The following is a 57,671-nucleotide window of genomic DNA, read 5'->3' on the forward strand; positions in this document are numbered from 1 at the left end:
GACGTAAACGTTTGGGATATTTGGATTTGGCCGCCGAGAGTTCGAACTCGATTATTTCGTCAATAAGTACATTCTGAGCGTGTTTTTCAGGCAAAGGCAACTCCTCTATGGCTTTGTACCGGATATTGTCTTTATGACGCACTACAAAGAACACGTTGCTGCTGTCCCAATTATTCAGCAATGAGTAGTCACAGTAGCCTCGGTCGGCTACTACAATACTATACGGATGTAACTCAATATCAAAAGCAGCTTTGTTGTCGGTGGTTTTGCCATCGGTGATATTCACGAACTCCGGCAAAAGACTGTCATAGTCCAATAGCGTGTGCATCTTGACCGCCCCCTTGGTGGTAGTGTAATGTGCCCAGTCATATATTGACAGAGTCAATGACACCAATGTGGAGTCGAGCAGTTTTATCGGCATCTTGAAACGGAACTTTCTTCGTTGCCATAGGGCTTGCTGTCCGAAATACTGAAACAACGAGTAGAATATGCCGCGAAAAACCGAACTGTCTCGGTTGGCGTTCTGATATGCTACCGTTGACTTGGATGGTGCACGGTTGATTCCCAAATGATTGAGGTTGCCGGTGGCTGATTTCAGCCCGTTTGAGATATCTCTGACTGAATCACATCCTGAGAATTGGCTGAAAATCATGCTAACAAACTGACTCCATGTATTGTAGCCCTTGCAATGCTTGTCTGACCCCGAAGATTTTATGATTTTCCTGATATTTTCTTTCGGGAGATGTGATATTACCTGTGCGAAAAGTGTTATATTTGCCATAGGAAGTAGATGAGTTGGTAGCTTGCTACTAAGGTAGTCATTTTACCTTAGTTCTACTTCCTTTTTATTTGTTCCCCCCAATTTATTTAGGACAATATTGATGCTGAATACTAAAAACAGATGACCATGAAATACACTGAAGAGATATTTAATATACTTAGCAAAGGGGGATTCATTTCTTCCAACAGTGTCTCCACTCAAGTGAAGCATTTGTATGATGCGATTGAGGAGGATTTGACTGATTATTATGATTATTATAAAGGTATCGGTTTCTATCTGGAAGGTGGTGACGGTTATTATTATTTTACCCGCAAAGAAGCGAAAGTTGATCTGGAACGTAAATTGGAAGCGATTCAGAAGTGGGTTGATTACCTGAGCTTCCTGAAAACCTATCATTCGGCATTCGGACCGGGATTCCTGTTCCGTGCCGCTGATATTGAGATTCAGATAGGGTGCGATATCGAACTAAAGGAAAAGGCGACCAAACTGTTTTCGGATAAGAAGAAGTATGAGGAAGTAGTAGGCAAATTGTTGAAAGAACTGGAGAGCATAGGACTGATAGAGAAAGAAAACGAACTCGACGGGACGTATAAAGTATTGTCGGCTTTCCACTATATGGAGGACTTGGTTGATTGTATCACTATTTCGGAGGAGGTGCAAGATGAGATACCTGAATAAGATTATTTTTCTGAACAGTGCCCATATCCCGTATGCGGAGGTGAAGTTGGATGGGAATGTCCATTTTATAGGTACGCAAGGTGTCGGTAAGAGTACGCTGCTCCGTGCTTTACTCTTCTTTTATAATGCTGACAAATTAAGACTGGGTATTCCGAAGGAGAAGAAGAGTTTCGATGCTTTTTATTTCCCTTATGCCAATTCTTACATTGTCTATGAGGTGATGCGTGAGAATGATGCTTACTGTGTGGTGGCCGCCAAATCCCAAGGACGCGTATTTTTCCGTTTTATCGATGCGCCATTCCAACAGGAGTGGTTCATTGACGAGCACAGTGTGGTATATTCCGAATGGGGACGTATCCGCGAACACATCGGTTCGAAGATTCAGACTACTGTACAGGTGACCAGCTATGAGATGTATCGGGACATCATTTTCGGTAATAACCGCAAACATGAAATGATACCTTACCGGAAATTCGCCATTGTGGAAAGTGCGAAATATCAGAATATCCCGCGTACAATACAGAATGTCTTTTTAAATTCCAAACTGGATGCCGATTTTATAAAAGATACCATTATCCGTTCGATGAGTGACGAGGATATCTCTGTTGACTTGGACTTCTATCGTAGCCAGATTAAGGAGTTCGAGCAGGAATACAGGGACGTGATGCTTTGGTTTACAAAGAACAAGAATGGAGAGGTGCCTGTCCGGAAGATGGCGGGGAAAGTAATGAACGCCTATCGTGATTTGATTTATACACAAAAGCAGATTGGTGGAGGGCGTGCGGAACTTAACTTTGCGGAGAAACGGGCTTTGCATGAGATCCCGCTGGTGAAGGAAGAATTGGCTAAAGCGGAGACGGAACGTGAACGGTTGCTGCGGCTTATGGGTGAACTGCAACAAAAGTATACCAAAGAACGTGATGGCTTGATTACGGAGATCGGTGTGATAAACGATTTGCTCAAAAAGATACGTGAGAAACGTCTGTATTACGAGCAGATACAGATTGAAGAAATCATCAAACGGGTGTCTTGTGAAGAATTGCTGGTTCAGGAACTGGAACAAGTCCGGAACATGAAATCGGAACTGACAAGGGCGTATGAGGATGTATTGAGTAAGTATGGATTGCTGTCTGAGAAACTGGAAGCTGATTTCCGTACTTTTGAGAATAGTCAGCAGGCACGGATAAATGTCCGGAATGCGGAGATTGCAGGCAGACAGGAGGAATTGATGCAACAGCTTCGTGTGGAAGAGGAGAAAGTAAGGACGACACAAGAAGAGAAAGTACAGACGGTGGATAATCGTATTCAGCAGTTGCGTGACGAACAGGCACAGTGTAACCTGAAACTTCAGAAGGTGAAATATGAGCGTCCTCATCAAAATGAAATGGACGATTGTGAAGAAGGCATCAACGAACTGCACAAAAAGGACAAGGAACTGGAACTTGGCATCCGTCAGCAACAAGGAGAAATAAAGCAGTTGAGACAGGAGTGTGAATGGAAGGTGAAGGAACTGAAATGGGAGTTTCAGACAAAGATGGAGGCTGTTCGCAAAGAACGGAGCACGATTGAAGAAGAGTTGCAGACATTGGATGCTTTGATTGAGAAGCGAAAAGGTTCGTTGTGTGAATGGCTGGAGAAGAATAAACCGGATTGGCAGGAGACGATAGGCAAGGTAGCAGATGAGGAACTGGTGTTGTACAACAGTGAACTGCATCCTCAATTGGTGGATAAGGGGGCTACTCTGTTTGGTGTTTCGCTCAATCTGACAGCCATCGAACGTTCTGTCCGCACTCCCGAAGAAATGAAGCGGGAACGCGACAGGCAAGAAGCAGCCCGGCAACTTTGTACCGACCGTCTTACCCGATTGACGGAAGAAGAGGAGGGAGCTGTTTCTTCTTTGGAGAAGAAGTATTCGAAGCAAATTCATGGTATTCTGGAAGAACAACATCTGATGGAGGCCGAGCGGATACAGATTCCTGCAAAATTGAAGAATCTGCAGGCTGATTACGCTTCCTGGAAGACAAAGGAGGAGGAATGGAAAAAGAAATGTACGGAGGAATTGCAGGTGCAACTGAATGAAATCGGACATCGTCTCTATGTGGCGGAAGGGGAGAAGAAGAAGTATTTGGAGGAACGGGAAGGAATGTTGAAGGCCTGTCGGAAAGTGTATAATGACAGCAGGACTGAACTCCGGAAGGAGCAGGAGGAGTTTGTGGCCGGTGTTCGGCAAGAGATAGACCGGATGAAACAGCAGACTGCGGAGCGGGAAAAGGAATTGAAGCAGGCGCAAGAGAGTGAGTTGAGTGGAAAGGGGGCTGATACGGTCACTATCCGTAAGTATGATGATAGGCTTGCCGAAATAAATAAAGAATTGGAATCTATTGGTAAATTCCGGTCGCAGGTGCTTTATTATGAAAGAGACAGGGCGGAATTGTTTGATAAAGAACCTGCTACGCGGAGTCGGAAGAAGGAATTGGATGCGAAGCTGGCCGCATTGAACGAACGCTTTGGGTTGAAAAAGGAGAAGTTGCAGATTCAGAAAAAAGAGGCGGACGAACATCTCGACCGGATTGGCAAGGATTTGCACTTATTGGAGGATGGGTTGAATAAAGTGGAGATGTTCCGGAAAGATGAAACTTTCTGTCCGTCCTCTGTGACGGAAATAGGGGAGAAACCTACCCGGAAAAGTTGCGATGTTATCGTGGAAGAGTTGAAGTCGCTCATTGTGTCTACCATCAGAAAGACAGAAGAATTCAAGAGAGAGGTGACGCAGTTCAATGGAAACTTCTCATCGAAAAACACGTTCCATTTCCGTACGGAACTGATTGGAGAACAGGATTACTATGATTTCGCGTCCAATCTGTGTGAGTTTGTGGATAATGATAAGATTTCCGATTATCAGAAACATATCAGTGAACGGTATACGGATATCATCCGCCGGATTTCAAAGGAGGTGGGGGATTTGACACATAATGAAAGCGAGATACACAGAACAATTAAGGATATCAACGACGATTTTGTCAAGCGGAATTTTGCCGGAGTGATCAAAGAGATAGCTCTTCGCCCGCTTCAGAGCAGTGATAAACTGATGCAGCTATTGCTGGAGATAAAACGGTTTAATGATGAGAATCAATATAATATGGGAAAGGTCGACTTGTTCTCGCAAGATTCCCGTGAAGATGTCAATGCGACGGCTGTCCGATATCTGCTGTCGTTTATGAAATACCTGCTCGACGAGCCGGGGCGCAGACGGTTGGCGCTTGCCGATACTTTCAAACTGGAGTTCCGCGTGAAAGAGAATGATAACGACACGGGATGGGTGGAGAAGATTGCCAATGTAGGTTCTGACGGTACGGACATTCTGGTGAAAGCAATGGTCAATATCATGCTGATTAATGTGTTCAAGGAAAAGGCGTCTCATAAGTTTGGTGACTTTAAAATCCATTGTATGATGGATGAAATTGGAAAACTGCATCCTAATAACGTGAAAGGTATTCTGGATTTTGCCAATTGCCGGAATATCTTGTTGGTGAACAGTTCACCTACTACTTATAATGTGGAGGATTATCGTTATACCTATTTGCTGAGTAAAGACGGGCGGTCAAATACACAGGTTGTCCCGTTATTAACTTATAATAAGATAGAAAAATGAGAGGAGATTTGTTTACATTGGCAATGGCGAAGCTAGTGCTGAAAATGTTAGGTGGTGAGTCTGTACCGTATGTCAAGTTTGAAGGTGCAATAGCAAACGGACTGATGGATGAGGGAATCATAGCATTGGTCTCTCGAGGGAGCAAGCGTAGTTTTCGTATGATTGACCCGAAAGGGTGTCGTATTTATCTTGCACAGAATTATACTTTTGGGATGAGGCTGGAAGACTGGATTGAGATGAAAAGTCGTCTGACGGAAGTATCACGTTCGGAACAAGTGACGAAAGCGGGACATTCAAAACTGAGATATATCCGTACGTTCAAAGGTTTTCTTCTCAATTGTTATGAGCCTATAGAAGCTACTCTTCATGATGAACCATACGTGCTTTCTCCTTTGCAGGGCATTTCTATCTTCATGCAGGATTACGAATATTTCCGTATTCCCGAAGATGTTGTGGTAGTGGGCATAGAGAATGGGGAGAATTTCCAACATATCCGTGCCCAAAGCTACTTGTTTGAAGGAATGAAAGTTCTTTTTGTATCCCGTTATCCGCAATCGAAAGATTTGTGTGATTGGCTAAAGATGATTCCTAACCGTTATATTCATTTCGGAGACATAGATTTGGCTGGTATTTCTATCTTTTTACATGAATTCTATGCAAACTTGGGCAATCGTGCGGAATTTTTCATTCCAGAGGATGTCGAGAAGCGCCTCAAGGACGGAAACCGGCAACTTTATGATAATCAGTATTTGCGTTATAGGGCTATGTTGATTTCTGATGAACGTTTAAGACCGTTGGTAGCAATGATTCATAAATATGGGAAAGCGTATGAACAAGAAGGATATATCAAGTATTAATTTAGTCATATCGTAACTATCCCGCACTTATGAATCGCCTTGAAACCAACAGTTTCAAGTGTGAAAACTGTTGGTTCTGCGGTTTGAAACTTTAGTTTCATACGCTTGAAACTAGAGTTCCAATTGCTTGAAACTGTTGATGACAGCAACTCACCAGATATATTCTTCCGTGTAGCGTTGGTAAGTTGGTTCTTCTTTTATCCCTTTATTGTGGAATAGTTGTCTGATGTAGGCTTGGTCTTTAGGCATAAGCCCCCGTTCTCCGCGATAGAACCTGTAATATCCTGTTTTTCCATAGTGCTCCACCAATTGTATTCTAATACTGACCGCATCCTCATAAGGGATTCTGTCAAGCAATCGTTTTAGTCCCCATGCCACATGAACTTTGACAGCAGTCTTGAAACATTCGCATTGGTTTCCATCCGTAGGATAACGTGCCGGATTAACGATGGAGATATAAAGGTAATCGGCTGTTTCATTTTGGGCAGCTACGTAGCGCAAGCATTTCGAGGCTTGCGGACATTGGTCGTTGAAACAACGGGAGAAATTGTAGGGGACAGACAGGCTGCCGGATTCTTCTTTCATCTTGTAGGGGTTATTTATGGGTGAGATATTGTTGTTAATACGTTAATATACGGGAAAATCTTTTTCACAAAAGTAGGACTTTATTTTGAGAATGGGAAGTGTTTGGGCAAATATTATTTGTATGGTACACGGTTCTTTCCATTTAAAACAGTTTTGTTCTCTCAAAAATGGTCTTATTTTATGGGCCGGGCATTTAAGAGGATCGGTTGACACAGAATTACCACGGCTCTTTATCAGGTCGTTTATAGTTGCCGGACAGGGGAGATTTTGTTTCATATAGCTGAACGCGATATAAGGTTTATGTTTACTGATAAAATCATTATCTTTGCAAGGGAATTGAACTATTAATCAACAAAGAGGATAGGATGCTTACATACACATACGTTGAACATGGAAATTTTGAATTACGGGAGAAACCGAAACCGGGAATAATGGATTCACGAGATGCAATCGTGCGAATGACTCTCGGCAGTATTTGTACCGGTGACCTTCAGATCAAGCATGGCAGTGTGCCGCGTGCCGTACCCGGAACGATAGTCGGGCACGAGATGGTAGGTATTCATTTATTAATGACCCGTTGCGTGAATGGAACGGTCGTATGTCTAATGGAAAGTAATAAGCAATAGTATGCCTGTTATCGAAATATCATCTTTATCCCATCCCGGAGTTGAGGTCTTCGGTAGTCTGACTGAAAATCAGTTACGTAACCGCATCGAACCCGACAAGGGTATTTTTATCGTAGAAAGTCCGAAGGTTATCAAGAGAGCTTTGGATTCCGGTTATGAACCTCTCGCTATTTTGTGTGAGCGTAAACATATTATCGGTGATGCTGCCGAAATCATCGAACGTTGTGAGAATGTGCCTGTTTATACCGGAAGCAGAGAATTACTTGCTACGCTGACCGGCTATGTCCTGACACGTGGTGTTCTCTGTGCCATGCATCGTCCTGCGCCACGTAGTGTGGAAGAGGTATGCCGGGAAGCCCGGCGCATGGTAGTAATAGACAGTGTGGTTGATGCAACCAACATCGGTGCTATTTTCCGTTCGGCAGCCGCTCTTGGAATTGATGCCGTATTACTGACACGCACCTCTTGCGACCCGTTGAACCGTCGTGCGGTCAGGGTATCTATGGGAAGCGTTTTCTTTGTACCATGGACTTGGATGGACGGTTCTCTCAGTGACTTGGGAAAATTAGGTTTCCGTACGGCTGCCATGGCACTCACGGACGACTCTATTTCCATTGATAATCCTGCCCTAGCGGATGAATCCAAATTGGCTATCGTAATGGGCAACGAAGGGAACGGACTTTCACACGATACGATTGCTGAGGCCGACTACGTAGTCCGTATCCCTATGGCACATGGTGTTGATTCGCTCAATGTGGCTGCTGCGGCTGCTGTTGCTTTCTGGCAACTCCGTGCTCCACAATCCTGAAATGAGTTGATGCCGGATAAGATCCTATTTGCCTGTTATCAGATTCAATGTGTTGAATGATAGGGCATTTCCGCATATCTGTTACAGAACGCTTGTCAAATGGGTACATTTATTTCCGGAACCAGCATAAACTTTGTTTCCGGAAAATACTTTTTCAGCCAGGTCCGGATAAATTCCATTGTATCATTCTGAATCGTCTTGTCTTCTACGGTAGGATATAAATTATACAGTACGGTGTCCAGTATGATGCCGCGTTTTTGTATTGCTTCGAGACTAAGCAGGGTGTGATTAATGCTCCCCAGTTTACCGGAAGTAACAAAGATAAGCGGATATTTCTCTTGAGCGATGTAGTCAATGGTCAGAAGTTCGGCAGTCAGAGGAACCATGAGACCGCCTGCTCCTTCGAGTAACACAGAGTCATACCGTTTACTCAACTCTTCGGTTGCACGTTTTATTTTATCAAAGTCGATGGGACGGTTATCCAGCTGGGAAGCAAGATGCGGAGAAGCAGGATAAGAGAAAATCTCCGGCATGGTTAGTCCCTCTTGGTCTTCTTGGGTGAAAGGGATTCCCATGATTTGCCGGTGTAGATCAATATCTTCGGAATGTCCTACATTTCCCGTCTGAATAAATTTCTGGGTGATGGTGCGATGACCGTTCTTGTTCCATTCACGAGCTAGAAAGCCGGTGGCATAACTCTTTCCGGCATCCGTATCGATACCGCTTACAAAATATACATTCTGTTTCATGCTTTTTTCTTTTTTGCGATGATATAAATAGGGTGATATGTTAAAGACACAGAAGTGCCCTGAGTAAACTCCTGCGTATAACGTTCACAGAAGAACTGCAAGTCACGACGGGTCCATTGTCGCTGGGGGAGATCATTCTTTGAGTGATTCTTTAGTGAACACGAATCGTTTTCCTGTTTTCTGCCGGGACCGGATTGCGTTGACAGCCCATTGACTCCGGTTTGCTTCAAGTGATATAGTACTTTTATCGGGTCTTCGAACGAAAGCGGGATAAGTTCTTCTTCTGAATACAGTATGTCAAAATGGGGTGATAATGCAGCTTCGAGCTCTTTCCGTGAACGATAAGGTAGTCCGTTTCCGGTAAGTTCGCGTATTTCTTTCATGTTTTCTTTTCCAAAAGTGCTAAAGGCAACATAACCCTGATGATTGAGCAAGGTATTACACCTTTCGAAAAAGTTTTCCGGTGACTCGAACCATTGCAGGGCCGAACAGGAAGTAATCAGTGTGCTTTCGGCGGGGAAAGAGACTGTTTCGGCATCTCCCGGAAGAAAAGATACCTGCTCCTTCTTCAATAAGTCTTCGCAGCAATATTTCATATCGGGGCAAAGGTCATTGAGTAATAACTCTTCCGGGTGGAGAGTTTGGAGCAACATACGAGAGTAAATACCGGTTCCGCAGCCAAATTCAATCACTTTCGAGCAGGGAGAAGATATGTGTTCCGTAAGCAAACGAATCATTTTATCCGCTATTTGCCGTTGTACGTTCGCTTCCTTCGGATAGGTTGTGATGGCTTTTGAAAAACGTTCTGCGATTAGTCGTTTATTCATAATCAATCTTTATTTAATGAGCTTACTGGCCGTATGATAATTACTATCCGGTAGTATGACGGATGTATCGGTATCCGGCTGCATGAGTATTGTATGAAAAAGCTCTTGTTGGTAATGTGCCGCTTCCACTTGTTCAAGAGAGTCCGCTTGGTTTTCCCATGCCCGATATTGGTTATCCGGTAGGAAAATTCGGTCGCCTTTTCCTATGATCGCTTTTTGCCATTTAACATCAGAGGGAGGCAAGGAACAATAATGTTTTTGTATGGCGGCAAGTTCTTCTTTGAGTTCTTCAACCGCACGTTGGGGAGATGTGGCTTGAAAAGCTTTATAGTCGTCTGTTGAACCACACATCCTTCTTTGAAATTTTTGCAAGGTTTGTTCGTTCAACCCATGGAGTGTACCATTGAAAATGGAGGGAGCAATACCTTTGGTTTCGTGTATGGGATAGAGGGTACCGTTGATGGCGATACGTTGGGAAACAGGCAGATGTGGATATCGCTTCATGATTTGCGAAGCTGCCCAGACTCCCATCGACCAGGCGATGAGTGTAATCCGGGAGTAGGTTTCCAGTAAACTGGCATCAAATGTTAATGAACGGTAATCATAACAAATCATCCAGTCCTTGTCAACAGGATGAATGGTCAGGAAAGGAGTTTCGTCCATCCCCCAACCGGCAAAGAAAAGCAATAGATGCTTCTGATTATCCTTTATGATAAAATGTTGTTTCATCCGTTTATCAGTTTAATGAGTTGGTCAATTTCATGTTCTGTGATGTCGGCTGTCAGTGAGAAGCGGATTCGTGAGGTCCCGGAGGGTACGGTAGGCGGACGGACGGGCAATGCATAAAATCCTTTGCGCTGGAGTTCTGCTGCTTTCAATAGGGTATCTTCACTGGTTCCTATGATCATAGGAACAATATGACTTACCGACGGACAGTGATATCCTTTGGCTGTAAGTGCCTCCTTTAGCTTTTGGCTGATTTGTAGCAGGTGGTCCCTCTTATGTTGCAAAGCCGGAAGGTGTTCTAATACCCGTGAAGTCCATTGAATATTAATAGGAGGAAGCGCAGTGGTGAATATAAACGTACGCATTTTATTGATAAGATATTCCCGGATGAGTTGCCGGCAGACAATATAAGCTCCTGTTGAAGCGATGGCTTTACCGAATGTTCCTACTAAAAAATCTATATCATTGATACACTCCTGCTCTTCGGCACATCCTAGTCCTTTTTCCCCCCGTACACCAAAAGCATGAGCTTCATCTACATAAAGAAGAACATTTGAATAACTCTTTTTGAGCTGAATGAGAGCGTGAAGATCAGCTTCATCACCATCCATGCTGAAGATGCTTTCGGTAACAACAATAATCTGTTCATACACGTTATGATTCTCGGCAATCAGTCGTTGTAACTGGGAAATATCGTTATGACGATACCGGATACATTTAGCCGATGATAGTTTTATTCCGTCTATCAGGCTGGCGTGTACCAGCTTGTCAGCAAGAATCAGTGTGTGACTACTGCAAATGGCAGGAAGTATTCCTGTATTGGCATGATAACCACTGTTGAATATGAGTGCACTTTCCGTTCCGAACAGGGTGGCTAGCTGTTGCTCCAACTTCCGATAGTCACTAAAGTTGCCGGTCAGTAACCGGGAAGAAGAGGAGGTAGGCAGGAATGTTTCAGGGGTGAGCGTCTTTAAGAATTCCTCCTTCAATGAAACGTCATTAGCCAGTCCGAGATAATCATTGGAAGATAAGTTCAACATTCGTTGTCCGTTCAGCAGAACATATCTCCCGTTGTGGATTAATGGTGGGAGAGAACGATCGTTCTTTCCCGCTATCAAGGTCTGGATTTCTTGGCTTATATGCTCTAATGTCATGAATGATAGTTTTAAGTAATCTGTATTCGATACATGAATGATTGAATGTGTAATCGATTTATTCTTCCTTATAGGTCATCCTTCTTTATAACATGAAGTAGCCCGGAAGTCAGCTTGCTTAGTTGTTCTGAAGTGATGATGAAAGGCGGCATCAGATATACCAGCTTGCCAAAGGGACGTACCCAGATTCTTTCTTCTACCAATCGTCGTTGCATATAAGCCATATTTACCGGACGCTTCATCTCAATCACTCCAATGGCTCCCAATACTCGTACATCAGCCACTTCCGGGAATTCCCGTGCAGGTGCCAGCTCTTCTTTCAGTTGGGTTTCGATTCGCTTCACATTCTCTTGCCAACCGGATTCGAGTAACAGGCGAACGGAGGCGCAAGCCACTGCGCATGCGAGTGGATTACCCATAAATGTAGGTCCGTGCATAAAAACTCCCGGTGCATGGTTGGAGATGGTATCTGCTATTCGGTTGCTGGTTAACACAGCAGAAAGTGTCATATATCCTCCGGTCAGTGCTTTGCCGATGCACATGATATCCGGTTCCACTCCAGCGTGTTCCCAAGCAAAAAGTTTGCCGGTCCGTCCGAATCCCGTTGCTATTTCATCGAAGATAAGCAGAATATCGTGCTTCCGGCAGAGCTTTTCTGCTTCGCGGAGGTACTGCGGATGATAAAACCACATCCCGCCTGCTCCCTGTACCACTGGTTCCAGGATAAGTGCCGCCAACTCTTTTGAATGTTTTTCAATCATCTCTTGCAGAGGTCGTATATCTTCCGGATTCCATTCTCCGTCAAACCGGGAGGTGGGAGAGGGAACGAAATAACGTACAGGCAATGCCGAACCGAAAAGAGTGTGCATACCCGTCACCGGATCACATACAGACATGGCATTCCATGTGTCACCGTGATAACCGGAGCGGATGGTTACGAAATTGTTCTTTTCCGGTCTTCCTGTTGCATACTCGTATTGTACTGCCATTTTCAGTGCTACTTCTACGGCTACCGAACCGGAGTCCGCATAGAATATTTTCTGCATGGATGGAGGAACTAAAGGCAATAACAGTTTCCCCAGTTCAATGGCCGGATCATGCGTCAGTCCCCCGAACATGACATGAGACATTTTATCTAATTGTTCTTTTGCCGCCTGATTCAATACCGGATGATTATATCCATGCACTGCACACCACCAGGAAGACATTCCGTCGATAAGTGTTCGTCCGTCTTCGAGCGTAATGGTAGCACCGTCTGCCCGTTTCACTTTGTAGACAGGAAGCGGATCGGTAGTCGATGTGTACGGATGCCAGATATGTTCGCGATCAAATTGGGAACCGGCGAAATGATAGCCTTCTTCCTGAATCATCTTTTTATCTTCCGATACTTTGGAGCCGAGTGTTGTCAGCAGGTCGCCTACGATAGCCGAGTTAATTCCGATATATAATGCCTTGTGCATCGCTTCGGAAGAGAGTTGTGAACGTCCTCCGGCAAAACGCAGAAAAGCGGTCGGATTGATGAAACGAAAGAGTGCAATGGTCTTAAGTATTTCTTCTTCGCTTAAAGGCTGCTCGTTTTCCAGTGGGGTGCCCGGAATCGGACTAAGCAGGTTGATAGGTATGGATTGAACATTCAGTTCTGCCAGTGTGAAAGCAAATTCAATCCGTTGTTCCATCGTTTCTCCCATACCGATGATACCTCCGCAGCAGATATCCATTCCTACACGGCGGGCTGCATCGAGGGTAGCCAGCTTTTGTTCTTGCGTATGCGTAGAGCAGAGTTTGGAGAAATGAGATGGGGCAGTTTCCAGATTACAGTGATAACGGGTGATTCCGGCTTCATGCAGGGAACGTAATTCCTCTTCATTGAGCAGGCCCAGAGAAGCACAAAGTTGAATCGACGAATGTCGACGCATATAGCGGACCGTATCGCAAAGTTGAGTCATCTGTTTGGGAGATGGTTTTCGTCCGCTGGTAACGAGGGAGAATCGGTTGACGTCTTGGGCTTCGTTGTATTGGGCTTGTCGAAGACATTCTTCAGCGGGAAGGAGATCGTAAATCTCGGCTTTAGTGTGGTAGTGGGAAGATTGTGCACACCATTTGCAATTTTCCGGACATCGGCCGGACTTGGCGTTGATGATGGAACACATGTCGAATTCGTGCGAAGCACGTGCGGCGGTAATCTCATGCGCGGCAGCATAAAGTGCCTCGCTGTCAGCCATGTTGGCTAGCCAAGCAGCTTGGTCGGGTGATATGTCGATACCCGCCAGCACTTGGTCTTTGATTTCTTGAAGTGTCATAAATGTATGATAAGGGATAGTTTGTGCAGCATTCTGCTTACGAAGGGCAACGTCCACTACATTGGTATGCAGATGACCGATCTGTAATTCGCGTCCCATACTGGCAAAGGCAGCATAGTTCTTTCTTCCCCAGTAGCGAAAGCGGGAAAGAAGAGTGCGTGTGGTTTGTATGTAGCGTTGTTGCTTCATTGTTTTTTACTTTTGTTCGTTAGAACGCGGCAAATGTACAAAGATTCTTTGGATAAGCAAGCAAATGGATGAATTCTAGTTTCTGTGGCATTGTTTCTTTTTCCTGTATTCTTTGCGGGTATTGAAGTTGAATCCGGCATATATCTGGAGGGTACCGAATCCGTTGTCGACAGAGAAGTTGTGGTGGTGGTAATTGTAGTTTTTCCCAAGAAAGGAAGCTCCTACGTAATACTTCCCGGTGTTGTAGACAATCCCTGCACGAAGCAGGAAATCCAAATTGAATTTACTGTACCATGTTTTTGCCTCATTTGTTTCGGCGTCCACATCGGAAGCTTTGTAGGCAATGGCAGGAGTGAGAGACAGGCATGCCAGGCAGTTGCGGGCAAAGACCCAGTTGTAGGCATAACCGAAACTGATGTTGGCATTGGTGTATTTAATATTCTTGACTTTCATGGCAGGATTCATTGTCTCCTGGATAAATCCCGGAAGTGCTGTATAGTCGAAATCGAGATGATGCTTTGAAATGGAAAAACCTGCAATAAGTGTGCCTGCATTGCGCCGTTGATTGGTGGACTGACTGAATGCGGCAGGATAGGAGAATTTACGATTATTGAAGATATAATATAGATTCAGTCCTTTGACATCGACTTTTATGCCGCTGAAATCTTCGGAATAGGTGGAGGGTATATTGTCTGGAAATCCCTTGATCTTGTGTATCTTGTAATGATTGCCGGTGCGGCGATAGAAGATATCCACGCCTAATTTGGAACTGTATAAGCTAAGATCGAACTCGGTTCTCTTGTTCTTTCGGGTACCTTTTTTGAAAATATCATTCACATTTACAGACCATCCCAGGAAAATCCATCGCCAACCGAAATACAAGCCTATCTTGTTGTGCGGGTTGGGAGAAAAACTAAGTTTCTGTGGATGAGGCAATTCACTGGTGATAGAATAATACTCAAAGTTACTGAAATGAGTAACCATCAGTGCGTAGTTATAACGGTTGGGAGCGATATAGAGCGTATCGAAATCACTGAAGTTCAGAAACTTCAGGATTGCTCTTTTAAAGGCGCCCGGTTTGGTGGTTGCTGTGGAATCTACTTTTGTAGTATCGTTGCCCAAAGAGCCTTTCTCTTCAGTCTGTGCCTGTAGGGACAGTGAAAATAACAGAAAAAGAGATAGAATAACCTGTTTCCCCAAGTGGCTCTTTGTTGGTATATATATTTTTCGTTTCACGAATGTACTACCTTTCATTGATTAATATTAGCAATCTTCTAAAAATGGTTTGGTTATACTGTCAGTTATAACAATTATTCACCTGCCTTTGTTCCAGAAGATGCGTGAAGGGTATCTGTCGTGACGATGCATACCGGTCGTTCTTTTATAATATATCTATCTCTGCTTCTTTAAATTAGGCAAAAAGAATGTGACTAATCCCAGCAACGGCATATAAGCGCAGATATTATATACATATTCAATGCTTGTTTTATCCGCTAGATTACCCAGTACGGCAGATGCGACACCGGCCACTCCGAAAGCAAATCCAAAGAACAAACCGGATATCAATCCAAGTTTGGTAGGAAGTAATTCCTGTGCATAAAGCAATATGGCAGGAAAAGCCGAAGAAAGCATCAATCCCACGCAGAAGCTAAGGATGATAGTCCACAGCAGATTGGCATGTGGCATTAGTAAACTGAAGGGGGCAGCTCCCAGAATAGAAGCCCAAATCACGAATTTACGTCCGATTCGGTCACCCACCGGTCCGCCGATGAGTGTTCCGATGGCAGTAGCCGCCAGGAAGATAAATAAATATAGCTGTGAATCTTGTACGCTTACATTAAATTTATGAATCAGGTAAAAAGTATAAAAACTCGTGAGACTCGCCATATAGATATATTTGGAGAAAATCAGGATCATCAATATCGCGATTGAAAAGGCTGTTTTATCCATAGGCAAAGGAAGATGGACAGGTTTTCTGACACAGACAGTCTGCGCTTTCATCCGGTTTAGATATGATTTATACCATTTGCAAATCGGGTACATCACTCCGATAGCGGCTAAAGCCACCAATGCGAAGACAAGAAGATGTTGTCTGCCATAAGGAGCCACCAACAGAGCTACCAGCAAAGGGCCCAGTGCACCTCCGAAGTTACCACCTACCTGAAAGAGTGATTGTGCCAGTCCGCGTTTTCCGCCGGAGGCAAGGAACGTGATACGGGAGGCTTCCGGATGCAGTACGGAAGAGCCGATTCCGATGAAGAATACGGATGTTAATATCCAGTATAGGTTGTCAGAGAATGCTAAGTTTATCAGACCCATCAGTGTAAAACTCATTCCGATAGGCAATGACCATGCGATGGGATGCTTATCAAAGAAAATTCCGGTAATCGGTTGAAAAACAGAAGCGGAAAGTTGATAGATTAACGTGATAAGTCCGATTTGTGCGAAACTAAGTCCTAAGTCATCTTTGAATAAAGGATAAGATGCCGATAGCACCGACTGTAATAGATCGTTGAGACAATGCGAAAGACTCAATGCAATCAAAATGGAAAATGTAATTTTTCCTACGGGTTGTTCCTGATTCTGTACCATATACTACCAGTTTGCTTTTAACGTGTTCCTGAAAAAGGTTGCAAAGGTAGGTAAACTTCCCGTTTCTCTAAAACGAAGGATTGTAAATTGTCGTTAATTCGGTTTTGTGTCATTGGGCTATTCTCTATGCCCGATTGCAGGGGGTACCAAATGTTTCGCGGCATGAAACACTTGGTTTAGAGCCGCAAAACCGAGTATTTAGAGCCGCTAAATCAGGTGTTTAGAGCCGCAAATCCAACTGTTTAGAGCCGCTAAACTAAGTGTTTCGCGGCTTGAAACTGTCTTTCCTTGATTTAACCAGACGCTTTTTTGCTTTAAAACCGTAATCCGTAGACGGTTTTTTCATTCGCATACTGATACAGTAGTCAGTTCTTTCGCAGTCATGCTGATAACATATACACAGCAACATTCCTTATACTGTTTCTGTACACAATGTGTCTTTTTCTCTATACTATTTTTACTTTTTCTTATGTTTAACAACATGTCTCTTTGTAGTGATGTTGAATTAATGGATTAATTATTAGTTGTTTATGCTCATTTATTTAGGATGTGTGTGCGTACACACTATTGCTTAATTCAATAATTCATTTTACTTTTGCCGATGAAAAACAAGATACTTATCAATATATGGATAAAGAATTTTCAAATATTCGGATTGTGGACATAGCCAAGATGGCAGGTGTCTCTGTTGGCACGGTAGACCGTGTAATCCATAATCGGGGAAGAGTATCTGAAGAAAACAAGAAAAAAGTACAGGCTATCCTGGAAATGGTACATTATCAACCCAATCTGATGGCACGTTCGTTAGCAACCTCCAAAAGACAATATCATATCCTTGCAATAACTCCTTCTTTTATGCAGGGAGAGTATTGGGAAGCGATTTCGGAAGGTATCGATAAAGCTGCGGCGGAAATGGGATCCTATAATGTCACCATTACCAAACTCTTTTTCGATCAATATAATAACAATACTTTTGATGATATTGTCCGAAATCTGCTGAATGAGAAAGTGGATGGGGTGTTGATTGCGACATTGTTTACAGAGTCTGTTATCCGGCTTTCGCAGGAGCTTGACAGGAATGAAATACCTTATGTGTATGTTGACTCCAACATTGGAGGGCAACATCAACTGGCTTATTTTGGAACGGAATCTTATGATGCCGGAGTGATTGCTGCCAGATTATTGATGGACAGGCTTCCTTCTTCTTCGGATATATTAATGGCACGGATTATTCATAGCGGGAAGAACGATTCCAACCAGGGGAAGAACAGGCGCGAAGGGTTCTGTCATTATCTCACGGAGACAGAGTTTAATGGAAATCTGCATGAAGTGGAATTGAAAATCAATGATTCGGTCTATAATTTTGACAGGCTCGATGAAATATTCGAGGCGAATCCTGGAATAAAAGGGGCTGTTATATTTAACTCCACCTGTTATATTCTGGGCAATTACTTGAAAGCGAGGGAGAGGAAAGCGGTAAAACTGGTAGGATACGACCTTATCGGGAGAAATACCCGATTACTTTCCGAAGGTGTTATTACTGCATTGATCGCGCAACGTCCTGAGAGACAGGGGTATGAAGGAGTCAGGTCTTTGTGTAATTACTTGTTATTCAAGCAAAAATCGGAAACGGTGAATTTAATGCCGATTGATATTCTCTTGAAAGAAAATCTGAAATATTATCTGAACAATAAGCTATAAACATGAATTTTTAGAACCATGAATGAATTATTTAACGTTAAAGGCAAAGTAGTTGTAATTACCGGTGGAGCCGGAATTTTAGGTAAAGGTATTGCTGCATATCTTGCAAAAGAAGGTGCAAAAATTGTGGTGCTCGACAGAAGTGAAGAGGCAGGAAAGGCATTGGTAGAGCGTATCAAGGCAGAAGGACACGAAGCTATGTTTCTTTATACGGACGTAATGGATAAAGAAATTCTGGAAAGCAACAAAGGGGAAATCATGAAAGCGTATGGACGCATTGATGTTTTGTTGAACGCTGCCGGTGGCAATATGGCAGGTGCTACAATCGCACCGGATAAGACATTCTTCGACTTACAGATCGATGCATTCAAGAAGGTGGTGGATTTGAATCTGTTCGGTACGGTATTGCCTACAATGGTATTTGCCGGAGTCATGGTTGAACAGAAAAAAGGTTCGATCGTAAACTTCTGCTCTGAATCAGCTCTTCGTCCATTGACTCGTGTGGTAGGCTACGGTGCAGCGAAAGCGGCTATCGCTAACTTCACCAAATATATGGCCGGTGAACTGGCTTTGAAATTCGGTAACGGTCTGCGTGTAAACGCTATCGCTCCGGGATTCTTCCTGACGGAACAGAACAGGACATTGTTGACGAATCCGGATGGTTCACTGACTGATCGTTCCAAGACTATTCTTGCTCATACTCCGTTCAATCGTTTTGGCGAACCGGAAGACCTTTACGGAACAATCCACTATCTGATTAGTGATGCTTCTAACTTCGTAACGGGTACGGTAGCTGTTATTGACGGCGGGTTTGATGCATTCTCAATTTAATAAATCGATAATTAGCTGTGCTGTGGGTGCATACTGATTATCAACTTTTGACTTTCAATTTTCAACTTTTAATTTAATATAATATGTATTTGTGTGAACAAACTTGGCGCTGGTACGGTCCTAACGACCCGGTGAGCCTGTGGGATATTAAGCAGGCAGGCGCTACCGGTATAGTGAATGCCCTCCATCATATTCCGAATGGCGAGGTGTGGACAGTGGAAGAAATCATGAAGCGCAAGCGGATGATTGAAGAAGTGGGGCTGACATGGTTTGTTGTGGAGAGTGTACCGGTGCACGAACATATCAAGACACAGACGGGCGACTTCATGAAATATATCGAAAACTATAAGGAAAGTATTCGTAACCTGGCGAAATGCGGCATAATGGTGGTTACTTACAACTTCATGCCTGTACTGGACTGGACACGTACCGACCTTGCCTATACAATGCCCGATGGCTCCAAAGCGCTCCGTTTTGAGAAGGCTGCTTTTGTGGCTTTCGATCTTTTCATCCTGAAACGTCCGAATGCGGAGAAAGACTATACTCCGGAAGAGATAGCTAAGGCAAAAGCCCGTTTCGAACAGATGAATGAGGAGGATAAGAAACTCTTGGTCCGTAACATGATTGCCGGACTGCCCGGTTCAGAAGAGAGCTTTACGGTGGAACAATTCCAGGAGGCATTAGACCGCTACAAGGATATTGATGCGGAAAAACTTCGTTCCAACCTGATTTTCTTCTTGAAGGAAATTGCTCCTGTTGCCGATGAAGTGGGAGTGAAACTGGTGATCCACCCGGATGATCCTCCTTATACGATTTTAGGATTGCCACGTATTCTGAGTACGGAAGAAGATTTCAGAAAACTGATTGAGGCTGTGCCTAATGAGTCCAACGGTCTTTGTCTGTGTACAGGTTCTTTCGGTGTGCGTGCCGATAATGACCTGGCCGGAATGATGGAACGCTTCGGTGACCGTGTGAACTTTGTGCATTTGCGTAGTACGCAGCGTGACGAGGAAGGTAACTTCTATGAGGCCAACCACTTGGAAGGAAACGTAGATATGTACAACGTAATGAAAGCTCTTATTCTTTTGCAACAGCGTCGTAAATGCTCTATCGCCATGCGTCCCGACCACGGGCATCAGATGATTGACGACTTGAAGAAGAAGACCAATCCTGGATATTCATGCTTGGGTCGTCTTCGCGGATTGGCGGAACTTCGCGGTTTGGAAATGGGGATCGCTAAGTCTATTCTTTAATCTTAGCATATAATTATCGCTTTATCATCAAACACTACGGCTATTGTTGGTTGAAATGATAGTTGTAGTGTTTTTTATTAGGTCTTTTTCACTGCTGCCGTTTACGGGATCAGTGAACCGAATAAGTCTCCGACATGTGTGTCTTTGTTTGCTTTGTTCGTCGATTTCGCTTTCTTCGGTTCGGGAATGATCAATAATGCTATTTGGGCGCAGGCTTCTGCGTCAGCCAGTGCGTGATGATGGTTGGTCAAATCATATCCGCATCGTTCTGCTACTGTATGCAACTGGTGATTGGGCAGCTCCTTTCCGAACACTTTCCTCGAAGTGCGGCAGGTGCAATAAAACTTGTAATTAGGATAAGTCATTCCATATAATTCGTGAACCGCACGAAGACAACCTTCGTCGAATGGACTGTTGTGGGCAACAAGTGGAAGCCCGTCTATCAATGGTTTGATTTCTGCCCATACGTCTGGAAAGTCTGGCGCTTCTACCGTGTCATCGTAAGTTAATCCGTGAACGGCCGTTGTCCGTTGCGTATAATAATTGGGAGCAGGACGGATGAGGCGATAGATTTTATTCACAATCTTACCATCTTTTACAATGACAACACCGACACTGCATACACTGGTACGCTTGTCATTGGCTGTTTCAAAGTCGATTGCTGCAAAGTTTCTCATGAATTCTGTTGCTTTTGAGGATACAAAATTAGATAGAAAAATCGAGTTTTTATACACCGGCAAGATAAAGAATCCGTTTTTTCTTTAGAGGAAAGGTATGAATTTGAATTTATTTTCACCGTATTTCTCCGCAAAACAGATCAGTCTATACAGGATATAATCCTTCCCATGGGCTTGCATCTATAAATAAGAAAGAGGGATATCTCGGTCTTGTGCCGATGAGTAATATGACAACATTTGGGGGGGGATAGAATCGGTTTTACAGTTTTTTTTTATAGCTTTGCGAAATGATAATTCGCTTTCTGTAAAAGAGGTTGTACTATTGAGATTAAAGGTATGAAAAAGGTATGTTTATTTGTTTTTGTTTGGTTTGCTTGGAGTGTTGTTGGGAATGCACAAGAAAGTGATGGACGATACATTGAAGTGACCGGTTCTTCCGAAATAGAAGTCGTTCCGGATGAGATTCATTTTCTGGTTCAGATTAAGGAGTATTGGGAAGAAGAGTACACCGGTCAATCAAAAAAAGAAGAAGATTTCCGGACGAAAGTGCCGTTGGCTACGATCGAGAAAGAGTTGCGCCGCAGTTTGCACAAAATCGGAATAACGGATGATGCCATCCGCACACAGGAAATAGGAGATTATTGGCGCCAGCGGGGAAAGGAGTTTCTGATAGGTAAGCAATTGGATATTCGGCTCACGGATTTTGAGCAGATTAATTCTATTATCCGTTCGGTCAACACGTGGGGAATCGAGTCCATGCGTATCGGAGAACTCAAGCATAAGGATTTGCCAACGTATCGGAAACAAGGTAAGATGGCAGCACTGAAGGCTGCCCGTGAGAAAGCATCTTATTTGGTGGAAGCGATGGGGCAGCAGTTGGGTGAAGTGATTCGTATCGTCGAACCTGCCGATAATAATATGAGCCGTTATTTTTCTTTCGAGGCACAGAGTAATGTAAGCATGGGCACGGCAGCTACCGAGCAGTACCGGGTTATCAAGCTGCGGTATGAGATGACGGCTCGTTTTGCCATTAAGTAAAGATTGGCTATCTTTATCGTATGACAAGAAATAGTAATACATTTCCTATGGAACGGTACAATGGTTGTCTGTTTTGAGGAACTCCGTTCCAAACGGCTATCCATGCACCGATTCCATAAACCGTACCTTTTCCTGCGGATAAAATGGATTCAATCAGAAAGGTTGAAAAGTCAAGAATTCTAATGGATTAGATTGCTTGTTTGGCTGAATTATTATAATTTTGTGGCAAAACTTTTTATTTTATATGGTTTGTTTGATGACTGAATGTCATGAGCTATAAAATAACAACTATTGTGGAGAATTGCGTCTATGGACGTAATTTGCAGGCGGAGCATGACCTTTCTCTCTCAAACCTATTTTTCAGAATAAATATATAATAAATTGATATGAGGAAATTAATAACTTCTTTTGCACTGGTATTATCAGCATTATCCAGTTATGCGATTACTCCTTTGTGGATGCGTGATGCACGTATCTCACCGGATGGAACCGAGATTGTCTTTTGTTATAAAGGAGACATTTATAAAGTTCCCGTACAAGGAGGCACCGCTGTCCGACTTACTACACAAGCTTCTTATGAGGCCAATCCTGTCTGGTCTCCCGATGGAAAGCAAATCGCATTTGCCAGTGACCGGAATGGAAATTTCGACCTGTTCATCATGCCTGCCGACGGAGGTATCGCCCGTAGATTGACTTACCATTCCGCATCGGAAATTCCTTCGGCTTTTACACCGGATGGAAAGTATGTCCTTTTCTCCGCTTCCATACAAGATCCTGCAAACAGTGCCTTGTTTCCTACGGGAGCAATGACCGAATTATACAAAGTGGCTGTTGACGGAGGACGCACCGAACAAGTGCTGGCAACTCCCGCCGAGCTCGTTTGTTTTGATAAGGCAGGGAAGAATTTTCTTTATCAGGACCGCAAAGGTTTCGAGGATGAATGGAGGAAGCATCACACTTCATCCATAACGAGGGATATTTGGTTATACAACACCCAAACCGGAAAGCATACGAACCTGACAAACCGGGGAGGGGAGGACCGTAATCCGGTGTATGCGCCTGATGGTCATACAGTCTATTTTTTGAGTGAACGTAAGGGAGGTTCTTTCAATGTGTATACTTTCTCATTGAATGCTCCACAAGAAGTGAAGGCGGTAACTGCTTTTAAAACTCATCCGGTACGTTTTCTGTCTGTCAGCGATCAAGGAACTTTGTGTTATACCTATGACGGTGAACTTTATACCCAGAAACCCGATACCCGTCCGAAAAAAGTAAAAGTGGAACTTGTCCGTGACGATGAAGAGCAGATGGCTACACTTAAATTCTCACAGGGGGCCACTTCCGCTTCTGTATCTCCGGATGGCAAACAGGTTGCTTTTATTGTGCGTGGTGACGTATTTGTGACTTCGACCGACTATACTACGACCAAGCAAATTACCAATACTCCGGCAAAAGAAGCCGCTGTCTCTTTTGCACCGGACAACCGGACATTGGTTTATGCCAGTGAACGAACCGGTAATTGGCAACTTTATACTGCCAGAATAGCACGTAAGGACGACCCCAATTTCCCTAATGCCACTCTTATTGAAGAAGAAGTGTTATTACCCTCTCAGACAGTGGAACGTACTTATCCGCAATACTCGCCGGATGGGAATGAATTGGCTTTTATAGAAGATCGCAACCGTTTGATGGTGCTCAATCTGAAAACAAAGAAAGTACGCCAGGTGACGGACGGTTCCACATGGTATAACACCGGAGGTGGATTCGACTACGAATGGTCGCCTGATGGTAAATGGTTCACTCTCGAATTCATTGGCAACCGTCACGATCCTTATTCGGATATAGGCATTGTCAGTGCACAGGGAGGAGCGATCACCAATCTGACTAATAGCGGATATATCAGCGGCTCTCCACGTTGGGTACTCGACGGAAATGCCATTCTCTTCCAGACCGAACGGTATGGTATGCGTGCGCATGCTTCCTGGGGATCGCAACAGGATGTTATGTTAGTATTTATCAACCGGGATGCTTATGATCGTTATCGTTTAAGTAAGGAGGATTTCGAATTGCTGAAGGAGCTTGAAAAGGAACAGAAGAAAGCAAAGGAGAAAGACGGTGACAAGAAAAAAGACGGAAATAAGACTGAAAAGGGAGAGGCTGACAAGAAAAAGAACAAGCAGCATGAAGACAGCGGTAAGAAGGAGGCTGACAAGGATCAAGCTGTCAACAAAGAGATCGTTGTGGAACTTGACGGTATCGAGGACCGTATCGTACGTCTGACTCCCAACTCTTCCGACTTGGGTAGTGCGATACTTTCAAAAGACGGAGAGAATCTTTATTACTTCTCTGCCTTCGAAAATGGATATGATCTTTGGAAAATGAATCTCCGCGAAAAGGATACGAAGCGTCTGCACAAACTCAATACAGGTTGGACATCATTGATGATGGATAAGAAAGGAGATATCTTCTTGTTGGGAAGCCGTAGTATGCAAAAGATGGATGGCAAGTCGGATGCTTTGAAATCGATCGGTTATCAAGCTGAAATGCAAATGGATCTGGCATCCGAACGTGAAGCGATGTTCGACCATGTGTACAAACAGCACCGGAAACGTTTTTATAATGTCAATATGCATGGCGTGAACTGGGATGCCATGACGGATGCTTATCGCAAGTTCCTGCCTCACATTGATAACAATTATGATTTCGCAGAACTGTTGAGTGAATGGTTGGGCGAGTTGAATGTTTCACATACCGGAGGACGCTATTCTCCTCGAGGAAAAGGTGACGTTACTTCCAATCTGGGACTTCTGTTCGACTGGGATTATCAGGGAAAAGGGATGCAGATTGCCGAAATCATCGAGAAAGGTCCGTTCGACCATTCGCGTACCAAGGTAGAGGCAGGATGTATCATTGAAAAGATTAATGGAGAGGAGATAACTCCCGATCATGATATCACTTGTCTGTTAAATAACAAAGCAGGGAAGAAGACGTTGATATCAATCTACAACCCGCAAAATAAAGAACGTTGGGAAGAAGTGGTGATGCCCATTACGAGTGGTCAGCTGAATGGATTGTTATACAAACGTTGGGTGAAGCAGCGTGCGGCAGATGTTGAAAAATGGTCGAAAGGACGTTTGGGATATGTTCATATTCAGTCGATGGGAGACGGTAGTTTCCGTACGGTTTATTCGGACATTCTGGGAAAATACAATCACTGTGAAGGGATTGTGATCGATACCCGGTTCAACGGTGGCGGTCGTCTGCATGAAGACATTGAAATACTGTTCAGTGGTCAGAAGTACTTTACACAGGTAGTCCGCGGGCGTGAGGCGTGTGATATGCCAAGTCGTCGTTGGAACAAACCTTCCATCATGTTGCAATGTGAAGCCAACTATTCGAACGCGCACGGAACGCCATGGGTATACAGACATCAACATATAGGAAAGCTGGTCGGTATGCCTGTTCCGGGGACAATGACAAGTGTGTCTTGGGAAACTTTACAAGACCCTTCACTCGTCTTTGGTATTCCTATTGTCGGTTATCGTTTGCCTGATGGCAGTTATTTGGAAAATACTCAGTTGGAACCGGATGTGAAGGTCGCCAATGATCCGGAGACAGTCGTTAAGGGAGAGGATAACCAATTAAAGGTGGCTGTCGATGAACTTCTGAAAGAGATAGATAGTCAGAAGAAGTAAACACGAGGGTAATTGAATATAAAATAAAGAGGGTGTGTCGAAACTCCCTTTTTGAAGAAATTACCCCTGCTATAGCGATCTGTGGCAGGGGTAAATTTTTATATTTAGGCATTATGATGAGTCTGTCTAACGAGTCCTATTTTAACGATTTCACCCCTGCCAGAATATGCTTTGGCAGGGGTGACTTCTAATTACTGAGACTTGTTAGACAGCCCCCTCTTTTATTGGGTGTCTGTTTGAAATAGGTTGATGCAATGATATCGAACCGGTATTCATATATAGTGAAAGGACTCGCTTTTAACCGATAAGTGCCGTGATATCTTCTATAATCTGCTTATCCGTTAAGTGATTGGCAAGGAGAAACTCCTGTAAATCAAAACGGTCAACAAATTCCTTTTTAGCTCCATAGTTCAGGACTTTCATGTCTGTAGCACCATAGTAGCGGGCTATTTTCTCACCGAAACCGCCATCCAATACACCGTCTTCCAACGTTATCACTACTTCGTGATCCGCTTTCAGCTCATCCATCAGTTCGTTGTCTACACCGGTGATGTAACGCGGATTGATGAGCGTTGCATCGATCTCGGTTTTTTCTTTTAGAAGTGACGCAACCGATGCTCCCAATCCATAGAATGACCCTAAAGCCACAATGGCCACTTTCGAACCGCGATGAGTAACTTTATAACGATTGAGAATACCATAATCGGAGTCTACCGGTTCTTTGCAACTGATGACATCGGTCGCCGGTACACGGATCGCAACAGGATGTTCATTCTGACGGATGCTCCACTCCAGCATGGCAATATACTCTTCCTTACAAGTCGGAGCCAGATAAACCATATTCGGAATATTGCTGATAAGCGGAATATCGAAGAAACAGAGATGAGTCACATCATTCATTCCGGATAACGTACCCCAGAAGACCAACAAAACAGCCGGATTGTTGTTGATACAAAGATCTTGTGAGAGTTGATCGTAGGAGCGTTGAATGAAGGTGCTGTATACACCGTAAACAGGTTTCCCTCCATTGGCTGCGATGCCCGAAGCAAGAGCCACGGCGTGTTCTTCGGCAATGCCTACATCTACGAACTGCTTGCCCGCTTCCCGACGACGGTCCGGAGTAAATCCCAAAACAGTGGGAGTGCCGGAAGTGATGGTCACTACACGTGAGTCCTCTTTCATCTTTTTCAGCAGGTATTGGGCGGTTACTTCGCTGTAATCTTCTTCTTCACCGCTCACTTTTGCTTCTCCGGTTTCTACATTGAATGGAGTCCGCCAGTGGTAAGTCTCTTTATCTTGTTCGGCACGTGCATACCCTTTGCCTTTCAACGTATTGATGTGTACTACGATCGGATGCCGGATGTCTTTCACTTGAGAGAAAGCTTTAATCAGCGCCTGTACATCGTTACCCTCATTTACATACATATAATCCAATCCCATCGCTTTGAAGAAGTTACATTCGCACTGCCCGTTACTGTCACGTAACTCTTTTAGATTCTTGTACAGCCCTCCGTGATTTTCAGCAATAGACATTTGGTTATCATTGACGATGATAATCATGTTCGTGCCCAGCTCTGCCACATAATCCAATCCTTCGAAGGCTTCGCCTCCACTCAGAGAACCGTCACCTATGACAGCTATGATATTTTCATGACCGCCTGTAAGGTCACGTCCCTTTGCCAATCCGCTTGCCAGGCTGACAGAAGTAGAGGTATGTCCGATGATGAAGAAGTCATGTTCACTTTCTTGCGGTTCGGTATAGCCCGATACATCGTCGTATTTTTCCGGATGAAGGAACGCCTCTTTACGGCCGGTCAGCATCTTGTGTACATAGCTTTGGTGCGATACGTCAAATACAATTTTGTCTTGGGGCGAATTGAATACATAGTGTAAGGCAATCGTTGCTTCCACCATTCCGAAATTAGGTCCGAAGTGTCCGCCGTGCTCACTTAATTTTTGCAGGAGTGCTGTACGGATTTCATTACCTAATTCGTTTAACTCTTTCTCCGACAGTCTCTTTACATCTGCGGGAGCATTTATCTTTTCCAAATACATATCAAACAGTTTTTCTAAATAATATTTTTACTTGTTTCTTTGTGACGCAGCAAAGATACTACAGTATTTGAGATCTGTTTGTATCTGAATTACGGATTTATTGACCCATATTACAGTTTCTCCGAAACAAATGCATCATGTGCGCCATTTCATCTGTGAGTCTTCTATTTTAGGTTCTCTCAGTTTTTAAAAGATGTTAAGAGATCTTGTGCCTTGCGAACTAATTTTTGATATGATGTGTTGTTTTAGGTGAATAATGAATTAAGAAAAGACTAGAGAGTTAGAGATGAACAGATGAACCATATCTAATGATTTAGCAGATAAAAAATTACATTTTAAAATTTATGAACATGAGAAAGTCTATTATTTTATTAGCTTTTATATTGGGTGGTTTTACAGTAGCAAATGCCCAATCAGTTGTAGAAGGCGCCAAACTTACAGATAATTGGTCTGTCGGAATAAATGCCGGTGCGGTCACTCCCCTTACTCACAGTGACTTCTTAAAAGACATGCGTCCCGCTGTCGGAGTGGGGATTTCGAAGCAGTTGACTCCCATCTTCGGTTTGGGAATTCAAGGAATGGGCTATATTAATGCCACTCCCAGTAAAACAGCTTTCGATGTTTCGGATGTCAGTCTGTTGGGTAAGATCAATTTGATGAATCTCTTTGCAGGCTACACAGGTAAGCCTCGTGTGTTTGAGATGGAGGCTGTTACCGGAATTGGTTGGTTGCACCGTTATGTCAATGGTGATGGCGATCAGAATTCATGGTCTACCCGTTTGGGATTGAATCTTAATTTCAACTTGGGTGAAAGCAAAGCATGGACATTGGGAATCAAACCTGCCGTTGTATATGATATGCAAGGTACTTATCCCGAAACAAAGAGCCGTTTCAATGTCAATAATGCCGCTTTTGAATTGACAGCCGGGTTGACATACCATTTTAAAACAAGTAACGGAACACATCACTTTGCCAAAGTGAAAGTATACGATCAAGCCGAAATTGACGGACTGAACTCTTCAATCAATGCCCTTCGTGCAGATGTAAACAACAAAGAGAATGAAATCAGCAATGCAAACCAGCGCATCAACGGATTGCAGAAGGAACTTGAAGAATGTCGCAACAAAGTGGTTCCGGTGGAGACGGTAGTGAAAACCGCTCGTGTACCCGAATCTATCATTACTTTCAGACAAGGCAGATCGTCAGTGGATGCTTCACAGCTTCCTAATGTGGAACGTGTCGCTTCTTATATGAAGAAACATGCTGATTCGAAAGTAGTCATTAAGGGATATGCTTCTCCGGAAGGTAGTGTTGAGGTGAATGCAAGAATTGCTGCTGCACGTGCGGAAGCTGTAAAAACGATCTTGGTCAATAAGTACAAGATTAATGCATCTCGCATCACTGCCCAAGGTCAGGGGGTAGGCGATATGTTTACCGAATCGGATTGGAATCGTGTAAGTATCTGTACAATTGAAGATTAAACGGATATAGTCTAAAATAGAATGATGAAAGCTGCCCAAAAGGCAGCTTTTGTTGTATGTACAGGTTTTAGGGATAAACGGCCGATTTCAGCCTTTGTGTTGATACTGTATCTTGTAATAAAGGCTCTGTTTTAGCGAAACGAAGCCTGCATTTCATTCAAACGGAGCCTCTGTTTTACTCGGATAAAGGCTCTGTTTCAACCAAATAGAGCCTCTATTTGGTTCAGCTTATATGCTGATGAATTTTAACCTACGGATAAATACGGATAAATAACGCTAAGTAAGCCGGGAGTTCCGTTGAACGCGTTGGCTTGATGAAGATCGTAATTTACCGAAAAAGAAATAACCTACTCCAAAGAAAGGCGACACCCGTCAAGATGTCGCCTTTTTTATCAGAATATCGGCACCGCTATTTTACACGTTGCTCACTTATATGGTGTATTATAGCTTGCTTTACCGTTTATTTTATAATAAAATGAAAAAACGGCTATTTATCCCCGTAGTGGCTTCTAAGCGAAACAACTTCTACCGTAACGATGTCTTCGTGTATGCTATAAATTAGGCGGTATTGTTTGTTTATTCGCCTGCTCCAATAACCGGAATAGTTACCTTTTAACTGTTCTATCTGCCCCGTTCCCGTCGTAGGGTGTTCTTCCAACTCCTGCAATAATGAAATAATCTTTGCTATGTCTTTCTTTTGCCCGGATTTTCGCCACTGTATCATTTGCTTCTCGGCTTCATCCGTCAATTTTACCCTATATTTCATGCCCCTAGCAAAGTCCTTATTTCGTCCATCGTATAATATTTACTTCTTCCTTGTTTTGCGTCTTCAATACCACGATTAAGAGAAGCAATGTTTTCGGGATCATCAAACCACGGGTCACCGCTGGGGCTTGGATTAGTATATACTACGTCCGAAGATTCTGCCTTTGTTTCCAAAATGTTCTCTATGAAAACTTTCAAGCTCTGACCTTGCGAAGCTGCCATAGCCGAAAGTTTTTGTAGGGCATTAACGGATAAATCTATAGACTTCCGTTTCTTCTGTAAAGCTGTTGTATTCATAATCTTCTTCCTTTTTTGCAAAGATACAATAAATACAAATAAGTCGGTTGCAATTTACATTTATTTATTTGCACTATGCAAAGATTATACGCCGTATTACCCTATTTGGAAAAGCCGGGAGTTCCGGCAGGAAAACATAAAAAGCACCCGGAAAAGTGAATAACAGGTACTTTTCCGGGTGCTTTTTATGAAACTTCCTTATTATGAGTGTTGTATGCGGTGCGTACGGGACTCGAACCCGTGACCCCATGCGTGACAGGCATGTATTCTAACCAACTGAACTAACGCACCAATATTTTAATCGGATTCATTCATTTCCATTCTCCCTGCTTCTTGATGAAGGAAGCGGTGCGTACGGGACTCGAACCCGTGACCCCATGCGTGACAGGCATGTATTCTAACCAACTGAACTAACGCACCAGAATTTCAATTTATTAATCCGCATCTCTCTCGATTGCGGGTGCAAAGGTAGTTGTTTTTTGCAAATCTGCAAGCGTTTCGAGAAAAGTTTTTTCAAGAAAAAGCGATAAAAATGCTTAGTCTCTCATTTAGAGTACTTTTGTAATGAGAAAAACATTCATCTTTCTTCTGATCGGATAGTGAGGCCATCCGGTCAGTATAGTGAGGCTATCACGATGGCAATGGTGTCACTATCCTAAAAGTTTGTTGTTCTTTTCATTGAGAATAGCTCCCGATATCTTTCTATCTGTAAGAAATCACCGTTTTTATATCAACTTTCTGCTTGAATAGTTCGTAATTTTGCAATAAATCGTTATTTTTGCGGACTAAAAATAGAAAGGTAGAAAACAATCTGCTTAGAATCGTTAATTAGTAAAAGGAATGATGACAACAGCCAAACTGTTATTGCATTGTCCCGACAAACCGGGAATCCTTGCGGAAGTGACAGACTTTATTACGGTAAACAAAGGAAATATCATCTATCTGGATCAATATGTAGATCATGTAGAGAACATATTCTTCATGCGTATTGAATGGGAACTGAAAGACTTTCTGGTTCCGCAGGAGAAAATAGAAGATTATTTCAGAACTCTCTATGGACAGAAATATGAAATGGATTTTCGCCTTTATTTCTCTGATGTAAAACCACGTATGGCTATCTTCGTTTCTAAGTTGTCACACTGCCTTTTCGATATGTTGGCACGATATACGGCCGGAGAATGGAATGTAGAAATTCCTCTTATCATAAGTAACCATCCGGATTTGCAACACGTAGCAGAGCGGTTCGGAATTCCTTTCTATCTGTTTCCTATCACTAAGGAGACGAAAGAAGAGCAGGAGCGTAAAGAAATGGAGCTGCTTGCCAAGCATAAGATTACATGTATCGTATTGGCACGCTATATGCAGGTAATTTCCGAGCGGATGATTCAAGCGTATCCGAATAAGATTATCAATATCCATCACTCTTTCCTCCCTGCGTTTGTGGGGGCGAAGCCTTATCATGCTGCTTTCCAGAGAGGAGTGAAAATTATCGGTGCAACCAGCCATTATGTAACCACGGAACTGGATGCCGGACCGATTATTGAACAGGATGTGGTGCGTATTACCCATAAAGATACTATCGAAGACCTGGTAAATAAAGGCAAGGATCTGGAAAAAATTGTTCTTTCGCGTGCCGTGCAGAAGCACATCGAACGTAAAGTCTTGGCTTATAAAAATAAAACAGTAATATTTAATTGATGAAAGTAGCAGTTGTAAAATACAATGCCGGCAATATTCGCTCTGTGGATTATGCTTTAAAGCGGTTGGGGGTAGAAGCGGTGATCACTGCCGATAAAGAAGAGCTCCAATCGGCTGATAAAGTTATTTTCCCTGGAGTGGGGGAGGCGGAAACGACCATGAACCACTTGAAGGCAACGGGATTGGACGAGCTGATCAAAAAACTCCGTCAGCCTGTACTGGGAATTTGTCTCGGCATGCAGTTGATGTGCCGGCATTCTGAAGAAGGAGAGGTCGATTGTTTGAATATCTTTGATGTGGACGTGAAACGTTTTGTCTCGCAGAGACATGAAGATAAAGTGCCGCACATGGGATGGAACACCATTGGGCAAACGAATAGCAAATTGTTTGAAGGATTCGCCGGAGAGGAGTTTGTCTATTTTGTGCATAGCTTTTATGTGCCTACCTGTGATTTTACTGCTGCTACGACAGATTACATTCACCCGTTTAGTGCGGCATTACATAAAAATAATTTTTATGCAACCCAGTTTCATCCGGAGAAAAGCGGCAAGACGGGAGAGAAGATTCTGACGAATTTTTTGAATCTATAATAAACTCGTTCATCGTTTATCATAAACTTTTAGTAACTAAATAATAGATGATAGAAATTATTCCAGCCATTGATATTATTGACGGAAAGTGTGTACGGCTTTCCCAGGGAGATTACGGCAGTAAGAAAGTATATAATGAAAATCCGGAGGAAGTTGCCAAGGAGTTTGAAGCGAACGGTATCCGCAGGCTTCACGTAGTAGATTTGGACGGTGCTGCTTCTCATCATGTAGTCAATTATCGGGTGTTGGAACGGATTGCAGCACGCACTTCTCTCGTTATCGATTTTGGTGGTGGGGTAAAGAGTGATGAAGATTTGAAAATTGCTTTTGAGAGTGGAGCACAGATGGTAACCGGTGGAAGCATTGCGGTGAAAGATCCGGCACTGTTCTGTCATTGGCTGGAAGTGTATGGTAGTGAGAAAATTATTTTAGGGGCAGATGTAAAAGATCATAAGATAGCCGTCAATGGTTGGAAAGACGAAAGCGCTTGTGAGCTTTTTCCATTTCTTGAAAACTATATGGATAAAGGTATACGAAAAGTGATCTGTACGGATATCAGCTGTGACGGAATGTTGAGTGGGCCTTCCATTGATTTATATAAAGAGATACTGGCTAGATTCCCCGGCCTCTATCTGATGGCTAGTGGCGGGGTAAGTAAGGTGGATGATATTATTGCTTTGGATGAGGCGGGTGTTCCCGGGGTTATTTTCGGCAAGGCATTATACGAAGGACATATCACCTTAAGAGATCTGAGAATCTTTTTATAGTTGTCGTACCGGAATGAAATGGCTGTTTGGTTGTAAATGCTCCCCATATTATAAGAGGGGATAAAAAATCAAACTTCAGGGATATGGATTATAAATTGTTGAACAGTAAATAAAATAGGATTGTGTTAGCAAAAAGAATAGTATCTTGTCTGGATATAAAAGACGGACAAACCGTGAAAGGAACGAATTTTGTCAATTTGCGCCAAGCCGGTGATCCGGTAGAGTTAGGCCGTGCTTACAGTGAACAAGGAGCAGATGAACTTGTTTTTCTGGACATTACTGCAAGCCATGAGGGGCGTAAGACTTTTACGGAATTGGTAAAACGGATTGCTGCCAATATCAATATTCCATTTACTGTAGGTGGGGGAATCAACGAATTAAGTGATGTAGATCGCCTATTGAATGCTGGGGCGGATAAGATCTCCATCAACTCTGCAGCTATCCGTAATCCTCAATTGATTGATGAGATTGCAAAGAATTTCGGATCGCAGGTTTGCGTGTTGGCAGTAGATGCCAAACAAACCGGAAACGGTTGGAAATGTTACTTGAACGGAGGACGTATCGAAACAGATAAAGACCTGTTCGAGTGGACAACAGAGGCTCAGAACCGTGGGGCAGGAGAGATTCTTTTCACAAGTATGGATCACGATGGTGTAAAGGCCGGTTATGCCAATGAAGCACTTGCCGCTTTGGCGGATCGGCTTTCCATTCCTATCATAGCTTCGGGAGGGGCAGGCTGTAAAGAGCACTTCCGCGATGTCTTTTTACAAGGAAAAGCGGATGCGGCATTGGCTGCCAGTGTTTTTCACTTCGGAGAAATTAAAATTCCCGAATTAAAATCGTATCTTTGCGGTGCAGGAATTACCGTCAGGTAATTGCTGCATAGCAAAAATTAGCCTTTGAAATAGTAATTAGAACGTATATAAAAATGGAATTGGATTTCGATAAGATGAACGGACTCGTTCCGGCTATCATACAGGACAACCAGACACGTAAGGTCTTGATGTTAGGCTTCATGAATCAAGAAGCTTATGATAAAACGGTAGAAACCGGAAAGGTTACATTCTTTAGCCGTACCAAGAATCGTTTGTGGACAAAAGGCGAAGAAAGCGGTAACTTCCTTCAGGTTGTATCTATAAAGGCCGATTGCGATCATGATACACTACTGGTTCAGGTAGACCCGGTAGGGCCCGTGTGCCACACAGGTACGGATACTTGTTGGGGGGAGAAAAACGAAGAACCGGTTATGTTCCTGAAAGTATTGCAGGATTTCATAGACAAGCGTCATGAGGAGATGCCCGAAGGTTCTTATACTACCAGCCTGTTTGAGTCGGGAATCAATAAGATGGCCCAAAAAGTAGGTGAAGAAGCTGTGGAAACAGTAATCGAAGCAACAAACGGTACTGATGAACGTTTGATTTACGAAGGAGCGGATCTTATTTATCACATGATTGTGTTGCTTACTGCAAAAGGCTATCGTATCGAAGACCTTGCACGTGAACTGCAGGAAAGACACTGTAGCACATGGAAGAAACATTAAACAATTAAATAATTAAAATAGGAGTCGGTATGGATGACGAGGCGTTGATTCGATATAAGAATGTGGAAATCCATCAACAGGAACTCTGTGTGCTAAGGAACGTAAATCTGGAATTGCACAAAGGGGAGTTGGTCTATTTGATCGGAAAAGTGGGCTCGGGAAAAACGAGTCTGCTCAAGACTTTTTATGGCGAACTGGACGTTATTGACGGTGAAGCGGAGGTGCTGGGGTATAATATGCGATCTGTCAAACGGAAGCATATCCCGCAACTGCGCCGGAAGTTAGGCATTGTGTTCCAGGACTTTCAACTGCTTACGGACCGTACGGTATACAGTAATCTGGAATTTGTGCTTCGTGCCACAGGCTGGAAGAACAGACAGGAGATACAAGACCGCATTGAAGAAGTGCTTCAACTGGTGGGAATGTCCAACAAAGGGTATAAACTCCCGAACGAACTTTCCGGTGGCGAGCAGCAGCGTATTGTGATTGCACGTGCCGTACTCAATTCTCCGGCTATTATCCTGGCGGATGAACCAACCGGAAATCTGGATGTAGAGACAGGTAAGGCTATCATTGAGTTGTTGCACAATATCTGCGAATCCGGTTCGTCTGTAGTGATAACGACACACAATTTGCAATTGTTGAAAGATTATCCGGGCAGGGTATATCGTTGTGCCGACCATCGGATTGTAGAGGTGACCGATGAATATGTGCCCAGACAGAAAACAATAGAAATAGATTTAAATATAGATAACTAAAACAGTAACGAAGATGAAAGTTTTAAAGTTTGGAGGAACTTCCGTAGGTTCTGCTCAGCGCATGAAGGAAGTAGCCAAATTGATTACCGATGGTGAACAGAAGATTGTTGTTCTTTCTGCTATGTCAGGAACAACAAATACATTGGTGGAAATCTCGGACTATCTGTATAAGAAGAATCCGGAGGGTGCCAACGAGATTATTAATAAGCTGGAAGCAAAATATAAACAGCATATTGATGAACTTTTTGCAACCCGGGAATATAAACAGAAAGGTCTGGAAGTGGTCAAATCTCACTTCGACTACATCCGCTCCTATACTAAAGACCTTTTCACTTTGTTCGAAGAGAAAGTGGTTTTAGCACAGGGAGAGCTCATTTCTACGGCGATGGTCAACTTCTATCTACAAGAGTGTGGGGTGAAGTCCGTGTTACTTCCGGCTTTGGAATTCATGCGTACCGACAAGAACGCAGAACCGGATCCTGTATATATTAAGGATAAATTGCATGCTCAATTGGAACTTTATCCGGATGCGGAAATCTATATTACACAAGGTTTTATCTGCCGCAATGCTTACGGGGAGATAGATAACCTGCAACGTGGTGGCAGCGACTACACCGCTTCTCTGATTGGAGCGGCAGTGAATGCTTCCGAAATCCAGATCTGGACAGACATTGACGGTATGCACAATAATGACCCGCGTATTGTTGACAAGACTGCTCCGGTGCGTCAGCTTCATTTTGAGGAAGCGGCTGAGTTGGCTTACTTTGGTGCCAAAATCCTGCATCCTACTTGTGTTCAGCCGGCTAAATATGCCAATATACCTGTCCGCCTGTTGAATACAATGGATCCGGAAGCTCCGGGCACACTCATCTCTAACGATACGGAAAAAGGTAAAATCAAGGCGGTAGCTGCAAAAGACAACATCACTGCCATCAAGATTAAATCCAGCCGTATGTTATTGGCTCACGGTTTCTTGCGTAAGGTATTCGAAATCTTCGAAAGCTATCAGACGTCTATTGATATGATCTGTACGTCGGAGGTCGGGGTCTCTGTTACGGTAGATAATACGAAACATCTTAACGAGATTCTGGATGACTTGAAGAAATACGGAACGGTAACCGTTGATAAAGGAATGTGTATCGTCTGCGTTGTAGGTGACCTTGAATGGGAAAATGTCGGGTTTGAAGCAAAAGCACTCGATGCGATGCGCGACATACCGGTGCGAATGATCTCATTTGGAGGAAGTAACTATAATATCTCCTTCCTCATTCGGGAGTGTGATAAGAAAGTTGCTTTACAATCATTGAGCGATATGCTGTTCAACGGCAAATAATTCTACAAATAACACGGGGAGACTGTCTAACAGGTCTCAGTAATTAGAAGTCACCCCTGCCAAAGCATATTCTGGCAGGGGTAAAATCGTTAAAATAGGATTTGTCAGACAGTCTCCTCCTTTTTAAACCAACTAAACAAGTTTTTCGAATGATGAAGGGAATATTTCCAATCGATAAATTCCGTACTTTGCAGACACCTTTCTATTATTACGATACCCGAGTGCTGCGTGATACATTGGCGGCTATTAACCGTGAGGTGGCTAAATATCCTAATTATTTAGTGCATTATGCTGTCAAAGCAAATGCCAATCCGAAAGTACTTACCATTATCCGTGAGGGCGGAATGGGAGCCGACTGTGTGAGCGGTGGAGAAATTCGTGCTGCCATCCGTGCCGGATTCCCTGCTGATAAAATTGTTTTTGCAGGAGTAGGTAAAGCTGACTGGGAAATCAACCTCGGGTTGGAGTACGGCATCTTCTGTTTCAATGTAGAGTCTATTCCCGAGCTGGAAGTAATTAATGAATTGGCCGCTGCTCAAAATAAAGTGGCTAATGTGGCTTTTCGTATCAATCCCGATGTGGGCGCACATACCCATGCAAATATCACTACCGGTTTGGCAGAAAACAAATTCGGTATCAGTATGCAGGATATGGACAAGGTGATAGATGTGGCGCAAGAGATGAAAAACGTAAAGTTAATCGGCCTTCACTTCCACATCGGTTCGCAGATCCTGGATATGGGCGATTTTGTGGCCCTCTGTAATCGTGTCAATGAATTGCAGGATAAGTTGGAGGCTCGCCGAATCCTGGTGGAACATATTAACGTAGGAGGGGGGCTGGGAATTGATTACGAACATCCCAACCGGCAGGCTGTCCCGAACTTCAAAGATTACTTTGCTACTTATGCCGGACAATTGAAATTGCGTCCTTGTCAGACCTTACATTTTGAATTGGGGCGTGCAGTTGTGGGGCAATGCGGTTCTTTGATATCTCAGGTGCTGTATGTAAAACAAGGTACCCGGAAGAAATTTGCTATCTTGGATGCAGGTATGACCGATCTTATTCGTCCGGCTCTGTATCAAGCATTCCATAAAATGGAAAATATTACTTCCGAGGAGCTGTTGGAAGCATACGATGTAGTAGGACCGATCTGTGAATCGTCGGATGTTTTCGGGAAAGCGATTGACCTGAACAGGGTGAAGCGCGGCGACTTGATAGCCATTCGCTCTGCTGGTGCTTATGGTGAAATCATGGCTTCCGGATACAATTGTCGTGAACTGCCGAAAGGGTATATCTCTGATGAACTGGTGTGAGCAAAATGAACCGCTATCATCAAAGTGTGAATGTAGCTTAAAAATGTAGGGGGTATGGAACTATTTTAATTGAAAGCGTGTTATTTTTGTAATGAGTTCAAAAAGAAACTACATTAACAACTTAATAAAATTACGATTATGATTTCAGAAAAATTACAAAATGCAATTAACGAACAGATTGCTGCTGAAATGTGGTCTTCCAACCTGTATTTAGCAATATCTTTCTTTTTTGAGAAAGAAGGTTTCAGCGGTTTTGCTCATTGGATGAAAAAGCAATCTCAAGAAGAAATGGGACATGCTTATGACATGGCATCTTATATCATCAAGCGTGGAGGAACTGCTAAAGTTGATAAAATAGATGTTGTTCCTAACGGATGGGGCACTCCTTTGGAAGTGTTCGAACACGTTTATAAACATGAATGTCATGTTTCTCAATTGGTAGATAAGTTGGTGGACGTAGCTGCTGCTGAAAAAGACAAAGCAACACAAGATTTCTTGTGGGGATTTGTTCGCGAACAGGTAGAAGAAGAAGCTACGGTACAAGGTATTGTTGACAAAATCAAGAAAGCCGGTGATGCTGGAATTTTCTTTGTTGATTCACAATTGGGACAGCGTTAATGATGATGCTATAAAAAAAATCTTTATAGAGATAGAAGCGAAGCTGCCTGAATTCTTGTTCAGGTGGCTTTTTTTATTTAGAAATTCTCACAGGGAGCAAGATGAGGACTTTCTATGTTGCAGGTGATGATGGAAAAGCCGGGTGGAGAGATCGAACTCAAAGCCGAAGTAGGCAAGGACATCGCTTTACGCTCTTCCTTGCTTGTCGGATAGTGCCTTGCGAGAAAGTGTCTTGCGAGAAACAAATGGGAGGGAATATGAGTCTGATTATTTCTTGTTTTTCCCTTTCTCCATTGTTCCCAGGTAAATCTCCAGTGAACGGGTGGATATCTGTATTTCGTGGAAAGATACGCCAAGGGATGCTATCAATAGGATTAAAGCCAATCCGAATACGTAAGCAGAGAATAATTGCAGTCCGATATAAATAAGGAACATACTGACTACACAAAGAAAAAGACTTGCAATGCCCAGTCCTTGCATCGTGCGGGTCAGGTTCAACCGTTTTCGTAAATTCTCGATTTGAGCTTCAGTGATGTCCGAAGGGTTTTCTACGTAGCGGTCACGCAGTTGGCGTACAAGTTGGGCATACGATAAGAAACGGTTGGTGTAAGCCAATAAAATCAATGAAACTGCCGAGAAAAGCAGGGTAGGAGTCGTGAGAGTCAGTTCTTCCATAATCTATGTTTAATAGTTAAGTAGCGGTTCGAAATTCATTTTATAAAAGAATTAGGCGCGGATTACATGGTTTTCACGTATTATGCGTTTTCTTAGCATGGTGGTTGTCATAAGGTAACTGTGTAAAATACGTGAAATCTGTATACTCCGTGTAATCCGTGCCTAAAATATGGATTCAGTAAAGAAACTTTGTTCGGTCGTTATTCCGCTTTCATTTCAATACATGAAGCTCTTTACCTACCTTGATAAAGGCTGCGATACACTTGTCAAGATGTTCTCTTTCGTGTCCTGCAGAAATCTGTACACGGATGCGGGCCTGATCTTTGGGTACTACCGGATAGTAGAAACCTGTCACATAGATCCCTTCTTCCTGCATGCGGGCAGCATAAATTTGAGACAGCTTTGCATCATATAGCATTACTGCACAAATAGCACTTTGGGTCGGTTTAATATCAAATCCGGCAGCGGTCATCTTATCACGGAAGTAGTTTACATTTTCAACCAACTTTTCATGCAGCGCATTGCTCTCTTTCAGCATCTTGAAAACCTCGAGACTTGCACCGATGATGCCCGGAGCCAATGAGTTGGAGAACAAATACGGGCGACTGCGTTGACGGAGTAAATCAATGATTTCTTTACGTCCGGTGGTAAATCCTCCCAGCGCACCACCGAAAGCCTTACCCAATGTTCCGGTATAGATATCTACGCGTCCGTGAGTCTGATACAACTCGCTTACACCGTGACCGGTGGCACCTACTACACCGGCAGAATGAGATTCATCCACCATTACCAGTGCATCGTATTTCTCGGCAAGATCACAAATCTGGTCCATCGGAGCTACATTGCCGTCCATTGAGAATACACCGTCCGTAACGATAATGCGGAAACGTTGTGCCTGGGCTTCTTGCAGACATCTTTCCAAATCTTTCATGTCGGCATTGGCATAACGGTAACGTTTTGCCTTACAAAGACGTACTCCGTCAATGATAGAAGCATGATTTAGAGAGTCTGAGATAATGGCATCCTCTTCGGAGAAAAGCGGTTCGAATACCCCACCGTTAGCATCGAAGCAGGCAGCATACAGAATTGTGTCTTCCGTTTGGAAAAACTCAGAGATGGCGGTTTCCAGTTCTTTGTGTATATCTTGTGTACCACAAATGAAGCGGACGGATGACATTCCATAGCCACGGCTATTCATCATTTCCTGCGAAGCCTTGATTAAGCGGGGATGATTGGATAGCCCCAGATAGTTATTTGCACAGAAGTTTAATACTTCCTTGCCTTTTACAGTGATGGCAGCTTGCTGCGCACTTTCAATTAGTCGTTCTTCTTTATAAAGTCCGGCTTCTTTGATTTCCGCCAATGTCTGGCAGAGATAATTTTGCATTTTACCGTACATAGTGTTTGTATGATTAAGTTATATTGCAAAGAACACAATTTTTTTTGGAATAACAATGTCTTTTTGATTAAAATCTGAAAAAAAAGTGCTTACTTTGCGCACTATTTAAGCTTTATATTCTAAGTCAGAAGAGAAAATGGAAAACATTTTGATTATTGGAGCTACCGGACAGATAGGGTCGGAGCTAACGATGGAGCTACGTAAACGTTATGGAAATGCAAATGTCGTAGCAGGTTATATACCAGGCGCAGAGCCTAAAGGGGAATTGAAGGAGTCGGGACCTTCAGCTATTGCTGATGTTACGGATGGAGAGATGGTTGCATCTGTGGTCAAAGAGTATCACATCGATACGATTTATAATTTGGCTGCTCTGTTATCCGTAGTCGCCGAGTCGAAACCCAAGTTGGCTTGGAAAATAGGTATCGATGGATTATGGAATGTGTTGGAAGTGGCACGTGAACAAGGATGCGCGGTGTTTACTCCGAGTTCTATCGGGTCGTTTGGCGCTAGTACGCCTCATACAAAAACGCCACAGGACACTATTCAGCGTCCGCGTACCATGTATGGGGTCACTAAAGTAACGACAGAGTTGTTGAGTGATTATTATTTTAATAAATACGGTGTTGATACCCGTGCTGTCCGTTTCCCGGGCATTATTTCGAATGTGACTCCTCCGGGAGGAGGTACGACCGATTATGCTGTTGATATATACTATTCGGCAGTGAAAGGGAAAAAATTTGTGTGCCCCATTAAGCAAGGCACTTTAATGGACATGATGTATATGCCGGATGCATTGAATGCAGCAATTATGCTGATGGAAGCCGATCCGACAAGATTGATACATCGCAATGCTTTCAATATCGCTTCCATGAGCTTTGATCCGGAAACGATATATCAGGCTATTAAAAAGCATATGCCGCAGTTTGAGATGATCTATGAGGTAGATCCTTTGAAACAGCGCATAGCTGATAGTTGGCCCGACAGTCTGGACGATACCTGTGCTCGCGAAGAGTGGGGATGGAAGCCTGTCTATGATTTGGAAAGCATGACGGTGGATATGCTTGAAAAATTAAGAGAGAAACTGAAATAATGAAAAAACTAATTGCAGGGGTCATATTGCTCGGTATATTGAGCTCTTGTGGAAACAAGAAAACAAATATTGACCCCTTCGCATCTATTACTAAAGAAGTGGATTCTATCCGGTGGACCGCTGATTCTATCCACCATGAAAAATCATCGGAAGATCCGCAGCCTATACAGGCGGATGAATCTTTCGATGATTTTATCTACAATTTTGCTTCCGATGATGTGTTGCAGCGTCAGCGTGTGAAATTTCCATTGCCCTATTACACTGGAGATAAAAAGTTGAATATTGAGGAAAGCAATTGGAAGCATGATGACTTGTTTACGAAACAGCTTTATTATACACTTCTGTTTGATAGAGAGGAAGACATGGATTTAGTAGGAGACACCTCCCTCACTTCCGTGCAGGTAGAGTGGATGTTCGTGAAAACACGGATGATGAAGAGATATTATTTTGAACGTATCAAAGGCGCATGGGTGCTGGAGGCAATCAACCTGAGGCCTATTGAGCAAAGTGATGATGAAAACTTTGTCGAGTTTTTCGGACATTTTGCAACGGATAGTCTTTTTCAGAGTCAGCGTGTGCGGGAGCCATTAGCTTTTGTAACCACCGATCCGGACGATGATTTTTCTATTCTGGAGACGACTCTTGATCTTAATCAGTGGTTTGCTTTCAAACCTGCGCTTCCTGTCGATCGCCTTTCTAATATAAACTACGGACAGCGGAATGATGATGATTCGCCCACGAAAATATTGGCGTTGAAAGGTATCGGCAATGGCTTTTCCAATATCCTTTATTTCCACCGGACAGCCGGAGGATGGGAATTGTATAAGTTTGAAGATACAAGTATCTGATACGGATTATGATACGCTATAATAGTATAACTTATAATTAAAAATATATGTATTCTCTTTTGCCCTACAATACATTCGGCATTGATGTCAGTGCCACTCGCTTTTTAGAATATTCTTCGGTTGAAGAGCTGAAGAGGCTGATTGCGCAAGGTGCCATTGTGACGCCTTTTTTGCATATTGGCGGAGGCAGTAACCTACTGTTTACCAAGGATTACGATGGATTGATACTTCATTCCCGTATTGAAGGAATCGAAGTGACGGAAGAAGATGAACGTTCTGTTTCAGTACGAGTGGGAGCGGGGGTAGTATGGGATGACTTTGTTGCATATTGTGTACAGCATGGATGGTATGGAGCGGAGAACTTGTCACTGATTCCCGGTGAAGTGGGAGCGAGCGCAGTACAGAACATCGGGGCTTATGGCGTTGAAGTGAAAGATCTGATAACGGCTGTGGAAACGGTGAACATTCAAGCTGAAGAACGTGTTTATTCAGTGGAGGAATGTGGATATACCTACCGGAACAGTATCTTTAAGCGTCCGGAAAATAAGTCGGCTTTTGTCACTTATGTTCGTTTCCGGCTTAGTAAAAAAGAACATTATACGTTGGATTATGGAACCATTCGTCAGGAACTTGAACAATATCCGGCATTGACACTTTCTGTTGTACGGAAAGTGATTATTGATATTCGTGAGAGCAAGTTGCCTGACCCGAAAGTGATGGGGAACGCCGGTAGCTTCTTTATGAATCCCATTGTGTCGAAAGAAAAACTGGAAGCCTTACAGCAGGAATATCCTCGGATACCTTACTATGAGCTGGAGGATGGTCGGGTAAAGATTCCGGCTGGATGGATGATTGATCAATGCGGCTGGAAAGGAAAAGCTTTGGGACCGGCAGCTGTGCATGATAAACAAGCGCTGGTATTAGTGAATCGTGGTGGAGCAAAAGGTAGCGATATTCTTGCACTTTCAGATGCAGTCCGAGCCTCTGTTCGTGAGAAGTTCAGCATTGATATCTATCCGGAAGTTAATTTAATCTGTTGATAGGTGCTAAATCAATTATCGTTGGTCAACTGTTAACTATATAAAGAGTGAAAGTAAGAATCATAGGAAGTGGAACATCGACGGGAGTACCCCAAATCGGTTGTACATGTCCGGTTTGTACTTCTGCCGATCCAAAAGATAACCGGTTGCGTGCATCTGCTATTGTCGAGACAGAGGATGCACGGATTTTGATAGATTGTGGACCGGATTTCCGGACACAGGTATTGCATCTTCCTTTTGCGAAGATAGACGGAGTGCTCATTACACATGAACATTATGACCATGTAGGCGGGTTGGATGATTTACGTCCGTTTTGCCGGTTTGGCTCAGTGCCTATTTATGCGGAAAATTATGTGGCGCAAGGCCTGCGTTTGCGTATGCCCTATTGTTTTGTCGACCATCGTTATCCGGGTGTCCCCGACATCCCTTTGCAGGAGATTGTGGCAGGACAGGCCTTTTCGGTTAACCACACGGAAGTGCTTCCTTTGCGCGTGATGCATGGCCGATTGCCGATTCTGGGGTATCGTATCGGGCAATTAGGTTATATCACTGATATGCTGACCATGCCCGAAGAATCTTATGAACAATTGGCAGGAATAGATGTTTTAATAATGAATGCACTTCGGATTGCTTCGCATCCTACCCATCAGAATTTGGAACAGGCATTGGCGGTAGCGCAGCGCATTCAGGCAAAGAAGACGTACTTTATACACATGAGTCATGATATGGGCTTGCACGCGGAGGTTGAAAAGAACCTTCCGGAAAATATTCACTTGGCATTCGATGGATTAGACATCTATCTTTGATTTTCGGTGAAATATTTAGCAAAAGTTTTGTTTCCTTTGTAGAAATTATTATTTTTGCACTTGACCGATAAACAGCGAATATGATGAAACTTCGTACGATAGTAAAAATAGCGATTACGTCTTCTGTTGTACTTTTGTGCTCAGGTTTTGCATTGTACTCTTTTTTTAGGCTGTCGGCAGCCGAAGGGCAGAAAGATTTTAACCTTTATGAACTGGTTCCGCCCACCACTTCAGCGGTGTTTGTTACTGATGACGTGAATGAATTTGTGGCAGGGGTCGATGGTCTGACCTGTAGTAAAAATCAGCAATATCTTTATGTGTCCAAACTATTTTCTTATCTGAAACAAAGTCTTTATACCCTTTCCGAAGATGCTCCCCATGGTTTGAGTCGGCAGATGAATCAGATGCTGATCAGTTTCCACAAACCGGATAACGAACGGAATCAAGTGCTATATTGCAGATTGGGGAACGGAGATAAGGAATTGGTAGCCGGATTTGTGCGCAAATATATATCTTCGCTTTATCCGCCGAAAACATTTGTTTACAAAGGAGAAGAGATTACCATTTATCCGATGTCGGATGGCGATTTTCTTGCCTGCTATCTGACAGCTGATTTTATGGTATTGAGTTTTCAGAAAAAGCTGATTGAAGACGTTATTGATGCATATAAAAGTGGAAAATCATTGGCAGATGATCCTGTCTTTACAGGAGTGCGTGCTCCGAAAAAAAGTGCAGCGACCGCCACAATCTATACCCGTATGGAGGGGGTGATGGGGTGGACGGAATTTGACATGAAGATGAGAGATGATTTTATCTATTTCTCCGGTATCACTCACGATGCGGACACTTGTTTTACATTTATGAATCAGCTTCGTCAGCAGCAATCAGTCCAAGGGTTTCCGGGCGAAGTGTTGCCCTCTACTGCTTTTTATTTTAGCAGGCAGGGGATTGCGGACTGGGCGTCTCTGCTTTCTGATGGAAATGCGCAGGAGCAGAACGGGGATGTCCGTACGAGTGAAGTTCGGAATAGGGATAAGGAATTTTCCCGTTATCTGATGGAAAATGCCGGGCAGGATTTGGTAGCCTGTCTCTTTCAGCAGGGAGATACGTTGCAAGATGTAGCGGCAGTCTTGAGCTTGTCTGTGGCAGATGTGGCGGAGGCTGAAAGAATGCTTCGTGTCCTTGTTGATACTGCTCCGGCAGATGGAGGAAGAAAAACTCCTCGTATAACTTTTTGTTATACTGTAGATAAGGCATACCTTGTCTATCGGTTGCCTCAAACAACTTTGTTTAAACAACTGAGCGGTTTCGTAGAACCGACTTTGGATATGTATGCGGCATTTTATGGCGGACGCTTGTTGCTTGCTCCGGATGAGAGCAGCCTATCGCATTATATTCGCCAATTGGATAAAGGTGAAGTGCTCAATGGGGCGATAGCTTATCAGACAGGCATGGATCACTTGTCTGATTCGTATCATTTTATGTTGATGGCAGATTTCGATCACGTGTTTCGGCTATCGGAAAATTATATCCGTTTCATACCGGATTTCTTTCTTCGCAATGCCGGCTTCTTCCGCAATTTTACACTCTTTGTCCAGTTTGCCTGTATGGACGGAGTAGTATATTCCAATATTATTTTGAAATATAAATCAGAATAGAAATGACGGTTTATATACAATTGTCCATCATAAAAAACTCCCGATAGGATTAAATCCCGTCGGGAGTCTTTTATGTTGATACGTCGGATGAATGACTTTCAGTTTAGAATGGCAGATCGTCTTTGGCGTCACCTGAAATAAATTCAGGCATAGGCGATGGAGCCGGAGGAGGAACGGGAGAACCTGAAACCATTGGATCACCTGCGCTGACGCGCTCTATTTTCCATGCGCGGATACTGTTGAACCAACGGTCATTCCATTGACGGGCGTCAACGTCGAATGATACGGTCAGTTCTTCACCCATCTGAATGTTGAATTGCTCGATTTTGTCTGTACCAAATACGTCGAAACACATTTTGCGCGGATATTGATCATGGTTTTCAATAACGTACTCTTGTGCTTTCCACTCGTTGCCGCTAGTCTTTGAAACTCCGCCTCTCGGGGGGAGGATAGCGATGATTTTTCCTGTAAATTCCATTGCAATAATTTTAAATTCTGCGGCGAAGTTACAATTTTTTAGTCATATCCTTCACACAATGCTTGTTTTTTTCTTTTCTTTTATTGGGCAGCCCAAATCTTTTTTCGTAACTTTGTGCGATAGAACATTTAAAACTTAAATACACAAAAATATATGAAATTTATCGTTTCAAGTACTGCTCTTTCCAGCCATTTACAGGCCATCAGCCGTGTGATTAATTCCAAAAATGCGCTGCCAATTCTCGATTGTTTCCTCTTCGAATTGGAAGACGGAACATTGTCCGTGACTGTATCCGACAGTGAAACAACGATGGCAACTACCGTAGAAGTAAATGAAAGCGATGCGAACGGGCGTTTTGCCGTAGTAGCGAAAACATTGCTTGATGCACTGAAAGAAATCCCGGAACAACCACTCACATTTGAAATCAATCCGAGTAATTATGAAATAACAGTGCAGTACCAGAACGGAAAATACAGCCTGATGGGGCAGAATGCGGATGAATTTCCTCAATCAGCCACCCTGGGTGATAATGCAGTCCGTGTAGAGATGGAAGCAAGTGTACTTCTGGGAGGTATCAACCGTTCGGTGTTTGCTACTGCCGATGACGAACTTCGTCCGGTGATGAACGGTATTTATTTCGATATTACTACAGAAGATATTACAATGGTTGCTTCAGACGGTCATAAACTGGTGCGTTGCAAGACATTGGCAGCTAAAGGTAGCGAGCGTGCAGCTTTCATCCTCCCGAAGAAACCGGCTACGTTGCTTAAAAATCTTTTGCCGAAAGAACAGGGCACTGTGACGATCGAATTTGATGAACGCAACGCTGTATTCATGCTTGAAAGTTACCGGATGGTTTGCCGCTTGATTGAAGGACGTTACCCGAACTATAACTCGGTAATTCCACAAAATAATCCGCACAAAGTGACTGTAGACCGCCAACAGTTGGTAGGAGCTTTGCGCCGTGTGTCTATCTTTTCGTCGCAAGCAAGCAGTTTGATTAAACTCCGTATGCAGGAAAACCAAATTGTGATTTCCGCACAAGATATTGATTTCTCAACTTCTGCCGAAGAGACACTAGTTTGCCAGTATGCAGGTGCGGCAATGAGCATCGGTTTCAAATCGACTTTCCTTATTGACATCCTGAACAATATTTCAGCAGACGAGGTAGTCATTGAGTTGGCAGATCCTTCACGTGCCGGAGTGATTATCCCGGTAGAACAGGAAGAAAACGAAGACTTGCTGATGTTGCTGATGCCGATGATGCTAAATGATTAATCTGTGTTGACTCCATAAAATAATTAGAAATGAAATTAAACCTGAAAAATCCCCTTGTTTTTTTTGATTTAGAAACAACCGGAACCAATATCAACACAGACCGAATTGTTGAAATCTGCTATCTGAAAGTATATCCAAATGGAAATGAAGAAGCAAAGACATTACGTATCAATCCTGAAATGCATATCCCGGAAGCATCTTCTGCTATACATGGCATTTATGATGCCGACGTAGCCGATTGCCCTACTTTCAAAGAAGTGGCTAAAAAAATAGCCAGGGATATTGAAGGTTGCGACTTGGCAGGATTTAATTCCAATCGTTTTGATATACCGGTCCTTGCCGAAGAGTTCCTTCGCGCCGGAGTGGACATTGACATGACGAAACGCAAATTTGTAGACGTACAGGTGATCTTCCATAAGATGGAACAACGCACCCTGTCTGCTGCCTATAAATTCTATTGCGATAAGAATCTGGAAGATGCACACACTGCCGAAGCAGATACACGGGCCACTTACGAAGTGCTGAAAGCACAGCTTGATCGTTACTCTGATCTTCAGAATGATATTGCGTTTCTGGCAGATTATTCAAGTTTCAGCAAGAACGTAGATTTTGCCGGGCGCATGGTATACGATGATCATGGAGTGGAAATATTCAATTTCGGAAAATATAAGGGAATGTCCGTAGTTGAGGTTTTGAAGAAAGATCCAGGATATTACAGTTGGATTTTGAATAGCGATTTCACGCTGAACACTAAGGCGGCATTGACAAAAATCCGTTTGCGTGAAATGAGTAATTTGATTACAAAATAATGCTGAAAGGGAAAAAAATAGTTCTTGGGATTACCGGCAGTATTGCCGCGTACAAGGCGTGCTATATCATTCGTGGACTGATAAAACAGGGAGCGGAAGTGCAAGTTGTAATTACTCCGGCGGGGAAAGAATTTATTACTCCCATCACTCTTTCGGCTTTGACCAGTAAACCTGTTATCAGTGAGTTTTTTGCCCAGCGTGACGGAACGTGGAACAGTCACGTCGATCTCGGGCTGTGGGCGGACGCTGTATTGATTGCACCTGCCACTGCCTCTACTATCGGCAAAATGGCGAATGGAATAGCTGACAATATGCTGATAACAACTTATCTTTCCGCAAAAGCTCCCGTGTTTGTTGCTCCGGCAATGGATCTCGATATGTTTGCTCACCCTGTTACCCGGAAAAATCTGGATATATTGCGTTCCTATGGGAATCACATTATCGAGCCGGGAACAGGAGAACTGGCCAGCCACTTGGTAGGGAAGGGACGTATGGAAGAGCCGGAAAATATCATCCGGGTATTGGACGAATTCTTTGCCTCGGGTGACGAATTATCCGGAAAGAAAGTGATGATTACAGCCGGACCGACCTACGAAAAGATTGACCCGGTGCGTTTCATTGGCAATTATTCTTCCGGAAAGATGGGATTCGCGTTGGCAGAAGAATGTGCTCGTCGCGGAGCACAGGTGACATTGATAACAGGGCCTGTGCAGCTCCAAACGAAACATTCTCGTATCCGGCGTGTAGATGTGGAATCGGCAGAAGAGATGTATGCGGCTTCACAGGTATATTTCCCGGATGCTGATGCTGGTATTCTTTGTGCAGCAGTAGCCGACTATCGTCCGGAAACTGTGGCCGACAATAAGATTAAGCGGGAGAAAGAAGGGGAACTGACCCTTCATCTTCAGGCAACACAAGACATTGCTGCCAGTTTAGGAGCAATGAAAGGGGAAAATCAGTTATTGGTTGGCTTTGCCCTCGAAACCAATAATGAGCAGCGGAATGCCGAAGAGAAGCTTGAACGTAAAAACTTCGACTTTATCGTGCTCAACTCATTGAAAGATGCTGGAGCCGGGTTTCGCCATGATACCAATAAAATAAGCATCATCGACAGGAAAGGCCGTACAGATTATCCTTTGAAGCCGAAAGCGGAAGTAGCCCAAGACATCATCGACCGTCTGGTGGCCATTCTGTCTTCAGGTTTTTAATTATTACTCTTTAATTTTTAATTAAATAGAAGGTGTTACGTTCACTATACATTCAAAATTACGCATTGATAGAAAAACTGGATATCAGTTTTGAAACAGGCTTTTCCGTTATAACAGGTGAAACGGGAGCCGGAAAATCAATTATTTTGGGAGCTATCGGACTCCTGTTAGGACAGCGTGCCGATGTGAAAGCGATTCGCCGCGGAGCTTCCAAATGTATCATAGAGGCACGTTTCGATATATCTGCCTACGGAATGCGTCCGTTTTTCGAAGAAAACGAACTGGAATATGATGAAGAGTGTATTTTGCGTCGTGAGGTACAAGCTTCCGGTAAGAGCAGGGCATTCATCAACGATACTCCTGCTTCGCTGGCACAAGTGAAAGAGCTGGGCGAACAGCTGATAGATGTACATTCACAACATCAGAATTTATTGCTCAATAAAGAAGGATTCCAGTTGAATGTACTGGATATTCTGGCGCATAATGATGCAGCATTGGAGAAATACCATCAGTATTATGAGGAATGGAAACAGACAGACCGCGAACTGGCTGAATTAGTGTCACTGGCAGAGAAAAGCCGCTCCGATGAAGATTATATCCGCTTCCAACTCGAACAGCTCGAAGAAGCCTGTTTGGTGGAAGGTGAACAGGAAGAACTGGAACGGGAAGCTGAAACATTAACTCATGCGGAAGAAATTAAAGCCGGACTTTACCGGGTGGAACAGTCGTTTGCTTCCGATGAAGGCGGATTGCTTTCTTACCTGAAAGATAGCCTGAATACGCTGAATAATCTGCAAAAGGTATATCAGCCGGCCAAGGAGCTTACCGAACGTATGGAGAGTGCTTATATCGAATTGAAAGATATCTCGCACGAGGTCTCTTCGCAAAGTGAATCCGTTGAATTCAATCCGGTCCGTCTGGACGAAGTGAACGAACGTTTGAATCTGATTTATTCCTTACAGCAGAAACATCGGGTACAGACTCTTGGCGAATTGATAACGCTAACGGATGAATACCGCGGTAAATTGTCGGATATCACCTCCTATGATGAGCGTATCACCGAACTGACCGTTCGTAAAGAGGAACAATATAAACAGGTGAAACAGCAGGCGGAAGTGTTGACTAAAGCCCGTGCGAAAGCTGCGCGTGAAGTAGAGAAACAACTGGCTGCCCGCTTGATTCCATTAGGAATGCCGAATGTTCGTTTCCAGATAGAAATGGGACTGAAGAAAGAGCCGGGATTGCAAGGAGAAGATACAGTCAATTTTCTGTTTTCCGCCAATAAGAACGGTACCCTACAGAATATCTCTTCCGTAGCTTCGGGGGGTGAAATCGCTCGTGTCATGCTTTCTATCAAGGTTATGATTGCCGGAGCCGTCAAATTGCCGACCATTATATTTGATGAAATAGATACCGGAGTCTCCGGTGAAATAGCCGACCGCATGGCTGACATGATGCAGGAGATGGGCGATCGAAACCGCCAGGTCATCAGTATCACACACCTACCGCAGATTGCTGCCCGTGGGCGTGCTCATTATAAGGTATATAAGAAAGATAGCGATACGGAAACCAATAGTCATATCCGCCATCTCACAAGCGAAGAACGGGTAGAGGAAATTGCTCATATGCTTAGCGGTGCTACTCTGACCGAGGCTGCTCTTAGCAATGCCAGATCCTTGCTTGCACGCAATTGATAAATAGTATAATAGTAAATCAACCAGATGTTAGATAAAAGTGAAATGATTTTCGGTGTTCGTGCCGTGATAGAAGCCCTTCAGGCTGGGAAAGAGATAGATAAGATCCTCGTGAAGAAAGATATTCAAAGTGATCTTTCCAAGGAGCTTTTTGCAGCTTTGAAAGGTACGCGGATACCTGTTCAGCGTGTTCCGGTAGAGCGTATCAACCGTATTACCCGGAAAAATCATCAGGGAGTGATTGCTTTCATTTCTTCTGTGACTTATCAGAAAGTGGAAGATCTTGTTCCTTTCTTGTTTGAGCAAGGAAAAAATCCGTTTTTTGTTATGCTGGACGGAGTGACTGACGTGCGCAATTTCGGAGCGATTGCCCGTACCTGTGAATGTGCAGCTGTCGATGCAGTGATTATTCCTGTCCGGGGTAGTGCGTCGGTCAATGCTGATGCCGTGAAAACATCGGCAGGAGCGTTACACACTCTGCCTGTATGCCGTGAACAGAATCTTCGTTCGACTTTGCAATATCTGAAAGACAGCGGTTTCCGCATTGTGGCTGCTACTGAAAAAGGAGATTATGACTATATCAAAGCCGATTATACAAGTCCCCTCTGTATCATAATGGGAGCGGAAGATACGGGAGTTTCGTATGATAACCTCGCACTCTGTGATGAATGGGTAAAAATTCCGATGCTGGGTACCATCGAATCCCTGAATGTTTCTGTAGCTGCCGGTATCTTGATTTACGAAGCTGTGAAACAAAGAAACAATAACTGATATGAAGAAGATTTTTATTCTATCTCTGCTGCTTTTCTTCCTGTTACAGGGAAGCATGGCGCAAACCCCCAAATGGGTAGAGAAGGCAAAACGTGCGGTCTTCTCAATAGTGACTTATGATAAGAATGATAAAATGTTGAATACCGGAAACGGATTCTTTGTGTCCGAAGACGGATTGGCTTTATCAGATTATACTCTTTTTAAAGGAGCCGAGCGTGCGGTGGTGATCACTTCCGAAGGTAAGCAGATGCCGGTCAGCCTGATACTTGGAGCGGATGATATGTATGATGTCATTAAGTTCCGGGTGGCTATTACCGAGAAAAAAGTGCCTGCATTGGTGGTTGCCGAAACAGCTCCGGCGGTGGGATCCGATGCGTGGATGCTTCCTTATTCTACGCAGAAAAGCATTGCTTGTGTCAGCGGTAAAGTGAAAGATGTTTCCAAAGTAGCCGGGGAACATCATTACTATACATTGGGCATGCAGATGAAAGATAAGATGGTGAGCTGCCCGGTGATGAATGCGGAGGGGCAGGTCTTCGGTATTGCGCAGAAATCATCCGGCATCGATACGGTGACTACTTGTTATGCGGCAGGAGCATCTTTTGCCATGTCGCAGAAAATCAGTGCCCTTTCTTGGGGAGACACTGCCTTGAGAAGCATTGGTATCCGGAAAGGTTTGCCCGAAACGGAAGAACAAGCATTGGTATACCTGTTTATGGCCTCTTCGAGTCTCTCGGGTGACGATTATGAAGAGCTGTTGAATGATTTCATCCGTCAGTTCCCTGCCAATGCGGACGGTTATCTTCGTCGTGCCAATTATTATGCATCTAAGGGCAAAGACGATCAGACTTGGTATGATAAAGCCGTTACAGACTTAAATCAGGCTTTGAAAGTAGCCCAGAAAAAAGATGATGTATATTATAATATAGGTAAGCTGATCTATGCTTATCAGTTATCAAAGCCGGAGAAAACTTACAAAGACTGGACGTATGACACCGCTTTGGAGAATGTACGTCAGGCAATTGCTATCGATTCGCTGCCCATTTACATTCAAATGGAAGGTGATATATTGTTTGCCCGGCAAGACTATGCCGGTGCTTGGGTTGCTTATGAAAAGGTAAATGCCAGCAATATTGCTTCTCCAGCCACTTTCTTTAGTGCTGCCAAGGCGAAAGAACTGATGAAGGGGGATCCGAAAGAAGTGTTAGCCCTGATGGATAGCTGTATTGCCCGTTGTCCGCAACCAATCACGGCAGATTGGGCTCCGTACCTGTTGGAACGTGCACAGATGAATATGAATGCCGATCGGGCGCGAAATGCGATGCTTGATTATGATGCCTATCATACGGCAGTCAAAGGACAAGTGAACGATGTGTTCTATTATTATCGTGAACAGGCAGCTTTGAAAGCACGCCAGTTTCAACGTGCTTTAGACGATATTGCCAAGGCTATCGAGATGAATCCGACAGATCTTATCTACCAGGCGGAACATGCAGTGGTAAACCTCCGTGTAGGACGATATGAAGAAGCCATTCAGATTTTGAATAATATATTGAAGACTGATCCCAAATATAGTGAGGCTTACCGTTTATTGGGACTTTGTCAGATACAGCTGAAGAAGACGGATGAAGCTTGCGGTAACTTTAAGAAAGCGAAAGAATTGGGTGATCCGAACGTTGATGAATTAATAAGCAAATACTGCAAGTAAAAAGCTCATCTTCTTGAAGATAAAAATGAATCCTTGCCAATCTGAAAATTGGCAGGGATTTTTTTAGGAATAAATTGAAAATCCATCTAAAACAGTGAGTAAATTAAAAATTATGACTTATTTTATCTATAATCTTATTATATTCCACACGTTTTTAATAACATGTATGAGATAAGTTATAATTTATGAAGAAAAATCGATTTACTATTTGTGCAAACGATTACATTGATTGTTTGCAACAAGAGGGGCGTTATTCGACGGCCCATGTGTATAAACACGCTATTCGTTCTTTTTCGCAGTTTTGTGGAACTCAATCCATTGCGTTTAGTAAGATAAACCGTGAGAATCTAAAGAGGTATAGCAACTACCTGATGGCTTCCCGTCTGAAGCCCAATACGATTTCTACGTATATGCGTATGCTGCGTAGTATATACAATCGGGGTGTCGATATGCATCAGGCTCCTTATGTGCACGGCTTGTTCCGGGATGTTTTTACGGGGGTGGACACACGTCAGAAGAAAGCCATCCCGATCGGTGAACTTCACATTCTGCTAAACAAAGATCCTCAATCGGAAAAACTTCGGCGGACGCAGGCTATTGCTAATTTGTTGTTTCAGTTTTGTGGAATGCCTTTTTCAGATTTGGCCCACCTGGAAAAGTCCAATCTGGAGCGGGGACTTTTGAAGTACAATCGCATCAAGACCGGTACTCCTATGAGCATAGAAGTGCTGGAGTCAGCGCAAAATGCAATGGGGAGACTGTATAATAAATCAGATCCCCGGAGTTCCGATTATCCTGATTATCTTTTCCGGATATTAAGCGGAGTATATAAGAGAAATGAAGAAGGAGCCTATCGTGAATATCAGTCAGCTTTGAGACGTTTTAATAATGAGTTGAAAAGCCTGTCTAGGAAATTAAGGCTGCATTCACCTGTTACGTCTTACACGCTCCGCCATTCTTGGGCAACGACAGCCAAGTACAGAGGTGTACCTGTCGAAATGATTAGCGAATCACTGGGACACAAATCTATTAAAACAACGCAGATATATTTGAAAGGGTTCGAATTGGAAGAAAGAACAAAGGTTAATAAAATGAATTATTCTTACGTATGTAGTTTGAAAATGATCTGATTTGTATTATTAAAGCATTATGAATTAGGGACTTAATGCTGGCGTTACTTCTTAGGTAACGGATAAGGTACACAAGACACACACATCTCAATAAGAATAGAAATCACATATAGGAATGGGGCACAAGAAAGGAACTACCTAATACTCAACAGGAAAAATCCAGAGATTAGGCAATAAAAAGTATAGAGCATGGAAATAAGATTATTTCATGTTCAGACAGTTTTTTGCTCTATATTTCAAATAAAACGAAAAAAGTGGAAGAATATTTGCTTACTATTCGTGTTTTTGTCTATATTTGCATCAAATTTAAGTTCCGTTACCTAAGAAGTAACGGACTAGTATGGGGTAAAAAAGTATGATTCTAACGCAAGAAACTTTGAGTGCTGGGCCTAAAAATGGGACAGGGGAAGGCGTAGCACACCCTAAACGCTGGTATGTCGCCTTGGTTCGCATGCATCATGAGAAGAAAGTGGCCGAGCGTTTAGGCAAAATGGGGATTGAAAATTTTGTACCGGTCCAGCAGGAAGTACATCAATGGAGCGACCGCCGCAAGGTGGTCGAATGTGTGTTGCTTCCCATGATGGTTTTTGTACATGCGGATGGGAAAGAACGCAAAGAGGTCCTTTCCCTGTCTACGGTGAGCCGGTATATGGTCATGCGCGGTGAGAGCAGTCCTGCTGTAATTCCCGATGATCAGATGGCCCGTTTCCGTTTTATGCTCGACTATTCGGAAGAGGCGATCAGTATGAACAGTGCTCCCTTGGCACGTGGTGAGAAGGTCCGTGTCATCAAAGGTCCTTTGACGGGTCTTGTGGGTGAGCTTGTCACGGTTGGCGGCAAGAGTAAGATTGCTGTCCGTCTGAATATGCTGGGATGCGCCTGTGCGGACATGCCGGTGGGCTATGTCGAACCTGTGAATTCCTGATTGCCTGTATTTTTCATTTCTTACACACGCACACATTTTTCATTCATACTGTAGCATTATAATGGAAAAGACATTGAAGGGTATCGTTCAATATGCCCGTAAGAACTATTTGAGCTATTGGATCATTCTGGGTATCGATACGTTGGTATCCGTATTGTGTTCATTGGTCGCCTATGCCGTGATTCATTATATGGGTCATGTTCCGATGAGCGACCGTCTGCTCTGTCAATTGGTCGTCATCTCTTTGGCGGCAAGTGTCGCAGGTTCCTTATTGTTCCACACTTACCGTAATACGATCCGTTTTTCCCAGGCCCGCGAACTGTGGCGTATCATCTGTGCGGTATTATTCAAAGTTGTCTGTCTGGCTATCATCTCTTTTGGGCTTATCTGTGAGACCCGGCTGCCATATAATTATAAAGTATCCTGTCTTCTGTTTGACGGGTTGTTGACCATGGTGATTCTGACAGTCTTCCGTGTATCATTGATCATCGTCTATGACCTGCTGCTGGATTGGGTGAATAAGAAGAACACGCGTATCCTAATCTACGGTACCGACGAAAAGAGTGTAGCCTTGAAACTGCGTCTCCGTAACAGTGCCCATTATAAGGTTGCAGGCTTTTACGTTTATGGCAAAACCAACAGCCGCCGCCGTTTGACGGATCTTCCCGTCTATTACTTTGAGAGCGGGTCTGATGTGGACTATATCATACGTAAGCGCGGAATTAAGGGTATTCTTTTTGCCCGTTACGAGGACACCCGCCAGGAAGAGAAACGGCTCCTGGAATATTGCAAGGACCATGGACTCAAGACACTGATCGCCCCTACCATCAGCGAGGCGGATTCCGACGGGAACTTTCACCAGTGGGTCCGCCCCATCAAGATCGAGGATCTTCTTGGCCGTGCTGAAATCAACATCAACCTCCGTCAGGTGGCGGAAGAGTTCCGTGGCAAGGTGGTGCTGGTGACCGGTGCCGCGGGCAGTATCGGCAGTGAGCTTTGCCGCCAGCTGGTACAGATGGGGATTCAGAGACTCGTCATGTTCGACTCTGCGGAAACTCCCCTTCACAATGTCCGTCTGGAATTCGAGAAGAACTATCCCGGGATGGATTTTGTCCCGGTAATCGGTGACGTCCGTGTGAAGGAGCGTGTCCGTATGGTATTTGAGCTCTACCATCCCCAGATCGTCTTTCATGCGGCTGCCTACAAACACGTTCCTTTGA

At 43.6% G+C, this 57,671-nt stretch carries 49 protein-coding genes, 2 tRNA genes and 1 pseudogene (2 of these 52 cut by a window edge); 34 read left to right on the top strand and 18 right to left on the bottom strand.

All coding sequences use genetic code 11. The features are described from left to right. On the bottom strand, window positions 1-781 hold the 5' portion of the coding sequence (locus AB9N12_RS13805) for an IS4 family transposase (protein ID WP_369888970.1). Its footprint begins 371 nt before the window's first position; 781 of the gene's 1,152 nt are visible here — the first part of the coding sequence; the start codon lies at window positions 779-781; its stop codon lies beyond the left edge, outside the window. Between the two features lie 126 nt (window positions 782-907). Here AB9N12_RS13805 and AB9N12_RS13810 point away from each other — a divergent pair, with 126 nt between their 5' ends. From AB9N12_RS13810 to AB9N12_RS13820, 3 genes are read left to right on the top strand one after another with little or no spacing between them, the layout of a single operon-like run. Beyond that, window positions 908-1,459 carry a hypothetical protein gene (locus tag AB9N12_RS13810; protein ID WP_369892600.1) on the top strand — a complete coding sequence of 184 codons (552 nt, stop codon included), beginning with the start codon at window positions 908-910 and terminating at the stop codon, window positions 1,457-1,459. Further along, window positions 1,443-5,111, top strand: coding sequence for an ATP-binding protein (locus tag AB9N12_RS13815; RefSeq protein WP_369892601.1), 3,669 nt, complete (start codon window positions 1,443-1,445; stop codon window positions 5,109-5,111). The genes AB9N12_RS13810 and AB9N12_RS13815 overlap by 17 nt, the downstream gene beginning before the upstream one ends. Next, the gene (locus tag AB9N12_RS13820; protein ID WP_369892602.1) at window positions 5,108-5,968 is read left to right on the top strand and encodes a hypothetical protein; all 861 of its coding nucleotides are present in this window, start codon (window positions 5,108-5,110) and stop codon (window positions 5,966-5,968) included. The genes AB9N12_RS13815 and AB9N12_RS13820 overlap by 4 nt, the downstream gene beginning before the upstream one ends. A 150-nt stretch (window positions 5,969-6,118) precedes the next feature. On the opposite strand, the gene AB9N12_RS13825 is transcribed toward AB9N12_RS13820, so the two are convergent. Next, window positions 6,119-6,553, bottom strand: a complete 435-nt coding sequence (locus AB9N12_RS13825; protein ID WP_369892603.1) for a DUF6078 family protein — start codon at window positions 6,551-6,553, stop codon at window positions 6,119-6,121. Between the two features lie 365 nt (window positions 6,554-6,918). On the opposite strand from AB9N12_RS13825, the pseudogene AB9N12_RS13830 reads away from it, so the two are divergent. Both AB9N12_RS13830 and AB9N12_RS13835 read left to right on the top strand, forming a co-directional pair. Continuing rightward, window positions 6,919-7,113 (top strand): annotated as a pseudogene (locus AB9N12_RS13830) (alcohol dehydrogenase catalytic domain-containing protein); the annotation flags it as partial. Window positions 7,114-7,180: 67 nt separating this feature from the next. After that, a complete protein-coding gene (locus tag AB9N12_RS13835; protein ID WP_369892604.1) occupies window positions 7,181-7,987 on the top strand; it encodes a TrmH family RNA methyltransferase in 807 nt (268 codons plus the stop codon). A gap of 95 nt (window positions 7,988-8,082) precedes the next feature. On the opposite strand, the gene bioD is transcribed toward AB9N12_RS13835, so the two are convergent. The 7 genes from bioD to AB9N12_RS13870 all read right to left on the bottom strand — a co-directional run bounded on the left by bioD (window position 8,083) and on the right by AB9N12_RS13870 (window position 16,524). Further along, window positions 8,083-8,736, bottom strand: coding sequence for a dethiobiotin synthase (gene bioD, locus AB9N12_RS13840; protein ID WP_369892605.1), 654 nt, complete (start codon window positions 8,734-8,736; stop codon window positions 8,083-8,085). Further along, a complete protein-coding gene (gene bioC / locus AB9N12_RS13845; RefSeq protein ID WP_369892606.1) occupies window positions 8,733-9,563 on the bottom strand; it encodes a malonyl-ACP O-methyltransferase BioC in 831 nt (276 codons plus the stop codon). Before bioC ends, bioD begins: the two co-directional genes overlap by 4 nt. A gap of 9 nt (window positions 9,564-9,572) precedes the next feature. After that, window positions 9,573-10,292: a DUF452 family protein gene (locus AB9N12_RS13850; protein WP_369892607.1), complete on the bottom strand. Its 720-nt coding sequence runs from the start codon at window positions 10,290-10,292 to the stop codon at window positions 9,573-9,575. Continuing rightward, entirely contained in the window at window positions 10,289-11,443 is a 1,155-nt protein-coding gene (locus tag AB9N12_RS13855; RefSeq protein WP_369892608.1) for an 8-amino-7-oxononanoate synthase, read from the bottom strand. The genes AB9N12_RS13850 and AB9N12_RS13855 overlap by 4 nt, the downstream gene beginning before the upstream one ends. A gap of 68 nt (window positions 11,444-11,511) precedes the next feature. Continuing rightward, window positions 11,512-13,932 carry an adenosylmethionine--8-amino-7-oxononanoate transaminase gene (bioA, locus tag AB9N12_RS13860; protein WP_369892609.1) on the bottom strand — a complete coding sequence of 807 codons (2,421 nt, stop codon included), beginning with the start codon at window positions 13,930-13,932 and terminating at the stop codon, window positions 11,512-11,514. Window positions 13,933-14,007: 75 nt separating this feature from the next. After that, window positions 14,008-15,132: a DUF4421 domain-containing protein gene (locus AB9N12_RS13865; protein ID WP_369892894.1), complete on the bottom strand. Its 1,125-nt coding sequence runs from the start codon at window positions 15,130-15,132 to the stop codon at window positions 14,008-14,010. Between the two features lie 192 nt (window positions 15,133-15,324). Next, window positions 15,325-16,524 (bottom strand): MFS transporter, encoded by a 1,200-nt coding sequence (locus tag AB9N12_RS13870; RefSeq protein WP_369892610.1) that lies wholly within the window; start codon window positions 16,522-16,524, stop codon window positions 15,325-15,327. A 627-nt stretch (window positions 16,525-17,151) separates the two neighbouring features. Here AB9N12_RS13870 and AB9N12_RS13875 point away from each other — a divergent pair. From AB9N12_RS13875 to uxuA, 3 genes are all read left to right on the top strand, one after another. Beyond that, window positions 17,152-18,225: a substrate-binding domain-containing protein gene (locus tag AB9N12_RS13875; RefSeq protein WP_369892611.1), complete on the top strand. Its 1,074-nt coding sequence runs from the start codon at window positions 17,152-17,154 to the stop codon at window positions 18,223-18,225. Between the two features lie 18 nt (window positions 18,226-18,243). Continuing rightward, window positions 18,244-19,056, top strand: a complete 813-nt coding sequence (locus AB9N12_RS13880) for an SDR family oxidoreductase (RefSeq protein ID WP_369892612.1) — start codon at window positions 18,244-18,246, stop codon at window positions 19,054-19,056. 83 nt (window positions 19,057-19,139) lie between these two features. Continuing rightward, entirely contained in the window at window positions 19,140-20,309 is a 1,170-nt protein-coding gene (uxuA, locus tag AB9N12_RS13885; RefSeq protein ID WP_369892613.1) for a mannonate dehydratase, read from the top strand. 101 nt (window positions 20,310-20,410) lie between these two features. Here uxuA and AB9N12_RS13890 read toward each other — a convergent pair whose 3' ends face one another. Further along, window positions 20,411-20,986, bottom strand: a complete 576-nt coding sequence (locus tag AB9N12_RS13890) for a 3'-5' exonuclease (RefSeq protein ID WP_369892614.1) — start codon at window positions 20,984-20,986, stop codon at window positions 20,411-20,413. A 336-nt stretch (window positions 20,987-21,322) separates the two neighbouring features. Here AB9N12_RS13890 and AB9N12_RS13895 point away from each other — a divergent pair, with 336 nt between their 5' ends. Together AB9N12_RS13895 and AB9N12_RS13900 are read left to right on the top strand one after the other, a co-directional pair. Continuing rightward, window positions 21,323-22,024, top strand: coding sequence for an SIMPL domain-containing protein (locus AB9N12_RS13895; RefSeq protein ID WP_369892615.1), 702 nt, complete (start codon window positions 21,323-21,325; stop codon window positions 22,022-22,024). Between the two features lie 386 nt (window positions 22,025-22,410). Then, window positions 22,411-25,719, top strand: coding sequence for a S41 family peptidase (locus tag AB9N12_RS13900; protein ID WP_369892616.1), 3,309 nt, complete (start codon window positions 22,411-22,413; stop codon window positions 25,717-25,719). A 297-nt stretch (window positions 25,720-26,016) separates the two neighbouring features. Here the strand turns inward: AB9N12_RS13900 and AB9N12_RS13905 are convergent, their stop codons facing one another. Continuing rightward, on the bottom strand, window positions 26,017-27,774 hold the full coding sequence (locus AB9N12_RS13905) for a 1-deoxy-D-xylulose-5-phosphate synthase (protein ID WP_369892617.1): 1,758 nt from the start codon (window positions 27,772-27,774) through the stop codon (window positions 26,017-26,019). 344 nt (window positions 27,775-28,118) lie between these two features. On the opposite strand from AB9N12_RS13905, the gene AB9N12_RS13910 reads away from it, so the two are divergent. After that, window positions 28,119-29,255 carry an OmpA family protein gene (locus AB9N12_RS13910; RefSeq protein ID WP_369892618.1) on the top strand — a complete coding sequence of 379 codons (1,137 nt, stop codon included), beginning with the start codon at window positions 28,119-28,121 and terminating at the stop codon, window positions 29,253-29,255. Window positions 29,256-29,742: 487 nt separating this feature from the next. On the opposite strand, the gene AB9N12_RS13915 is transcribed toward AB9N12_RS13910, so the two are convergent. The 4 genes from AB9N12_RS13915 to AB9N12_RS13930 form a co-directional block, all read right to left on the bottom strand. After that, window positions 29,743-30,021 (bottom strand): Txe/YoeB family addiction module toxin, encoded by a 279-nt coding sequence (locus AB9N12_RS13915; RefSeq protein ID WP_369892619.1) that lies wholly within the window; start codon window positions 30,019-30,021, stop codon window positions 29,743-29,745. Continuing rightward, window positions 30,018-30,317, bottom strand: coding sequence for a hypothetical protein (locus AB9N12_RS13920; protein WP_347464994.1), 300 nt, complete (start codon window positions 30,315-30,317; stop codon window positions 30,018-30,020). The genes AB9N12_RS13915 and AB9N12_RS13920 overlap by 4 nt, the downstream gene beginning before the upstream one ends. Window positions 30,318-30,534: 217 nt before the next feature. Further along, window positions 30,535-30,608: transfer RNA gene (locus AB9N12_RS13925), tRNA-Asp, on the bottom strand. Window positions 30,609-30,663: 55 nt separating this feature from the next. Further along, window positions 30,664-30,737, bottom strand: a tRNA-Asp gene (locus tag AB9N12_RS13930). A 420-nt stretch (window positions 30,738-31,157) separates the two neighbouring features. On the opposite strand from AB9N12_RS13930, the gene purU reads away from it, so the two are divergent. The 9 genes from purU (at window position 31,158) to AB9N12_RS13975 (ending at window position 38,934) form a co-directional block, all read left to right on the top strand. Beyond that, entirely contained in the window at window positions 31,158-32,015 is an 858-nt protein-coding gene (purU, locus tag AB9N12_RS13935) for a formyltetrahydrofolate deformylase (RefSeq protein WP_369892620.1), read from the top strand. Further along, on the top strand, window positions 32,015-32,605 hold the full coding sequence (gene hisH, locus AB9N12_RS13940) for an imidazole glycerol phosphate synthase subunit HisH (RefSeq protein WP_369892621.1): 591 nt from the start codon (window positions 32,015-32,017) through the stop codon (window positions 32,603-32,605). Before purU ends, hisH begins: the two co-directional genes overlap by 1 nt. Before the next feature lie 47 nt (window positions 32,606-32,652). Next, window positions 32,653-33,372 carry a 1-(5-phosphoribosyl)-5-[(5-phosphoribosylamino)methylideneamino]imidazole-4-carboxamide isomerase gene (hisA, locus tag AB9N12_RS13945; protein WP_369892622.1) on the top strand — a complete coding sequence of 240 codons (720 nt, stop codon included), beginning with the start codon at window positions 32,653-32,655 and terminating at the stop codon, window positions 33,370-33,372. A gap of 122 nt (window positions 33,373-33,494) precedes the next feature. Continuing rightward, window positions 33,495-34,247, top strand: coding sequence for an imidazole glycerol phosphate synthase subunit HisF (hisF, locus tag AB9N12_RS13950; RefSeq protein ID WP_369892623.1), 753 nt, complete (start codon window positions 33,495-33,497; stop codon window positions 34,245-34,247). Window positions 34,248-34,300: 53 nt separating this feature from the next. Then, window positions 34,301-34,912 (top strand): bifunctional phosphoribosyl-AMP cyclohydrolase/phosphoribosyl-ATP diphosphatase HisIE, encoded by a 612-nt coding sequence (gene hisIE / locus AB9N12_RS13955; protein ID WP_369892624.1) that lies wholly within the window; start codon window positions 34,301-34,303, stop codon window positions 34,910-34,912. Between the two features lie 29 nt (window positions 34,913-34,941). Further along, complete coding sequence (locus tag AB9N12_RS13960) at window positions 34,942-35,670, top strand: cell division ATP-binding protein FtsE (RefSeq protein WP_369892625.1); 729 nt, start codon at window positions 34,942-34,944, stop codon at window positions 35,668-35,670. 13 nt (window positions 35,671-35,683) lie between these two features. Beyond that, the gene (locus AB9N12_RS13965; RefSeq protein WP_369892626.1) at window positions 35,684-37,003 is read left to right on the top strand and encodes an aspartate kinase; all 1,320 of its coding nucleotides are present in this window, start codon (window positions 35,684-35,686) and stop codon (window positions 37,001-37,003) included. A gap of 152 nt (window positions 37,004-37,155) precedes the next feature. Then, window positions 37,156-38,316, top strand: a complete 1,161-nt coding sequence (lysA, locus tag AB9N12_RS13970; RefSeq protein ID WP_369892895.1) for a diaminopimelate decarboxylase — start codon at window positions 37,156-37,158, stop codon at window positions 38,314-38,316. A gap of 138 nt (window positions 38,317-38,454) precedes the next feature. Beyond that, window positions 38,455-38,934, top strand: coding sequence for a ferritin (locus AB9N12_RS13975; RefSeq protein ID WP_369892627.1), 480 nt, complete (start codon window positions 38,455-38,457; stop codon window positions 38,932-38,934). Window positions 38,935-39,201: 267 nt separating this feature from the next. Here the strand turns inward: AB9N12_RS13975 and AB9N12_RS13980 are convergent, their stop codons facing one another. After that, window positions 39,202-39,609, bottom strand: coding sequence for a DUF2721 domain-containing protein (locus tag AB9N12_RS13980; RefSeq protein ID WP_369892628.1), 408 nt, complete (start codon window positions 39,607-39,609; stop codon window positions 39,202-39,204). Window positions 39,610-39,820: 211 nt separating this feature from the next. Next, window positions 39,821-41,008, bottom strand: a complete 1,188-nt coding sequence (gene kbl / locus AB9N12_RS13985; RefSeq protein WP_369892629.1) for a glycine C-acetyltransferase — start codon at window positions 41,006-41,008, stop codon at window positions 39,821-39,823. 136 nt (window positions 41,009-41,144) lie between these two features. Here kbl and AB9N12_RS13990 point away from each other — a divergent pair, with 136 nt between their 5' ends. The 5 genes from AB9N12_RS13990 (at window position 41,145) to AB9N12_RS14010 (ending at window position 46,450) form a co-directional block, all read left to right on the top strand. Next, window positions 41,145-42,098 (top strand): NAD-dependent epimerase/dehydratase family protein, encoded by a 954-nt coding sequence (locus AB9N12_RS13990; RefSeq protein ID WP_369892630.1) that lies wholly within the window; start codon window positions 41,145-41,147, stop codon window positions 42,096-42,098. Continuing rightward, window positions 42,098-42,946: a DUF4348 domain-containing protein gene (locus AB9N12_RS13995; protein ID WP_369892631.1), complete on the top strand. Its 849-nt coding sequence runs from the start codon at window positions 42,098-42,100 to the stop codon at window positions 42,944-42,946. The genes AB9N12_RS13990 and AB9N12_RS13995 overlap by 1 nt, the downstream gene beginning before the upstream one ends. 47 nt (window positions 42,947-42,993) lie before the next feature. After that, window positions 42,994-43,986, top strand: a complete 993-nt coding sequence (murB, locus tag AB9N12_RS14000) for a UDP-N-acetylmuramate dehydrogenase (RefSeq protein WP_369892632.1) — start codon at window positions 42,994-42,996, stop codon at window positions 43,984-43,986. Window positions 43,987-44,033: 47 nt separating this feature from the next. Then, window positions 44,034-44,792, top strand: coding sequence for an MBL fold metallo-hydrolase (locus AB9N12_RS14005; RefSeq protein ID WP_369892633.1), 759 nt, complete (start codon window positions 44,034-44,036; stop codon window positions 44,790-44,792). 83 nt (window positions 44,793-44,875) lie between these two features. Then, window positions 44,876-46,450, top strand: coding sequence for a DUF3352 domain-containing protein (locus AB9N12_RS14010; protein WP_369892896.1), 1,575 nt, complete (start codon window positions 44,876-44,878; stop codon window positions 46,448-46,450). 103 nt (window positions 46,451-46,553) lie between these two features. Here AB9N12_RS14010 and AB9N12_RS14015 read toward each other — a convergent pair whose 3' ends face one another. Further along, window positions 46,554-46,928 carry a DUF3127 domain-containing protein gene (locus tag AB9N12_RS14015; RefSeq protein WP_369892634.1) on the bottom strand — a complete coding sequence of 125 codons (375 nt, stop codon included), beginning with the start codon at window positions 46,926-46,928 and terminating at the stop codon, window positions 46,554-46,556. A gap of 153 nt (window positions 46,929-47,081) precedes the next feature. Between AB9N12_RS14015 and dnaN the strand changes: the two genes are divergently transcribed. From dnaN to AB9N12_RS14060, 9 genes are all read left to right on the top strand, one after another. Continuing rightward, the gene (gene dnaN, locus AB9N12_RS14020; protein WP_369892635.1) at window positions 47,082-48,206 is read left to right on the top strand and encodes a DNA polymerase III subunit beta; all 1,125 of its coding nucleotides are present in this window, start codon (window positions 47,082-47,084) and stop codon (window positions 48,204-48,206) included. 29 nt (window positions 48,207-48,235) lie between these two features. Next, window positions 48,236-49,015 carry an exonuclease domain-containing protein gene (locus AB9N12_RS14025; RefSeq protein ID WP_369892636.1) on the top strand — a complete coding sequence of 260 codons (780 nt, stop codon included), beginning with the start codon at window positions 48,236-48,238 and terminating at the stop codon, window positions 49,013-49,015. Next, window positions 49,015-50,223, top strand: a complete 1,209-nt coding sequence (gene coaBC / locus AB9N12_RS14030; protein ID WP_369892637.1) for a bifunctional phosphopantothenoylcysteine decarboxylase/phosphopantothenate--cysteine ligase CoaBC — start codon at window positions 49,015-49,017, stop codon at window positions 50,221-50,223. Before AB9N12_RS14025 ends, coaBC begins: the two co-directional genes overlap by 1 nt. Window positions 50,224-50,255: 32 nt before the next feature. Beyond that, window positions 50,256-51,917 (top strand): DNA repair protein RecN, encoded by a 1,662-nt coding sequence (gene recN, locus AB9N12_RS14035; protein WP_369892638.1) that lies wholly within the window; start codon window positions 50,256-50,258, stop codon window positions 51,915-51,917. Window positions 51,918-51,944: 27 nt separating this feature from the next. After that, the gene (gene rlmB / locus AB9N12_RS14040) at window positions 51,945-52,688 is read left to right on the top strand and encodes a 23S rRNA (guanosine(2251)-2'-O)-methyltransferase RlmB (RefSeq protein WP_369892639.1); all 744 of its coding nucleotides are present in this window, start codon (window positions 51,945-51,947) and stop codon (window positions 52,686-52,688) included. Window position 52,689: 1 nt separating this feature from the next. Beyond that, window positions 52,690-54,396 (top strand): tetratricopeptide repeat protein, encoded by a 1,707-nt coding sequence (locus AB9N12_RS14045; protein WP_369892640.1) that lies wholly within the window; start codon window positions 52,690-52,692, stop codon window positions 54,394-54,396. 185 nt (window positions 54,397-54,581) lie between these two features. After that, entirely contained in the window at window positions 54,582-55,526 is a 945-nt protein-coding gene (locus AB9N12_RS14050) for a tyrosine-type recombinase/integrase (protein WP_369892641.1), read from the top strand. Between the two features lie 355 nt (window positions 55,527-55,881). Continuing rightward, window positions 55,882-56,451 (top strand): UpxY family transcription antiterminator, encoded by a 570-nt coding sequence (locus tag AB9N12_RS14055; RefSeq protein WP_369892642.1) that lies wholly within the window; start codon window positions 55,882-55,884, stop codon window positions 56,449-56,451. Window positions 56,452-56,512: 61 nt separating this feature from the next. Further along, window positions 56,513-57,671, top strand: partial view of a polysaccharide biosynthesis protein gene (locus tag AB9N12_RS14060; RefSeq protein WP_369892643.1) — the 5' portion only. 770 nt of this gene lie beyond the right edge of the window; the window shows 1,159 of its 1,929 coding nt (coding positions 1-1,159); the start codon lies at window positions 56,513-56,515; the stop codon falls past the right edge of the window.

Source organism: Bacteroides sp. AN502(2024), assembly GCF_041227145.1.
Classification (GTDB): domain Bacteria; phylum Bacteroidota; class Bacteroidia; order Bacteroidales; family Bacteroidaceae; genus Bacteroides.

Bases quoted from the DNA above. Each gene is read 5' to 3' on its own strand.
- coaBC (WP_369892637.1), top strand. From the start codon at position 49,015: ATGCTGAAAGGGAAAAAAATAGTTCTTGGGATTACCGGCAGTATTGCC.
- AB9N12_RS13815 (WP_369892601.1), top strand. From the start codon at position 1,443: ATGAGATACCTGAATAAGATTATTTTTCTGAACAGTGCCCATATCCCG.
- AB9N12_RS13920 (WP_347464994.1), bottom strand. From the start codon at position 30,317: ATGAATACAACAGCTTTACAGAAGAAACGGAAGTCTATAGATTTATCC.
- AB9N12_RS13910 (WP_369892618.1), top strand. From the start codon at position 28,119: ATGAACATGAGAAAGTCTATTATTTTATTAGCTTTTATATTGGGTGGT.
- bioA (WP_369892609.1), bottom strand. From the start codon at position 13,932: ATGAAGCAACAACGCTACATACAAACCACACGCACTCTTCTTTCCCGC.
- rlmB (WP_369892639.1), top strand. From the start codon at position 51,945: ATGTTAGATAAAAGTGAAATGATTTTCGGTGTTCGTGCCGTGATAGAA.
- AB9N12_RS13980 (WP_369892628.1), bottom strand. From the start codon at position 39,609: ATGGAAGAACTGACTCTCACGACTCCTACCCTGCTTTTCTCGGCAGTT.
- AB9N12_RS13855 (WP_369892608.1), bottom strand. From the start codon at position 11,443: ATGACATTAGAGCATATAAGCCAAGAAATCCAGACCTTGATAGCGGGA.
- AB9N12_RS13895 (WP_369892615.1), top strand. From the start codon at position 21,323: ATGAAAAAGGTATGTTTATTTGTTTTTGTTTGGTTTGCTTGGAGTGTT.
- AB9N12_RS13820 (WP_369892602.1), top strand. From the start codon at position 5,108: ATGAGAGGAGATTTGTTTACATTGGCAATGGCGAAGCTAGTGCTGAAA.
- AB9N12_RS13905 (WP_369892617.1), bottom strand. From the start codon at position 27,774: ATGTATTTGGAAAAGATAAATGCTCCCGCAGATGTAAAGAGACTGTCG.
- AB9N12_RS13880 (WP_369892612.1), top strand. From the start codon at position 18,244: ATGAATGAATTATTTAACGTTAAAGGCAAAGTAGTTGTAATTACCGGT.
- AB9N12_RS13990 (WP_369892630.1), top strand. From the start codon at position 41,145: ATGGAAAACATTTTGATTATTGGAGCTACCGGACAGATAGGGTCGGAG.
- AB9N12_RS13825 (WP_369892603.1), bottom strand. From the start codon at position 6,553: ATGAAAGAAGAATCCGGCAGCCTGTCTGTCCCCTACAATTTCTCCCGT.
- AB9N12_RS14015 (WP_369892634.1), bottom strand. From the start codon at position 46,928: ATGGAATTTACAGGAAAAATCATCGCTATCCTCCCCCCGAGAGGCGGA.
- hisIE (WP_369892624.1), top strand. From the start codon at position 34,301: ATGGAATTGGATTTCGATAAGATGAACGGACTCGTTCCGGCTATCATA.
- dnaN (WP_369892635.1), top strand. From the start codon at position 47,082: ATGAAATTTATCGTTTCAAGTACTGCTCTTTCCAGCCATTTACAGGCC.
- AB9N12_RS13850 (WP_369892607.1), bottom strand. From the start codon at position 10,292: ATGAAACAACATTTTATCATAAAGGATAATCAGAAGCATCTATTGCTT.
- AB9N12_RS13875 (WP_369892611.1), top strand. From the start codon at position 17,152: ATGGATAAAGAATTTTCAAATATTCGGATTGTGGACATAGCCAAGATG.
- AB9N12_RS13890 (WP_369892614.1), bottom strand. From the start codon at position 20,986: ATGAGAAACTTTGCAGCAATCGACTTTGAAACAGCCAATGACAAGCGT.
- AB9N12_RS13960 (WP_369892625.1), top strand. From the start codon at position 34,942: ATGGATGACGAGGCGTTGATTCGATATAAGAATGTGGAAATCCATCAA.
- AB9N12_RS14025 (WP_369892636.1), top strand. From the start codon at position 48,236: ATGAAATTAAACCTGAAAAATCCCCTTGTTTTTTTTGATTTAGAAACA.
- AB9N12_RS14055 (WP_369892642.1), top strand. From the start codon at position 55,882: ATGATTCTAACGCAAGAAACTTTGAGTGCTGGGCCTAAAAATGGGACA.
- hisA (WP_369892622.1), top strand. From the start codon at position 32,653: ATGATAGAAATTATTCCAGCCATTGATATTATTGACGGAAAGTGTGTA.
- hisH (WP_369892621.1), top strand. From the start codon at position 32,015: ATGAAAGTAGCAGTTGTAAAATACAATGCCGGCAATATTCGCTCTGTG.
- AB9N12_RS14045 (WP_369892640.1), top strand. From the start codon at position 52,690: ATGAAGAAGATTTTTATTCTATCTCTGCTGCTTTTCTTCCTGTTACAG.
- uxuA (WP_369892613.1), top strand. From the start codon at position 19,140: ATGTATTTGTGTGAACAAACTTGGCGCTGGTACGGTCCTAACGACCCG.
- AB9N12_RS13965 (WP_369892626.1), top strand. From the start codon at position 35,684: ATGAAAGTTTTAAAGTTTGGAGGAACTTCCGTAGGTTCTGCTCAGCGC.
- kbl (WP_369892629.1), bottom strand. From the start codon at position 41,008: ATGTACGGTAAAATGCAAAATTATCTCTGCCAGACATTGGCGGAAATC.
- AB9N12_RS14010 (WP_369892896.1), top strand. From the start codon at position 44,876: ATGAAACTTCGTACGATAGTAAAAATAGCGATTACGTCTTCTGTTGTA.
- bioD (WP_369892605.1), bottom strand. From the start codon at position 8,736: ATGAAACAGAATGTATATTTTGTAAGCGGTATCGATACGGATGCCGGA.
- AB9N12_RS13810 (WP_369892600.1), top strand. From the start codon at position 908: ATGAAATACACTGAAGAGATATTTAATATACTTAGCAAAGGGGGATTC.
- AB9N12_RS13870 (WP_369892610.1), bottom strand. From the start codon at position 16,524: ATGGTACAGAATCAGGAACAACCCGTAGGAAAAATTACATTTTCCATT.
- AB9N12_RS13995 (WP_369892631.1), top strand. From the start codon at position 42,098: ATGAAAAAACTAATTGCAGGGGTCATATTGCTCGGTATATTGAGCTCT.
- purU (WP_369892620.1), top strand. From the start codon at position 31,158: ATGATGACAACAGCCAAACTGTTATTGCATTGTCCCGACAAACCGGGA.
- AB9N12_RS14050 (WP_369892641.1), top strand. From the start codon at position 54,582: ATGAAGAAAAATCGATTTACTATTTGTGCAAACGATTACATTGATTGT.
- AB9N12_RS13835 (WP_369892604.1), top strand. From the start codon at position 7,181: ATGCCTGTTATCGAAATATCATCTTTATCCCATCCCGGAGTTGAGGTC.
- AB9N12_RS13915 (WP_369892619.1), bottom strand. From the start codon at position 30,021: ATGAAATATAGGGTAAAATTGACGGATGAAGCCGAGAAGCAAATGATA.
- bioC (WP_369892606.1), bottom strand. From the start codon at position 9,563: ATGAATAAACGACTAATCGCAGAACGTTTTTCAAAAGCCATCACAACC.
- AB9N12_RS13975 (WP_369892627.1), top strand. From the start codon at position 38,455: ATGATTTCAGAAAAATTACAAAATGCAATTAACGAACAGATTGCTGCT.
- AB9N12_RS13900 (WP_369892616.1), top strand. From the start codon at position 22,411: ATGAGGAAATTAATAACTTCTTTTGCACTGGTATTATCAGCATTATCC.
- lysA (WP_369892895.1), top strand. From the start codon at position 37,156: ATGAAGGGAATATTTCCAATCGATAAATTCCGTACTTTGCAGACACCT.
- murB (WP_369892632.1), top strand. From the start codon at position 42,994: ATGTATTCTCTTTTGCCCTACAATACATTCGGCATTGATGTCAGTGCC.